This is a genomic window from Stenotrophomonas sp. (genome assembly GCF_059505245.1).
The window spans coordinates 103,975-159,327 of record NZ_JCACKF010000008.1; the positions used below are offsets into that span (position 1 = coordinate 103,975).

The 55,353-nt window shown below is 66.5% G+C and carries 54 protein-coding genes (1 of these 54 only partly in view); 34 read left to right on the forward strand and 20 right to left on the reverse strand.

Translation table 11 applies throughout. From position 1 onward, the window contains the following. Positions 1-117: 117 nt before the first annotated feature. Complete coding sequence (locus AC5JLE_RS02710) at positions 118-753, reverse strand: OmpW/AlkL family protein (RefSeq protein WP_014648503.1); 636 nt, start codon at positions 751-753, stop codon at positions 118-120. Between the two features lie 186 nt (positions 754-939). On the opposite strand from AC5JLE_RS02710, the gene AC5JLE_RS02715 reads away from it, so the two are divergent. The 3 genes from AC5JLE_RS02715 to lpdA all read left to right on the forward strand — a co-directional run bounded on the left by AC5JLE_RS02715 (position 940) and on the right by lpdA (position 5,263). Continuing rightward, positions 940-1,455: a DNA-deoxyinosine glycosylase gene (locus tag AC5JLE_RS02715; RefSeq protein ID WP_032961262.1), complete on the forward strand. Its 516-nt coding sequence runs from the start codon at positions 940-942 to the stop codon at positions 1,453-1,455. A gap of 167 nt (positions 1,456-1,622) precedes the next feature. Beyond that, positions 1,623-3,353: a dihydrolipoyllysine-residue acetyltransferase gene (gene aceF, locus AC5JLE_RS02720; RefSeq protein ID WP_496064993.1), complete on the forward strand. Its 1,731-nt coding sequence runs from the start codon at positions 1,623-1,625 to the stop codon at positions 3,351-3,353. A 107-nt stretch (positions 3,354-3,460) separates the two neighbouring features. Beyond that, on the forward strand, positions 3,461-5,263 hold the full coding sequence (gene lpdA, locus AC5JLE_RS02725) for a dihydrolipoyl dehydrogenase (protein ID WP_496064994.1): 1,803 nt from the start codon (positions 3,461-3,463) through the stop codon (positions 5,261-5,263). Positions 5,264-5,705: 442 nt separating this feature from the next. Here the strand turns inward: lpdA and AC5JLE_RS02730 are convergent, their stop codons facing one another. Next, positions 5,706-6,524, reverse strand: a complete 819-nt coding sequence (locus AC5JLE_RS02730) for a hypothetical protein (protein WP_046432636.1) — start codon at positions 6,522-6,524, stop codon at positions 5,706-5,708. A gap of 458 nt (positions 6,525-6,982) precedes the next feature. On the opposite strand from AC5JLE_RS02730, the gene AC5JLE_RS02735 reads away from it, so the two are divergent. The 10 genes from AC5JLE_RS02735 to AC5JLE_RS02780 all read left to right on the forward strand — a co-directional run bounded on the left by AC5JLE_RS02735 (position 6,983) and on the right by AC5JLE_RS02780 (position 16,485). Beyond that, positions 6,983-7,348, forward strand: a complete 366-nt coding sequence (locus AC5JLE_RS02735) for a hypothetical protein (protein ID WP_014648497.1) — start codon at positions 6,983-6,985, stop codon at positions 7,346-7,348. 31 nt (positions 7,349-7,379) lie between these two features. Further along, positions 7,380-8,180, forward strand: a complete 801-nt coding sequence (gene atpB / locus AC5JLE_RS02740) for a F0F1 ATP synthase subunit A (protein ID WP_014038569.1) — start codon at positions 7,380-7,382, stop codon at positions 8,178-8,180. Positions 8,181-8,253: 73 nt separating this feature from the next. Further along, complete coding sequence (atpE, locus tag AC5JLE_RS02745) at positions 8,254-8,559, forward strand: F0F1 ATP synthase subunit C (protein ID WP_005411133.1); 306 nt, start codon at positions 8,254-8,256, stop codon at positions 8,557-8,559. 106 nt (positions 8,560-8,665) lie between these two features. After that, entirely contained in the window at positions 8,666-9,136 is a 471-nt protein-coding gene (locus AC5JLE_RS02750) for a F0F1 ATP synthase subunit B (RefSeq protein ID WP_005419512.1), read from the forward strand. Between the two features lie 2 nt (positions 9,137-9,138). Then, complete coding sequence (locus tag AC5JLE_RS02755; protein ID WP_496064995.1) at positions 9,139-9,666, forward strand: F0F1 ATP synthase subunit delta; 528 nt, start codon at positions 9,139-9,141, stop codon at positions 9,664-9,666. A 44-nt stretch (positions 9,667-9,710) separates the two neighbouring features. Next, positions 9,711-11,258 (forward strand): F0F1 ATP synthase subunit alpha, encoded by a 1,548-nt coding sequence (gene atpA / locus AC5JLE_RS02760; protein WP_496064996.1) that lies wholly within the window; start codon positions 9,711-9,713, stop codon positions 11,256-11,258. A 97-nt stretch (positions 11,259-11,355) separates the two neighbouring features. Next, a complete protein-coding gene (gene atpG / locus AC5JLE_RS02765; protein WP_014648494.1) occupies positions 11,356-12,219 on the forward strand; it encodes a F0F1 ATP synthase subunit gamma in 864 nt (287 codons plus the stop codon). Positions 12,220-12,256: 37 nt separating this feature from the next. After that, positions 12,257-13,663 carry a F0F1 ATP synthase subunit beta gene (atpD, locus tag AC5JLE_RS02770; protein WP_005419510.1) on the forward strand — a complete coding sequence of 469 codons (1,407 nt, stop codon included), beginning with the start codon at positions 12,257-12,259 and terminating at the stop codon, positions 13,661-13,663. Between the two features lie 113 nt (positions 13,664-13,776). Beyond that, on the forward strand, positions 13,777-14,199 hold the full coding sequence (locus tag AC5JLE_RS02775) for a F0F1 ATP synthase subunit epsilon (protein ID WP_005419509.1): 423 nt from the start codon (positions 13,777-13,779) through the stop codon (positions 14,197-14,199). 72 nt (positions 14,200-14,271) lie between these two features. Further along, positions 14,272-16,485 (forward strand): putative glycosyltransferase family protein, encoded by a 2,214-nt coding sequence (locus tag AC5JLE_RS02780; RefSeq protein ID WP_496064997.1) that lies wholly within the window; start codon positions 14,272-14,274, stop codon positions 16,483-16,485. 20 nt (positions 16,486-16,505) lie between these two features. Here AC5JLE_RS02780 and AC5JLE_RS02785 read toward each other — a convergent pair whose 3' ends face one another. Next, the gene (locus AC5JLE_RS02785; RefSeq protein WP_041863846.1) at positions 16,506-16,889 is read right to left on the reverse strand and encodes a GtrA family protein; all 384 of its coding nucleotides are present in this window, start codon (positions 16,887-16,889) and stop codon (positions 16,506-16,508) included. Between the two features lie 83 nt (positions 16,890-16,972). Here AC5JLE_RS02785 and glmU point away from each other — a divergent pair, with 83 nt between their 5' ends. Then, positions 16,973-18,340, forward strand: a complete 1,368-nt coding sequence (gene glmU / locus AC5JLE_RS02790) for a bifunctional UDP-N-acetylglucosamine diphosphorylase/glucosamine-1-phosphate N-acetyltransferase GlmU (RefSeq protein WP_014648491.1) — start codon at positions 16,973-16,975, stop codon at positions 18,338-18,340. Next, a complete protein-coding gene (locus AC5JLE_RS02795) occupies positions 18,309-18,842 on the forward strand; it encodes a GNAT family N-acetyltransferase (protein WP_496064998.1) in 534 nt (177 codons plus the stop codon). The genes glmU and AC5JLE_RS02795 overlap by 32 nt, the downstream gene beginning before the upstream one ends. A gap of 56 nt (positions 18,843-18,898) precedes the next feature. Here the strand turns inward: AC5JLE_RS02795 and AC5JLE_RS02800 are convergent, their stop codons facing one another. From AC5JLE_RS02800 to AC5JLE_RS02830, 7 genes are all read right to left on the reverse strand, one after another. Continuing rightward, positions 18,899-20,251: a sensor histidine kinase gene (locus tag AC5JLE_RS02800; protein WP_014648489.1), complete on the reverse strand. Its 1,353-nt coding sequence runs from the start codon at positions 20,249-20,251 to the stop codon at positions 18,899-18,901. Further along, entirely contained in the window at positions 20,248-21,594 is a 1,347-nt protein-coding gene (locus AC5JLE_RS02805; protein ID WP_014648488.1) for a sigma-54-dependent transcriptional regulator, read from the reverse strand. The genes AC5JLE_RS02800 and AC5JLE_RS02805 overlap by 4 nt, the downstream gene beginning before the upstream one ends. 121 nt (positions 21,595-21,715) lie before the next feature. Further along, positions 21,716-22,087 (reverse strand): PDZ domain-containing protein, encoded by a 372-nt coding sequence (locus AC5JLE_RS02810; RefSeq protein ID WP_014648487.1) that lies wholly within the window; start codon positions 22,085-22,087, stop codon positions 21,716-21,718. A 16-nt stretch (positions 22,088-22,103) separates the two neighbouring features. Further along, a complete protein-coding gene (locus AC5JLE_RS02815) occupies positions 22,104-23,318 on the reverse strand; it encodes an ABC transporter permease (protein WP_241884793.1) in 1,215 nt (404 codons plus the stop codon). A gap of 21 nt (positions 23,319-23,339) precedes the next feature. Continuing rightward, on the reverse strand, positions 23,340-24,641 hold the full coding sequence (locus tag AC5JLE_RS02820) for an ABC transporter permease (protein ID WP_014648485.1): 1,302 nt from the start codon (positions 24,639-24,641) through the stop codon (positions 23,340-23,342). A gap of 10 nt (positions 24,642-24,651) precedes the next feature. After that, a complete protein-coding gene (locus AC5JLE_RS02825) occupies positions 24,652-25,377 on the reverse strand; it encodes an ABC transporter ATP-binding protein (RefSeq protein WP_014648484.1) in 726 nt (241 codons plus the stop codon). 35 nt (positions 25,378-25,412) lie between these two features. Then, positions 25,413-26,690 carry an efflux RND transporter periplasmic adaptor subunit gene (locus AC5JLE_RS02830; RefSeq protein WP_014648483.1) on the reverse strand — a complete coding sequence of 426 codons (1,278 nt, stop codon included), beginning with the start codon at positions 26,688-26,690 and terminating at the stop codon, positions 25,413-25,415. A gap of 203 nt (positions 26,691-26,893) precedes the next feature. Between AC5JLE_RS02830 and glmS the strand changes: the two genes are divergently transcribed. Continuing rightward, positions 26,894-28,732, forward strand: coding sequence for a glutamine--fructose-6-phosphate transaminase (isomerizing) (gene glmS, locus AC5JLE_RS02835; RefSeq protein ID WP_496064999.1), 1,839 nt, complete (start codon positions 26,894-26,896; stop codon positions 28,730-28,732). Between the two features lie 446 nt (positions 28,733-29,178). Then, a complete protein-coding gene (locus tag AC5JLE_RS02840; protein ID WP_014648481.1) occupies positions 29,179-29,610 on the forward strand; it encodes a CBS domain-containing protein in 432 nt (143 codons plus the stop codon). Between the two features lie 67 nt (positions 29,611-29,677). Here the strand turns inward: AC5JLE_RS02840 and AC5JLE_RS02845 are convergent, their stop codons facing one another. Both AC5JLE_RS02845 and gloA read right to left on the reverse strand, forming a co-directional pair. Beyond that, positions 29,678-30,106: a VOC family protein gene (locus AC5JLE_RS02845; RefSeq protein ID WP_032961230.1), complete on the reverse strand. Its 429-nt coding sequence runs from the start codon at positions 30,104-30,106 to the stop codon at positions 29,678-29,680. Between the two features lie 90 nt (positions 30,107-30,196). Beyond that, positions 30,197-30,712 carry a lactoylglutathione lyase gene (gloA, locus tag AC5JLE_RS02850; RefSeq protein ID WP_014648479.1) on the reverse strand — a complete coding sequence of 172 codons (516 nt, stop codon included), beginning with the start codon at positions 30,710-30,712 and terminating at the stop codon, positions 30,197-30,199. A gap of 125 nt (positions 30,713-30,837) precedes the next feature. Here gloA and AC5JLE_RS02855 point away from each other — a divergent pair, with 125 nt between their 5' ends. Next, entirely contained in the window at positions 30,838-31,950 is a 1,113-nt protein-coding gene (locus AC5JLE_RS02855) for a PLP-dependent cysteine synthase family protein (RefSeq protein ID WP_014038552.1), read from the forward strand. 138 nt (positions 31,951-32,088) lie between these two features. Here AC5JLE_RS02855 and AC5JLE_RS02860 read toward each other — a convergent pair whose 3' ends face one another. Then, positions 32,089-32,493: a hypothetical protein gene (locus AC5JLE_RS02860; protein ID WP_014648478.1), complete on the reverse strand. Its 405-nt coding sequence runs from the start codon at positions 32,491-32,493 to the stop codon at positions 32,089-32,091. A 170-nt stretch (positions 32,494-32,663) separates the two neighbouring features. Here AC5JLE_RS02860 and AC5JLE_RS02865 point away from each other — a divergent pair, with 170 nt between their 5' ends. Then, the gene (locus AC5JLE_RS02865) at positions 32,664-34,694 is read left to right on the forward strand and encodes a M3 family metallopeptidase (protein WP_032961226.1); all 2,031 of its coding nucleotides are present in this window, start codon (positions 32,664-32,666) and stop codon (positions 34,692-34,694) included. 71 nt (positions 34,695-34,765) lie between these two features. Here the strand turns inward: AC5JLE_RS02865 and AC5JLE_RS02870 are convergent, their stop codons facing one another. The 3 genes from AC5JLE_RS02870 to AC5JLE_RS02880 form a co-directional block, all read right to left on the reverse strand. Continuing rightward, positions 34,766-35,569: an SDR family oxidoreductase gene (locus tag AC5JLE_RS02870; protein WP_032961223.1), complete on the reverse strand. Its 804-nt coding sequence runs from the start codon at positions 35,567-35,569 to the stop codon at positions 34,766-34,768. Then, on the reverse strand, positions 35,566-36,132 hold the full coding sequence (locus AC5JLE_RS02875) for a DUF1415 domain-containing protein (protein WP_049406028.1): 567 nt from the start codon (positions 36,130-36,132) through the stop codon (positions 35,566-35,568). The genes AC5JLE_RS02870 and AC5JLE_RS02875 overlap by 4 nt, the downstream gene beginning before the upstream one ends. Positions 36,133-36,233: 101 nt before the next feature. Next, positions 36,234-36,716: a YajQ family cyclic di-GMP-binding protein gene (locus AC5JLE_RS02880; RefSeq protein ID WP_006471121.1), complete on the reverse strand. Its 483-nt coding sequence runs from the start codon at positions 36,714-36,716 to the stop codon at positions 36,234-36,236. A gap of 155 nt (positions 36,717-36,871) precedes the next feature. Between AC5JLE_RS02880 and AC5JLE_RS02885 the strand changes: the two genes are divergently transcribed. From AC5JLE_RS02885 to AC5JLE_RS02895, 3 genes are all read left to right on the forward strand, one after another. Further along, entirely contained in the window at positions 36,872-37,768 is an 897-nt protein-coding gene (locus AC5JLE_RS02885) for a DMT family transporter (protein ID WP_496065000.1), read from the forward strand. A 210-nt stretch (positions 37,769-37,978) separates the two neighbouring features. Then, positions 37,979-38,986 (forward strand): methionine ABC transporter ATP-binding protein, encoded by a 1,008-nt coding sequence (locus tag AC5JLE_RS02890; RefSeq protein WP_010481369.1) that lies wholly within the window; start codon positions 37,979-37,981, stop codon positions 38,984-38,986. Next, a complete protein-coding gene (locus AC5JLE_RS02895) occupies positions 38,983-39,672 on the forward strand; it encodes a methionine ABC transporter permease (protein ID WP_134809318.1) in 690 nt (229 codons plus the stop codon). The genes AC5JLE_RS02890 and AC5JLE_RS02895 overlap by 4 nt, the downstream gene beginning before the upstream one ends. A gap of 96 nt (positions 39,673-39,768) precedes the next feature. On the opposite strand, the gene AC5JLE_RS02900 is transcribed toward AC5JLE_RS02895, so the two are convergent. Further along, on the reverse strand, positions 39,769-40,371 hold the full coding sequence (locus AC5JLE_RS02900; RefSeq protein WP_014648471.1) for a lipocalin family protein: 603 nt from the start codon (positions 40,369-40,371) through the stop codon (positions 39,769-39,771). A gap of 128 nt (positions 40,372-40,499) precedes the next feature. Between AC5JLE_RS02900 and AC5JLE_RS02905 the strand changes: the two genes are divergently transcribed. Further along, positions 40,500-40,823, forward strand: coding sequence for a hypothetical protein (locus AC5JLE_RS02905; protein ID WP_241884797.1), 324 nt, complete (start codon positions 40,500-40,502; stop codon positions 40,821-40,823). A gap of 32 nt (positions 40,824-40,855) precedes the next feature. After that, positions 40,856-42,952 (forward strand): prolyl oligopeptidase family serine peptidase, encoded by a 2,097-nt coding sequence (locus tag AC5JLE_RS02910; RefSeq protein ID WP_496065001.1) that lies wholly within the window; start codon positions 40,856-40,858, stop codon positions 42,950-42,952. Between the two features lie 118 nt (positions 42,953-43,070). Here the strand turns inward: AC5JLE_RS02910 and AC5JLE_RS02915 are convergent, their stop codons facing one another. Continuing rightward, positions 43,071-44,264, reverse strand: a complete 1,194-nt coding sequence (locus AC5JLE_RS02915; RefSeq protein ID WP_049406038.1) for a pyridoxal phosphate-dependent aminotransferase — start codon at positions 44,262-44,264, stop codon at positions 43,071-43,073. 143 nt (positions 44,265-44,407) lie between these two features. Between AC5JLE_RS02915 and AC5JLE_RS02920 the strand changes: the two genes are divergently transcribed. From AC5JLE_RS02920 to hslU, 8 genes are all read left to right on the forward strand, one after another. After that, positions 44,408-46,519, forward strand: coding sequence for a S9 family peptidase (locus tag AC5JLE_RS02920; RefSeq protein ID WP_496065002.1), 2,112 nt, complete (start codon positions 44,408-44,410; stop codon positions 46,517-46,519). Positions 46,520-46,573: 54 nt separating this feature from the next. Further along, positions 46,574-47,002: a YbaN family protein gene (locus tag AC5JLE_RS02925; protein ID WP_014648466.1), complete on the forward strand. Its 429-nt coding sequence runs from the start codon at positions 46,574-46,576 to the stop codon at positions 47,000-47,002. Between the two features lie 82 nt (positions 47,003-47,084). After that, positions 47,085-47,357, forward strand: coding sequence for an LPS translocon maturation chaperone LptM (lptM, locus tag AC5JLE_RS02930; protein ID WP_014648465.1), 273 nt, complete (start codon positions 47,085-47,087; stop codon positions 47,355-47,357). Further along, positions 47,350-48,201: a diaminopimelate epimerase gene (gene dapF / locus AC5JLE_RS02935; protein WP_032961204.1), complete on the forward strand. Its 852-nt coding sequence runs from the start codon at positions 47,350-47,352 to the stop codon at positions 48,199-48,201. The genes lptM and dapF overlap by 8 nt, the downstream gene beginning before the upstream one ends. Continuing rightward, complete coding sequence (locus tag AC5JLE_RS02940; RefSeq protein WP_134967143.1) at positions 48,198-48,872, forward strand: DUF484 family protein; 675 nt, start codon at positions 48,198-48,200, stop codon at positions 48,870-48,872. The genes dapF and AC5JLE_RS02940 overlap by 4 nt, the downstream gene beginning before the upstream one ends. 16 nt (positions 48,873-48,888) lie before the next feature. After that, positions 48,889-49,785 (forward strand): tyrosine recombinase XerC, encoded by an 897-nt coding sequence (xerC, locus tag AC5JLE_RS02945; RefSeq protein WP_164110176.1) that lies wholly within the window; start codon positions 48,889-48,891, stop codon positions 49,783-49,785. Between the two features lie 85 nt (positions 49,786-49,870). Beyond that, complete coding sequence (hslV, locus tag AC5JLE_RS02950; protein ID WP_005411093.1) at positions 49,871-50,422, forward strand: ATP-dependent protease subunit HslV; 552 nt, start codon at positions 49,871-49,873, stop codon at positions 50,420-50,422. Positions 50,423-50,525: 103 nt separating this feature from the next. Next, a complete protein-coding gene (gene hslU, locus AC5JLE_RS02955) occupies positions 50,526-51,899 on the forward strand; it encodes an ATP-dependent protease ATPase subunit HslU (protein WP_014648461.1) in 1,374 nt (457 codons plus the stop codon). 96 nt (positions 51,900-51,995) lie between these two features. On the opposite strand, the gene AC5JLE_RS02960 is transcribed toward hslU, so the two are convergent. Together AC5JLE_RS02960 and smeT are read right to left on the reverse strand one after the other, a co-directional pair. Then, positions 51,996-52,988 carry a Gfo/Idh/MocA family protein gene (locus AC5JLE_RS02960; protein ID WP_496065003.1) on the reverse strand — a complete coding sequence of 331 codons (993 nt, stop codon included), beginning with the start codon at positions 52,986-52,988 and terminating at the stop codon, positions 51,996-51,998. A 46-nt stretch (positions 52,989-53,034) separates the two neighbouring features. Continuing rightward, positions 53,035-53,694, reverse strand: coding sequence for an efflux transporter SmeDEF transcriptional repressor SmeT (gene smeT, locus AC5JLE_RS02965; RefSeq protein WP_032961200.1), 660 nt, complete (start codon positions 53,692-53,694; stop codon positions 53,035-53,037). 224 nt (positions 53,695-53,918) lie between these two features. On the opposite strand from smeT, the gene smeD reads away from it, so the two are divergent. Together smeD and smeE are read left to right on the forward strand one after the other, a co-directional pair. Beyond that, complete coding sequence (gene smeD, locus AC5JLE_RS02970) at positions 53,919-55,103, forward strand: multidrug efflux RND transporter periplasmic adaptor subunit SmeD (RefSeq protein ID WP_164110171.1); 1,185 nt, start codon at positions 53,919-53,921, stop codon at positions 55,101-55,103. Positions 55,104-55,115: 12 nt separating this feature from the next. Further along, positions 55,116-55,353, forward strand: partial view of a multidrug efflux RND transporter permease subunit SmeE gene (gene smeE / locus AC5JLE_RS02975; protein WP_164110169.1) — the beginning only. The gene runs 2,885 nt beyond the window's last position; only the first 238 of its 3,123 coding nucleotides appear in the window; its start codon is at positions 55,116-55,118; its stop codon lies off the right edge, out of view.

Consider the following 55,353-nt stretch of genomic DNA (forward strand, 5'->3'; position numbering starts at 1 on the left):
CTACAAAAAAGCAGCCGAGCATGGGCTCGGCTCTACACGCGGAACGCGGGTGACGGAAACGACGACGGGCCCCGAAGGGCCCGTCGCGTTGCATCAGTGAAGCAGGTGCTGCCTGGATCAGAAGCGGGCGCCGATGCCGAAGCCGACGGTCCACGGATCCATCTTGGCTTCGCCGATCTTCTCGCCGCCGACCTTGATGTCCGGGCGGGCGCGCATGTAGCGGGCGTCAGCACGGGCGAACCAGGTGGAGTTGATGTTCATGTCGACGCCGACGGTGCCGATCACGCCCTTGGCATCCTTGAAGCGGATGTCGGTGTCAGCGCCGTTGCCCAGCTTCTCGTTGCTGAAGCTCGACTGGTAGTAGCCCACGCCCACGAACGGGCGGAACACGTTGTCAGCCTGGCCGAAGTGGTACTGGCCGCTCAGCGCGACCGGCTGCTGCTCGACCGAACCCAGGCGGGCGTTGTTCGGGCCCTTGAACTTGTTGTCGAACTTGTCGGCAGCGCCCCACAGCTCAACGGCCCAGTTGTCGTTGATGTAGTAGCTGAAGCTGACGGTCGGCGCCGGGCCACCGTCGGTCTTCTTCACGCCGGTGATCGGGTCGTTCTTCGGCTCCAGCAGCGAGATGCCGCCAACAACGGCAAAATGCTTGCCCGAAGCGGTATCGGTGGTGCTGCTGTCCTGGGCGAAAGCGGCCGGCGCGAAGGCGGCGGAGGTCAGCAGGGCGAGACTCAGGATACGGATGGAGCGCATGGGGGTATCTCCTAATGTTTCTTGTTTTGGGCCCCCGGTTGCGGGGCGAGCACACCGTAGTCGCCCCAACATGAATCGAATCCGACGCACGTTAAAAAATAGTTTTCCTTGTTCAGCGACGGGTGCGGAATGCCTTTATTCATGGCGTTTTCTGCTCTCGCCGACATTCATGCAGTTGGAGAAGATGTGAGCACGGCAACGTTGTGCATTGGCCTGCCAGCGCAGGTGAACGTCGATTGCAGGGTGCTGCTGCTGGGCTCGATGCCAGGCGTGGCATCCCTGCAGGAGCAGCGCTACTACGCGCATCCTCGCAACCGCTTCTGGCCGCTGATGGCCGATATCTGCGGTTTCGACGCGGATCTGCCCTATGCGCAACGGCTGCAGGCGTTGAACGCCGCAGGCATCGGCCTGTGGGATGTGATCGGGCGCTGCGAGCGGCGCGGCAGCCTGGATGCGGACATCGTGCGTGGCACGGAAGTGGCCAATGCACTGCCGGAACTGATCGCCACGTTGCCTGAGCTGACGCTGATCGGCTGCAATGGCGGCGCGTCATTGCAGGCATTCCATCGCTGGGTGTTGCCGCGGCTGGAGGCCCCGCCGAAGGTGGTCGCGCTGCCGTCGACCAGCCCTGCCAATGCGGCGTGGTCGTTGCCGCGCCTGCGCCAGGCCTGGCAGCCAGTGGCCGACGCGCGGGCGACATGAAGCGGACATCGCCTGGACAATACGCTACCGACTGGTCGCGCACCCGACCCATGGGCAACAGCCTGTCCCGGCTGCGTGCGTACTGAAAACACCTGTAACGGTTGGCGCTGGACCCCGCTGGCCGCACAATAGACGTTTCCCTACACCAGATTGCCGGAGTTATCCCCATGGCCGAAATCAAGGAAGCACTTGTCCCCGATATCGGTGACTACAGCGATATCCCGGTAATCGAGGTGCTTGTCGCCGTCGGCGACACGGTCAAGAAGGACCAGGGCCTGGTGACGCTGGAAAGCGACAAGGCGACCATGGAAGTGCCGTCCTCGGTGGCGGGCGTGGTCAAGGAGCTCAAGGTCAAAGTGGGCGACAGCCTGTCCGAAGGCAAGGTCGTGGCCCTGATCGAAGTGGCCGAAGGCGAAGCCGAAGCCGCCAAGCCGGCCGCTGCCGCACCGGCACCGGCATCGGCACCGGCACCGGCCAAGGCCGCTGCCCCGGCTGCCGCCACCCAGAGCGCGCCGGCTGCAGCTGCGCCGGCCGCTCCGGCTGCCAGCGGTGGTGCGGTTGAAGCCCTGGTGCCGGACATCGGCGACTACGCCGGCATTCCGGTCATCGAAGTGCTGGTCGCCGTGGGCGATACGGTCAAGAAGGACCAGGGCCTGGTCACGCTGGAAAGCGGCAAGGCCACCATGGAAGTGCCGTCGTCTGTGGCCGGCGTGGTCAAGGAGATCAAGGTCAAGGTGGGCGACAATCTGTCGCAAGGCGACGTGGTTGCCATCATCGAAGCCGAGGGCGCTGCCGCGCCGGCGCCGACCAAGGCCGCTGCTGCTGCCGCTCCGGCTGCCGCAGAGACCGCCACCAAGGTCGAGCCGGTCGCTGTGCCGGCGCAGCCGGACAAGCTGGCGGCCCGCGAGATCGCCTCGGCCGGTACCCCGTCCAGCCCGCCGGTGCAGTTCAATGCCGATGGCGTGTTGCCGGCCAAGGTGCCGTACGCCACCCCGGCGGTGCGCGTGTTCGCCCGCGAGCTGGGCGTGGACCTGCTGCAGATCAACGGCACCGAGAAGGGTGGCCGCATCACCAAGGGTGACGTACAGAAGTTCGTCAAGGCCGCGCTCAGCGGTGGCGTGCCGGCAGCTGCCGGTGGCGCCGTCGCCGCTGGTGGTGGCCTGAACCTGCTGCCGTGGCCGAAGGTCGACTTCAGCAAGTTCGGCGAGACCGAAGTCCAGCCGCTGTCGCGCATCAAGAAGATCTCCGGTGCGAACCTGGCCCGCAACTGGGCCATGATCCCGCACGTCACCCAGTTCGAGCAGGCCGACATCACCGACCTGGAAGGCCTGCGCGTGGCGTTGAACAAGGAGAACGAGAAGGCCGGCATCAAGCTGACCATGCTCGCCTTCCTGATCAAGGCCAGCGCCGCAGCGCTGAAGAAGTTCCCGGAATTCAACGCCTCGCTCGATGCCAGCGGTGAAAACCTGACCCTGAAGAAGTACTTCCACATCGGTTTCGCCGCCGACACGCCGAACGGCCTGGTCGTGCCGGTCATCCGCGACGTGGACAAGAAGGGTGTGGTGCAGATCGCGCAGGAAACCGGCGAACTGGCCAAGAAGGCACGCGACGGCAAGCTGGGCCCGGCGGACATGAGCGGCGGCTGCTTCTCGATCAGCTCGTTGGGCGGCATCGGCGGCACCGCGTTCACCCCGATCGTCAACGCACCAGAAGTGGCCATCCTCGGCGTCTCCAAGTCCTCCATCCAGCCGGTCTGGAATGGCAAGGAGTTCGCGCCGAAGCTGATGCTGCCGCTGTCGCTGAGCTACGACCACCGCGTCATCGACGGCGCACTGGCCGCACGCTTCACCACGTACCTGTCGCAGGTACTGGCCGACATGCGCCGCGTGCTGCTGTAAGGCACCGCTTCGCCCCCACCGTGCGGCCGCAGCCCCTGGCGCGGCCGCGTGAACAGATGCAGTGACAGCCCGCCGGCGCCGCCGGGCGGGCACGAGGAAAACCCACCATGGCCACGATTGAAGTCAAGGTTCCCGACATCGGCGATTACAGCGATGTGCCGGTGATCGAAGTGTTGGTCGCCGTCGGCGACACGGTGAAGAAGGATCAGGGTCTGGTGACCCTGGAGTCGGACAAGGCCACCCTGGAAGTGCCGTCCTCGGCCGCCGGCGTGGTCAAGGAAATCAAGGTCAAGCTGGGCGACACCCTGTCCGAAGGCGCCGTGGTCGTGGTGCTGGACGCTGAAGGCGCCGCCGCAGCCCCGGCCAAGGCCGCCGCGCCGGCTCCGGCCGCCCCGGCCAGCAAGCCGCCGGTGACCCCGTCGCACCGCGCCCCGGCCGAACCGGCTGCGCCGAAGCCGGCGCTGTCCAGCGGCAAGCCGGCCGACATCGAATGCGAGATGGTCGTGCTGGGCTCCGGCCCGGGCGGCTACACCGCAGCCTTCCGCGCCGCCGACGTCGGCCTGGATACGGTGCTGGTCGAACGTTACGCCAGCCTCGGCGGCGTCTGCCTCAATGTCGGCTGCATCCCGTCCAAGGCGCTGCTGCATGCTGCTGCGGTCATCGACGAAGTGGCCCACGCCGGTGATTTCGGCGTCGAGTTCGGCAAGCCGACCATCACCCTGGACAAGCTACGCGCGTACAAGGAAAAGGTCGTCAACCAGCTGACCAAGGGCCTGGCCGGGATGGCCAAGCAGCGCAAGGTCCGCAACGTGCAGGGCGTTGGCAGGTTTGTCTCGGCCAACGAGCTGGAAATCACCGCGGCTGACGGCAGCACCCAGCTGCTGCGCTTCCAGAAATGCATCATCGCCGCCGGTTCGCAGGCGGTGAAGCTGCCGAACTTCCCGTGGGACGACAAGCGCGTGATGGATTCCACCGATGCGCTGGAGCTGGCCGAAGTGCCGGGCTCGCTGCTGGTCGTCGGCGGCGGCATCATCGGCCTGGAAATGGCCACCGTGTACAGCGCGCTGGGCAGCAAGGTCACCGTGGTCGAGTTCATGGACCAGCTGATGCCGGGCGCCGACAAGGACCTGGTCAAGCCGCTGGCCGACCGCCTGAAGAAGCAGGGCATCGACGTGCACCTGAAGACCAAGGCCTCGGGCGTCACCGCCGATGCCAAGGGCATCACCGTGACCTTCGAAGCCGCCGAGGAAGGCCAGGCGCCTGCGCTGGCGCAGGGCACCTTCGACCGCGTGCTGGTGGCCGTGGGCCGCTCGCCGAACGGCAAGAAGATCGATGCCGAGAAGGCCGGCGTGCAGGTCACCGACCGCGGCTTCATCCCGGTCGATCGGCAGATGCGTACCAACGTGCCGCACATCTTTGCCATCGGCGACATCGTCGGCAACCCGATGCTGGCCCACAAGGCCACGCACGAGGGCAAGCTGGCCGCTGAAGTGGCAGCCGGCCACAAGAAGGAGTGGGTCGCCCGCGTGATTCCGTCGGTGGCCTACACCAACCCGGAAATCGCCTGGGTCGGCGTGACCGAGACCGAAGCCAAGGCCAAGGGCCTGAAGGTCGGCGTGGCCAAGTTCCCGTGGGCCGCCAGTGGCCGCGCGATCGGCATCGGTCGCACCGAGGGCTTCACCAAGCTGATCTTCGACGAAGAGACCCACCGCATCATCGGTGGCGCGATCGTCGGCGTGCATGCCGGCGATCTGCTGGCCGAGATCGGCCTGGCCATCGAGATGGGTGCGGAAGCGGAAGACATCGGCCACACCATCCATGCGCATCCGACGCTGAGCGAGTCGGTGGCGATGGCCTCGGAGATCTACGACGGCACGATCACCGATCTGTACATGCCGAAGAAGAAGTAAGGCGTCCGCGCCGCTCCGAACGAAAAGCCCTGGCATCTGCCGGGGCTTTTTTTCTTCGATCAGTGCTGCAGCAAAGGGTGGGGCCACTGCACGGGTGGCAGGCATTTCGACAAATGTCCCCCGTCGCCCGCCTGCGGTGGTCGCCTCCTCCTTTACTTTGTCGAAACGCCCGCCACCCGCGCAGCGGCTCGGCTTGGGGATAGTCGAGAGCCACAGCCTGGCCCGCCTGGATGCCTGACACGCGGGGGAAGAGGGGCTTGTGTGCGAAGTAAAGGAGGAGGTGACGGCCGCAGGCCGGCGCCGGGGGACATTCGCACGCAAGCCCCTCTTCCCCCAGCGCTCGACCAGCCTGCTTTTCTGCTCGACGATGCAAAGAAAAAACGCGGCCCCGATGTTCCGGAGGCCGCGCCAGGAGAGAAGATGCCGTGGAAGGGGCAGGGGATCAGAACACGAAGCTGATACCGGCCACCGGGCCCTTGAATTCCTGCTTCAGGCCGACCGTGCCGTCGCTGCCCTTCTTGTCCACGTCCAGCTTGAACCAGTCGTAGCCGGCGAACACACCGAAGTTCTTGGTGAAGCGGTAATCGACGATCGCATTGGCGCGGCTCAGGTCGCCCTTGTAGTCATCGAAACTGCCCCAGCGCGTGTTCAGGTACTGGCCCTGCAGCGTGATCATCCAGCGCTCGGACGGGGTGAAGGTCATGCGCGCACCCACCACCGGTGCCACGCCATCGGCCTTCTCGTTGAGGAACTGGCCTTCATACACCGTGCCCAGGTCCGCGTAGCCCTTGGTGCTGACCTTGGCGTACTCGCCACCGATCTGCAGGCCCAGGTCGAAGGTGTCGGTATCAACGACCGAGTAGTCATAGACCAGGCTGGCCACCTGGTACTTCAGCTCGCCCTTCACGAAGCTGCCGGCCGGCACGCTCTCACCGCCGAAGGAAATGCCCTGGTCAAGCGTCTCGCGACGGTCCTTGTCGTACTTGAAGTAGTTGAACAGCAGGCGCTGACGGTTGCTGATGCGGAACATGCCGTCGATGCGCGGCTCCCATTCCTTGCCACCCAGCTTGAAGTCCTGGTCCAGGGAGATGTCCTGGCCGGCCACGGTGGTGCTGCCACGCAGCGTGTTGTCCGAATCGATGTTCATCGCACCCAGACGGATGGCGAAGCGGTCGTCGCCTTCGGCGGCGTGGGCGGCATTGGCGAACGAGGCGCCGGCAGCGAGCAGGGAAAGGGCGAGCAGGGTGGGTACGGGGCGCATCGAAGAGTCCTTGCAGTGGTTCATCAGAATGAAGACCACTGTGCCGGACGCCGCCGTCCACCATCCGTGAACGTATGGTCCACGGAGTGTGCACGGTTCAGCCCTGTCGCGACGACGCAAAAAGATGGCCCCGGAGCCGGGCTTCGGGGCCATCGTGGGACCTGCGGGGCGAAGCGTCGACGAGGTTGCTGCAGGCAGGTCGAAAGATCGGACCGGCGCATCCGGCGAAAGTTCCGCGCCTGCGACCAAAGTTCAATACTGCGGTGCAGCATCACGCGGACGTCATTGTCCCCCGGGTGGCACGCAAAAATGTAACCGTTACCGCAACTTGCGGCTTCCAGGGATGAACAGGCAGCGGTTGTCTCGCAAATTGTCCCATTGCTATAATTTGGCGGCTCGATGAGGCCCCCCTGCTGTAGCCGCCTCAGCCCTCCACTTGCAACCACGCGGGACGTCCTGTGCTGAACTCCGTTGATGCGGGTCGGCGACTGATGCTGCGCGCCGCGGTCTACCCGCTGGCCGCGGTGGCTGTCCTGGCCCTGGCCTTCCTGCTGGTAGGTCCGAAGTATGCCCTCGGCGCGCTGGCGTCCGGTGTGGCCATTTCGGCCGGCGGCTGGGTTGCGGCACGGATGGCTCTGGGCGGTGGTGCGGTGGCCGCAGGATCGGCGATGGCTCGCCTGATCATTGCGATCGTGGCCAAGTGGGTCGTGGTTTTCGGCGTCCTGCTGGTGGGGTTCCTGGTCTTCAAGCTGCCTGCATTGGCGCTGTTGGCCGGTATCGCCGTCGGCTTGATGTTCCAGGTCCTGGCCATGGCCAGGCGTTGACAGAATTCAATTAACTGAAGGTTCCGGACACATGGCGGGCGAGGCTCTAACCCCTACCAGCTACATCCAGCATCACCTGCACAACCTGACCGCACCGGTCGGCAAGGGTGAGGGTATGTTCTGGCATATCCACGTCGATACCTTCCTCACCGCCGTCCTGATGGGCCTGGTGATCGTTGTCGCGTTCTGGCTGGGAACCCGCAAGGCCACCGCCGGCGTGCCGGGCAAGTGGCAGGCCTTCGTCGAGATCTGCCTGGAGTTCGTCGACCGCCAGGCCAAGGACACCTACCACGGCAAGAGCAAGCTGGTCACGCCGATCGCCATCACGATCTTCTTCTGGATCCTGTTGATGAATCTGCTGAAGATGATCCCGGCCGATTTCATCGCCAAGCCGCTGGAATGGGTGGGCGTGCACTACTGGAAGCCGGTGCCGACCGCTGACGTCAATGCCACCCTCGGCATGGCCATCAGCGTGTTCTTCCTGATGCTGTTCTTCGCGCTCAAGTCCAAGGGCCTGGTCGGCTTCGTCAAGGAATTCCTGACGGCGCCGTTCGGCAAGTGGATGATGCCGTTCAACCTGATCCTCAACATCGTCGAGTGGCTGAGCAAGCCGATCTCGCTGGCGATGCGACTGTTCGGCAACATGTTCGGCGGCGAAATCGTGTTCCTGCTGATCTGGGTGCTGGGTGGTGCCGGTTTCTTCGGTGCCATCGCGGGTGGTGTGTTCGGCCTCGGCTGGATGCTGTTCCACCTGCTGGTGATCCCGCTGCAGGCCTTCATCTTCATGATGCTGTCGATCGTGTACCTGAGCCTGTCGGAAGACGCTCACTGAGTTTCAAGCTTCAACGCGTTTCAACCTTCATCCGTTTCATCACCCTTAGCAACTTAAGTTCCTGGAGATAACCATGTACTTCGCCGTCCTGACCAACTTCGCGCAGATTCAGAGCTCCACCGCCCTTGCCGTCGGCATCATGATCGGCCTGGCCGCGCTGGGCGCCGGTCTGGGTCTGGCCATCATGGCTGGTAAGTTCCTGGAGTCGGCCGCGCGCCAGCCGGAACTGATCCCGGTCCTGCAGGTCCGCATGTTCATCACCGCCGGCCTGATCGACGCCGCGTTCATCATCTCGGTCGCCGTTGGCCTGCTGCTGGCCTTCGCCAACCCGCTGTCGGCTGCCTTTGCTGGCGCCGTCACCAAGGCTCTGGCCGGCTGATACAGCGGTTTGAGACGACCGGGTGCTGATGCACCCGGTTTCGGATGAAGGCCGGATGTGCCGCTTCGGCGGCACGTCCACCCCGAAACCAGCGATCGAGCTAACCATGAATATCAATTTCACCCTTCTTGCGCAGGCGCTGGCCTTCGCTGGTCTGATCTGGATCATCGCGACCAAGATCTGGCCGCCGCTGATGAACGCGATCGAAGAGCGCCAGCAGAAGATTGCTGAAGGCCTCGCTGCTGCCGACCGCAGCCAGAAAGATCTGGCCCAGGCGCAGGAGAAGGTCAACGAAGCGCTGAAGGAAGCCCGCACCAAGGCCAACGAGATCATCGATCAGGCCCACGCGCGTGCCAACCAGATCGTTGATGCAGCCCGTAACGAAGCGATCACCGAAGCCACCCGTCAGAAGGAACTGGCCCAGGCTGAAATCGACGCCGCCGCCAACCGTGCCCGTGAAGATCTGCGCAAGCAGGTGTCCGCGCTGGCCGTGACCGGTGCCGAAAAGCTGCTCAAGCGCGAAATCGACGCCAACGCCCACAAGGCGCTGCTCGACGAGCTGGCCTCGGAGATCTAAGGATGAGCCAGGCCCTCACGCTTGCCCGCCCGTACGCCCGCGCCGCGTTCGCGGCCGCGCGCGACGAAGGTGCGTTCGCGCCGTGGTCGGACGCCCTGGCGTTCTCCGCCCACGTCGCCGCCGACCCGCGCGTGGCGGCCCTGCTCGCCAACCCGGAGCTGGGTCGTGACGACGCCGTCGCCCTGCTGGCGCCGGTGTCGCACGGCGAGACCTACTCGCGCTTCCTGGCCATCCTGGCCGAATCGCATCGTCTGCCGCTGCTGCCGGAAATCTCCGGCATGTTCGACGCCCTGCGCGCCGAAGCCGAGCACGTGGTCAAGGCCACGGTGACCTCGGCTTCCGAGCTGTCGGCCGGCGAGCTGGACGCGATCAAGGCTGCGCTGCGCAAGCGCTTCAACCGCGAGGTCGACGTGACCACCGCGGTCGATGCTTCGCTGATCGGCGGCGCCGTGATCGACGCCGGCGACGTGGTCATCGATGGTTCGCTGAAGGGCAAGCTGGCCCGTCTGCAGACCGCGCTCGCTAACTGAATTCATTTAACGTCCGGCCCCGCTGCCGGCACTAGGACTTGACGATGGCAACCACGCTCAACCCCTCCGAAATCAGCGAACTGATCAAGAACCGCATCGAGAAGGTCAAGCTGGCCGCGGAATCGCGCAACGAAGGCACCGTGACCAGCGTGTCCGACGGCATCGTGCGCATCTTCGGTCTGGCCGACGTGATGCAGGGCGAAATGATCGAACTGCCGAACAACACCTTCGCCCTGGCCCTGAACCTGGAGCGCGACTCGGTCGGCGCCGTGGTCCTGGGTGACTACGAGCACCTGCGCGAAGGCGACGTCGCCAAGACCACCGGCCGCATCCTGGAAGTGCCGGTCGGCCCGGAACTGCTGGGCCGCGTCGTGAACGCGCTGGGCGAGCCGATCGACGGCAAGGGCCCGCTGGGCACCGACCTGACCGCTCCGGTGGAACGCGTTGCTCCGGGCGTGATCTGGCGCAAGTCGGTCGACCAGCCGGTGCAGACCGGTTACAAGTCGGTCGACTCGATGATCCCGATCGGCCGTGGCCAGCGCGAGCTGATCATCGGTGACCGCCAGACCGGCAAGACGGCCGTGGCCATCGACGCGATCATTGCCCAGAAGGGCCAGGGCGTCACGTGTATCTACGTCGCCATCGGCCAGAAGGCCTCGTCGATCAAGAACGTGGTGCGCGCCCTCGAGCAGGCCGGTGCCATGGACTACACGATCGTGGTGGCCGCCTCGGCGTCCGAATCGGCGGCCATGCAGTACGTGTCGGCCTATTCGGGCTGCACGATGGGCGAGTACTTCCGCGACCGCGGCCAGGACGCGCTGATCGTCTATGACGACCTGTCGAAGCAGGCCGTGGCCTACCGCCAGGTGTCGCTGCTGCTGCGCCGCCCGCCAGGCCGCGAAGCCTACCCCGGCGACGTGTTCTATCTCCACAGCCGCCTGCTCGAGCGCGCGGCCCGCGTGAACGCCGACTACGTCGAAGCCTTCACCAAGGGTGAAGTCAAGGGCAAGACCGGTTCGCTGACCGCGCTGCCGATCATCGAAACGCAGGCCGGCGACGTGTCCGCCTTCGTTCCGACCAACGTGATCTCGATCACCGACGGCCAGATCTTCCTGGAAACCGACCTGTTCAACGCCGGCATCCGCCCGGCCGTGAACGCCGGTATCTCGGTGTCGCGCGTCGGTGGCTCGGCCCAGACCAAGATCATCAAGAAGCTGTCGGGCGGCATCCGCATCTCGCTGGCCCAGTACCGTGAGCTGGCTGCGTTCGCGCAGTTCGCCTCGGACCTGGACGAAGCGACCCGCAAGCAGCTGGAGCGTGGCCAGCGCGTCACCGAGCTGATGAAGCAGAAGCAGTACGCGCCGATGTCGATCGCCAACCAGGCGCTGTCGATCTACGCCGTCAACGAGGGTTACCTCGACGACGTGCCGGTCAACAAGCTGCTGGCGTTCGAAGAAGGCCTGCACGCCCACTTCGCCAACACCCAGGGCGAGCTGATCAGCAAGGTCAACGCCACCGGCGGTTGGGACAACGACATCGAAGGTGCCTTCAAGAAGGGCATCGCCGAGTTCAAGACCACCGGCAGCTGGTAATCGCGGTCCTGTAGAGCGGAGCCGCTGGCTCCGCTGGACCAGATGACAAACGGTTGAACAACGCGGGGCATCAGCCCCGCGCCACGGGAAACAAGAGATGGCAAGCGGACGCGAAATCAAAACCAAGATCAAGAGCGTGCAGAACACCCGCAAGGTGACGCGCGCCCTGGAAATGGTCTCGGCCTCCAAGATCCGCAAGGCGCAGGATCGGATGAAGACCTCGCGTCCGTACGCGCAGGCGATGAAGCAGGTGATCGGTCATCTGGCCCAGGCCAGCACCGACTACCAGCATCCGTTCCTGGTCGAGCGCGAGCAGGTCAAGCGGGTCGGTTTCATCGTGATCTCCTCCGATCGCGGTCTGGCCGGCGGCCTGAACAACAACCTGTTCCGCAAGATGCTGGGCGAAGCCAAGGCATGGCAGGACAAGGGTGCCGAAGTGGACCTGGTGACCATCGGCCAGAAGGCTTCGACCTTCTTCCGCCGCGTGAAGGTCAACATGGTCGGCAGCGTGACCCACATCGGCGACGTGCCGAAGCTGGAATCGCTGATCGGTGTGATCAAGGTCATGCTCGACGCCTTCACCGAAGGCAGGATCGACCGCGTGTACCTGGTCTACAACCGCTTCGTGAACACCATGGTGCAGAAGGCCAGCTTCGATCAGCTGCTGCCGCTGCCGCCGGCTGAGAAGCAGGTCGCTCACCACGACTGGGACTACCTGTACGAACCCGATGCCGCGACCGTGCTCGAGCACGTGATGACGCGTTACATCGAGTCGCTGGTGTACCAGGCACTGCTGGAAAACGTCGCCTCCGAGCATGCGGCACGCATGGTTGCGATGAAGGCGGCGAGCGACAACGCCAACAAGCTGATCGGCACCCTGCAGCTCGTCTACAACAAGGCGCGCCAGGCAGCGATCACCCAGGAAATCTCCGAAATCGTCGGCGGCGCGGCAGCAGTCTGACCGCGTTCGTTCAAAGCACACATTAGAGGATGCAGCAATGAGTCAGGGCAAGATCGTTCAGATCATCGGCGCGGTCGTCGACGTCGAATTCCCGCGTGAATCGGTGCCGAAGGTGTACGACGCACTGAAGGTGGAAAACACCGAGATCACCCTCGAAGTCCAGCAGCAGCTGGGCGACGGCGTGGTGCGTACCATCGCCCTCGGTTCCACCGACGGCCTGAAGCGCAACCTGGTTGCCGTCAACACCGGCCGTGGCATCTCGGTGCCGGTCGGCGCCGGTACCCTGGGCCGCATCATGGACGTGCTTGGCCGTCCGATCGACGAAGCCGGCCCGGTCGCTGCCAGCGACAACTGGGAAATCCACCGCGCTGCGCCGTCGTATGAAGACCAGTCCCCGGCCACCGAGCTGCTGGAAACCGGCATCAAGGTCATCGACCTGATGTGCCCGTTCGCCAAGGGCGGCAAGGTCGGCCTGTTCGGCGGCGCCGGCGTCGGCAAGACCGTCAACATGATGGAACTGATCAACAACATCGCCAAGGCGCACAGCGGTCTGTCCGTGTTCGCCGGCGTGGGTGAGCGTACCCGTGAGGGCAACGACTTCTACCACGAAATGAAGGACTCCAACGTCCTGGACAAGGTGGCGATGGTGTACGGCCAGATGAACGAGCCGCCGGGCAACCGTCTGCGCGTCGCCCTGACCGGCCTGACCATGGCCGAGTACTTCCGCGACGAGAAGGACGAAAACGGCAAGGGTAAGGACGTCCTGCTGTTCGTCGACAACATCTACCGTTACACCCTGGCCGGTACCGAAGTGTCGGCACTGCTGGGCCGCATGCCGTCCGCCGTGGGTTACCAGCCGACCCTGGCCGAGGAAATGGGCGTCCTGCAGGAGCGCATCACCTCGACCAAGAACGGTTCGATCACCTCGATCCAGGCCGTCTACGTTCCCGCGGACGACCTGACCGACCCGTCGCCGGCGACCACCTTCGCCCACCTGGACTCGACCGTGACCCTGTCGCGTTCGATCGCCTCGCTGGGTATCTACCCGGCCGTCGATCCGCTGGACTCCACCAGCCGCCAGATGGATCCGCTGGTCATCGGCCACGAGCACTACGACACCGCCCAGCGCGTCCAGCAGACCCTGCAGAAGTACAAGGAACTGAAGGACATCATCGCGATCCTGGGCATGGACGAGCTGTCCGAAGAAGACAAGCAGGCCGTGTCGCGCGCCCGCAAGATCGAGCGCTTCTTCAGCCAGCCGTTCCACGTGGCCGAAGTGTTCACCGGTTCGCCGGGCAAGTACGTGCCGCTGAAGGACACCATCCGTGGCTTCAAGGCCATCGTCGATGGCGAGTACGACCACCTGCCGGAGCAGGCGTTCTACATGGTCGGCGGCATCGAAGAAGCGGTCGAGAAGGCCAAGAAGATGGCCGAGAAGGCCTGATCCGGGACGGGCGGGAGCGATCCTGCCCGACCTGACGCCGGCGCCGGGCAACCGCCCGCGCCGGTGGACCCCCACGGCGGCATTGCGCCGCCGCGAACAGCGAAGAGATTTGCATGAGCACGATCCGTTGCGACATCGTCAGCGCCGAGCAGGAAATCTTCCGTGGCGAAGCGACCCTGGTCGTGGCCACCGGTGAGCTGGGCGAACTGGGCATCGCGCCCAAGCACGCGCCGCTGATCACCCGCCTGAAGCCGGGCAAGGTGGTGGTGACCACGCCGAACGGCGAGCAGCTGGATTTCGCCATTTCCGGCGGCATCCTGGAAGTGCAGCCGCAGGTGGTGACCGTGCTGGCCGACACCGCGATCCGCGCGCAGGACATCGACGAAGCCTCGGTCCGCAAGGCCAAGGAAGAAGCCGAGCGCATCCTGGCCAACCGCGGCGAAGCGATGGAAGTGGCTGAAGCCCAGCAGAAGCTGGCCGAAGCCGTCGTCCAGCTGCAGGCGCTGGAGCGCCTGCGCAAGAATCTCAAGCACTGAGGTTCGCGCGTCATCAAGCACAAGCGCCGGCTAGCTGCCGGCGTTTTTGTTTGTTCGCCACAGGAGCAGGGAATGCAGCACCACTCGACAGCGATTGAAGGCAGCAGCTGGCAGCGGCCGTGGCGCACACCGGCAGGCGTGTTCCTGATTGCGTGGATCGTTCTGTGCCTGCCATGGCTCAGTGGCATCAAGACCATTCCCTTTGATGCCGTGCAGCAGTTCTTCCCGGCGGTCAGTTTCAGTGCCGAGCAGTTGCGTCACCTGCAGGCCCCCTGGTGGAATCCGTATCTCTACGGTGGCTACCCGCAGGTGGCCGATCCGCAGATGATGACGCTGCAGCCGACGATGCTGCTGCCGATGCTGCTGGCGCCGGGCTCCCTGCACCTGTTCACGGTGGTGGTGCTGCTGCATGTGCTGGCAGGCGGCCTGGGTGCACTGCGGTTGAGCCGCGTGCAGGGCATGCCGCCGCCGGCGCAGCTGCTGTTCGCACTCACGCTGATGTTTGGTGGCGTGGCCGCGTCGCGCCTGCAGCACACGCCGATGATCATCAGCTACTGCCTGCTGCCCTGGCTGTGGCTGGGCCTGGAGCAGGTCCGCCGGCGGGGACGGATGCGCGACATCCTGCTGGCCGGTGTGGCCGGCGGGATGTGTGCGCTTCAACTGACCCAGGTCACCTATTTCATCATCCTCGCGTGCGTGATCTACGCCGTGGCTGCTGTCGTGCTGGCACAGGGGCAGCGCATGCGCCTGCTGTGGCAGCTGGGCGTGGTGGCCATTCTCGCCGGTGGTGTCAGTGCGCCGCAGTGGCTGTCCACGCTGGCCTGGCTGGACCAGACCAATCGCAATGGCCTGACGCTGGAAGCCGCGCTGCCGGGTGCCATCCACTGGCAGACACTGGTGACACTGCTGTCGGGCAACGTGTTCTCGCAGGGGCGCGGCGACAGCTGGGCCTTCGGTGATATCAGCGCCGATTACCTCTATGTGGGGGCAGTGCCGCTGGCGCTGTGGCTGCTCTGGGGCGGTGAGGTGCTGCGGCGCAAGCCGGCGGCGACGCGCGTCGCGCTGTGTGCGCTGACGCTGGCGATCATGGTCGCGGTGGGTGGCGCCACGCCGCTGTTCCCCTGGTTGTTCGGCTGGCTTCCGGGGCTGGACCTGTTCCGGCGCCCGTCCGATGCGCTGTTCCTTACCGTGCCTGCGGCGGCGTGGCTGGGTGCCAGTGCCCTGCAGGTTGCCCTGCAGCGGCAGCCATTGCGATTGCATCGGGTGTCCGTGGCGGTCGTCGCAGTGCTGGGCGCGTGCGCTGCGTGGCTGGCGATCGATCATGGTCATCCGCTCGCTTTCGCCTGGCTTGCGGTCAGCGCCGCGCTGGGCGTAGCCGCGGTGTGGGTGCTGCGCCGCCACCAGTCACCTGCGCGCTGGGTGCTGGCGCTGGTGCTGTTGGACCTGCTGCTGTTCAACGTCGGCACCAGGTTCAACGCGGGCAGCGGCACAAAGTCGGTGCTCACCGCCGATCGTGCGGGTCCTGCGCAGCGCGCCTATGCGCTGCTGGCGGCAGAGCGGCATATCGGCATACCCGAGCGCGCGGTGGTCTTCGGCATCGGCGGACTCACCAACGGCGCGGCGGTGCATGCCATTGCGCTGGCAAACGGCTACAACCCGCTGCTGGCAAGCGACTATCTGCAGATGACCGGGATGCCGGGCGAGCCGGTGGATACCTTCCAGCAGAAGGTCCCCACTGCCTGGATGCCAGACACCGCTGCTCCCCTGTACGACCTGCTGGGCGTGCGTTGGCTGCTGGCCCAGGAGCCGTTCCCGGGCTCCAGCGCGCAGGGCGACCAGGTGGAACTTGCGCGGCGTGACAGCGTGCTGCCACGGGTGCTGAATCCGCGGCAGGTGCGCCGCCATGAGGAGCTTCTACCGCCTGCGCCGCTGTTCAACCAGACCGATTTCAACCGGCAGCTATGGCTGCCGGCAGCCGCCAGCAGCCACTGTGCCGAACAGGATGCCGGCGAGGCCACGGTACAGGTGCTGCACTACCAGCCGGGACGCATCGAGCTGACGGTGGTGGCCGACGATGCAGCATGGGTGGTGATCAACGAAACCACCGGTCGTGGCTGGCAGGCGCAGCTCGAGGATGGCCAGGTACTGCCGCTGCTGCGCGGCAATGGCCTCTTCCATGCGTTGTGCGTGCCGGCCGGGCAGCATCAGGTGCGGTTGCGCTACAGCGCGCTGCAGCTGTGGCGTGAGGGACTGGGAGCGCGCCTGCGCCGTGACGGTGATCGCTGACCGCTGATCGCTGACCGCGATCAGCGGTACACCACGTAGCGCATCAACAGGAACGACACGCACGCCAGCCCGCCTTCCACCAGTGGCTTGGCCAGCCAGGTGTACTGCAGGCCCAGCGCGTGGTCGACCAGGCTCACCAGCAACGTGCTTGCCGCAGTCAGCAGCAGCCACAGCCCGAAGAAGCGTGCAAAGCGCTTCCAGCCCAGCTTGTGGGTGCCGGCCTCGGCAAAGGTGTAGCGGCCGTTGAGCCAGAAGCCCAGCAGCATGCCGGCCAGGCGCCCGGCGACGTTGGCCGGTGCGACCGGCATGCCAAGCGCGGTGGCGACCACGAACACCAGCCAATCGACCAGCAGCTGCACGAGCCCGATCACGAGGTAGGCGCTTCCCTGGCGGACAAGGCTCATCGGCATGGTGAAGGAGGAGGGATGCCCATGTTAACGGCGTACGCTCTAGAATCGTCGGCAACGAACCACGGACTGCCGTTCCCATGACCCAAGCCCTGCACGTCATCATCCTCGCCGCCGGCGCCGGCAAGCGCATGAGGTCGGTGCTGCCGAAGGTGCTGCAGCCGATCGCCGGCCAACCGATGCTGGCGCACGTGATCGATGCGGCCCGCGAACTGCAACCGGCGGCCATCCATGTGGTCTACGGCCATGGCGGTGAGGCGGTGCGGCAACAGTTCGCCGACCAGCCCGACCTGCAGTGGGCTGAACAGGCGCAGCAGCTGGGTACGGGCCACGCGGTGGCGCAGGCGATGCCGCAGGTGCCGGATGCCGTGCAGGTGCTGGTGCTGTACGGCGATGTACCGCTGATCCGCGCGCAGACCCTGCGCGATCTGCTGGCGCAGCCAGGGCGGTTGGCGGTGCTGGTCGCCGAGGTTGATGACCCGACCGGTTACGGCCGCGTGCTGCGCGATGCCGAAGGCAAGGTGGGAGCGATCGTCGAGCAGAAGGACGCGACCGACGACCAGCTGCGCGTGCGCACGATCAACACCGGCATCATCGCCGCGGAGTCGACCGCGCTGCGCCGCTGGCTGTCGCAGCTGTCCAACCGCAATGCACAGGGCGAGTACTACCTGACCGACGTGTTCGCATTTGCCGCGCATGAGTACACCCCGGCCGAAATGGCGCTGGTGGCCGACGCGCAGGAAGCCGAGGGGGCAAACGATCCCTGGCAGCTGTCTCAGCTGGAGCGTGCCTGGCAGCATCGCGCCGTGCGTGCGCTGTGCGCACAGGGTGCACGCGTGCGCGACCCGGCACGACTCGACATCCGTGGCACCGTCACCGTGGGCAGTGACGTGCTGATCGATGTCGATGTCGTTCTCGAAGGCAACATCGTGCTCGGCGACGGCGTTACCATCGGTCCGTTCAACCGCCTGAAGGACGTTACTCTCGGCCCCGGTACCGAAGTACGCGCGCACTGTGATCTGGAGGGTGTGGTCACCGAAGGCGCGGCGCTGGTCGGTCCGTTCGCGCGCCTCCGCCCAGGTACCGTGCTGGCCGATGGCGTGCACGTCGGCAACTTCGTCGAAACCAAGAAGGTCACCCTCGGCGTCGGCAGCAAGGCCAACCACCTCACCTATCTGGGTGATGCGGTGATCGGCAGCAAGGTGAACATCGGTGCCGGCACCATCACCTGCAACTACGACGGCGTGAACAAGTCGACCACCACCATCGGCGACAACGCGTTCATCGGTTCCAACAGTTCGCTGGTGGCGCCGCTGACGATCGGCGAGGGCGCGACCATCGCTGCCGGTTCGGTCATCACCCGCACCGCCCCGGACGGCAAGCTGACACTGGCCCGCGCACGACAGGAAACCATCGATGGCTGGAAGCGCCCGGTCAAGAAGTCCTGAGCCACGTATTCCGCATGCCGACGAGCTCGGCGTGCTGCCGGCAATTGAACAGCGTGCCGGCGAACTGCTGAAGGATCACGAAGCCCATCCGGTATTTACCGGCCACGGCCTGGATCTGCCGACGCTGCAGGACGGCCTTCAGCGGGGCCAGCTGTGGGTTGTGGATGGCCCCGGCGGCGACATTGCCGGCTACCTGCTGGGCGGCGAGCTGTGTGGCGAGTTCCATGTCCTGCAGATGGATGTGGACCCGGCGCACGCGCGTCGTGGCCATGGCCGCGCATTGCTGCGGCACGCCTTGGCGCAGGCCAGGGCCACCGGCTTTGCTGCAGCGGTGCTGACCACCTTGAGCGATGTGCCATGGAATGCAGCCTTCTATGCCAGCGAAGGGTTCGACGTAGTGCCTGAGGCTGAGTGGAACGACGGCCTGCGCGCCGTCATGGCCGAAGAGGCTGCGCTCGGGTTTCCGATGCACCTGCGGGTGGCGATGCGGCGGGCCTGGTAGGTGCCGGCCCTGGTCGGCACATCCGCGCATGGCGTGGAGCTACCCGATCGGCCCGCTCAACCCACCGGCAACAGGATCGACACGCACAACCCGCCATCGCCGCGGTTCTGCAGCGACACGCGGCCACCGTGCGCTTCCACGATCTCGCGCGTCAGTGCCAACCCCAGGCCGGTGCCGTTGCGCTTGGTCGAATAGAACGGCATCAAGGCGTTCTGCAGCACCTGCTCGTTCATGCCCTTGCCGCGATCCAGTACGTCCAGGCGCAGCCATTGCGGCAGCCGCGTGAGTTGCACCTGTACGTCATCGTTGGGCGGATCGGCCTCGGCGCAGGCTTCATGCGCGTTCTTCAGAAGATTCAGCAATGCCTGCCCGAACTGCGCGATGTCGATGCGGCTGCTCAGGTCCTCGTCCGGCTCGCGTTCCATGGTGAACGGGATCTGCTGGCGCAGGCTGGACAGGAACGGCGCCCAGTGCACGGTCTGCAGTTGCGGCTGCGGCAGCTTTGCGAAGCGTGCATAGCCACGGATGAAGCCTTCCAGGTGGCGTGCGCGGTCCTCGATGGTGGTGAAGATCTCCGGCAACCGGTCGAAGCGTTCGCGCTGCACCAGCACGCCACCGGAGTGGGCCAGCGAGGCGATCGGTGCCAGTGAGTTGTTGAGCTCGTGGCTGATCACCCGGATCACCTTCTTCCACGTCTGCACTTCCTGGCGGCGCAGTTCGGCGGTGAGCAGGCGTACCAGCAGCAGGTCGTGCGGACGGCCGTTGAGCTGGAAGGCGCGGCGCGACAGGTGGTAGACCTGCTCGTCATCCTCGTCGCCGTCCTCGCCCTCGGCATGCACCGCGAACAGGCTGTCGCCGCCACGGGCGATGGCATCGCGCAGCTCTACCGGCACCTGTTCCAGCACCTCTTCCAGACGCTGGCCTTCCAGTTTCCAGCCGCCATGCAGCAGCTTGCGCGCAGCCAGGTTGGAGAACACCACGCGGGCGATGCCATCGCCGCCGGAGGCAATCAGCAGCATGGCCACCGGCGTGTTCTGCACCATGGTGTCCAGCAGCAGTTCGCGCTGCACCAGGCCCTGCCGCTGTTCGCGCAGCACATCGCCCAGCTCGCGGTGCGCCTGCACCAGGTCGCCCAGTTCGTCGTTGCCCGGCCAGTACACGCCGAAGTTGTACTCGCCGTCGCGGTAGCTGCTGGTGGTGCCGGACAGTGCGCGCATCAGCGAGCGCACCGGTGCGGTGGCGCGGCGCAGGGTCCACCACATCAACGCCAGCAGGATCACGGCCGACGCCGTGGTCACCACCCAGCCATGGTTCATCCAGTACGCCAGCAGCCACGGCAGCGCAGCGGCCAGCGCCAGCACCGGCAGCAGGCGCAGGAACAGGCGGAAGGTGAACGAGCGCCGCTTCATTCGCGTGGGATGCCGTGGCGGTCCATGCGCCGGTACAGGGCCTGGCGGCTCAGGCCGAGTTCGGCAGCCGCCTGGGCGATGACGCCGTGGTTGCGTGCCAGCACGTCCTCGATGCGCTCGCGGTCGGGATCGTTGCCAGCGCTCGGTGCGGGGCGTGGCGCCGGTGCGGTGCGCGGCAGGTTCAGGTCGGCCACCTCGATGCGGTTGCCGGTCGCCAGCAGTTCGGCACGCTGGATCACGTTGCGCAGTTCGCGCACGTTGCCCGGCCACGGGTGCCGTTGCAGGGCGGCACTGGCGGCACTGGACAGCGGCTTGCCGGCCGTCAGGAAACGCTCGGCCAGTGGCACGATGTCGCCCGCGCGCTCGGCCAACGGCGGTAGTACCAGTTCCACTGTATTGAGGCGGTAGTAGAGATCTTCGCGGAACGTGCCGTCGCGGATCATCGCCGGCAGGTCGGCATTGGTCGCGCTGACCACGCGGACTTTGACCTGGCGTTCGCGATTGGAACCCAGGCGCTCGAAGCGGCCGGTTTCCAGCACGCGCAACAGCTTCATCTGCCCGCCCAGCGACAGGTTGCCGATCTCATCCAGGAACAGCGTGCCTCCGTCGGCGGCTTCGAACTTGCCCTCGCGTGCCTTGTTGGCGCCGGTGTAGGCGCCGGCCTCGGCACCGAACAGTTCGGCCTCGATCAGCTCCGACGGCAACGCGCCGCAGTTGACCGTGATGAACGGGCCCTTGGCCACCAGTGAATTGGCCTGGATGATCTGCGCGATCTTCTCCTTGCCGGCACCATTGGGACCGGTGATCAACACCGGCAGCTCGGAGCGCGCGACCTGGCAGGCCAGGGCGATGACGCGCTCGCTGGCCGGATCGGCGAAGACCGCACCGCACAGGTCGTACTTTTCTTCCAGCGCATTGCGCTGGCGCAGCTCACGGCTGCGGCGGCGGTCCAGTTCGCGCCGCGCCTCGGACAGCTCCAGCAGGTTATTGACCGTGGTCAGCAGCTTGCGGTCGTCCCAGGGCTTGGCCAGGTAGTCGGCGGCGCCGGCCTTGACCAGGTCCACCGCGCTGCTCAGGTGGGTCCAGGCGGTCAGCAGGATCACCGGCAGGTCCGGGTGGCGTGCGCGGATCTGTGCGAACAGCGCTTCGCCCTCCTCGCCGGAGGTGGTGTCCTCGCTGAAGTTCATGTCCTGGATCACCAGGTCGACCGGCTGCGACTCGAGCAGGGCCAGCCCCTCGGCCGGGCTCTGCGCCTGCAGGGTGTCGATGTCGTGCAGGGAGAACAGCACGTCCAGTGCAGTGCCCACACTGGCGTTGTCGTCGATGATCAGGATCGAAGGCATCAAGCGGTTCTGCAGAAAGGGATGGGCGGCGCCGATGGAGCCGTGTTCGTGTCCATACGCCGGGAGAGCCCGGCGCCACCCATCAAGCATAGCCAAACCCGTAGCCGTCGGGGCGGCGGGCTCAGCGTCGGGGCGGCGGCGGTGGCGGTGCTGGCGGAGGCGGAGCGACCAGCGCCCTGCGCCAGGCAGCGGCGTCCACCGCGACCGTCAGTTCCTGCCTGTCGCGCTGCAGCAGGAGATAGGCCCTGGCGGCGCTTGAACGCCGCAGGGCCTCGGCAAGATGCTCGATCCTGCGTACGGTGGTGTCATCCACCCGCAGGATGCGATCGCCGCTGCGCACGCCGAAGCGGGCTTCCGGGCCGGCGGCTTCCACGCGCACCTGGCCTTCGCTCGAACGCAATGCCAGGCGCGCATCGTCCTGGCGCCACTCCAGTGTCTGCGAGCTGCCACCGCCGGCCAGTGCCGGCAGTGGCAGGAGCATCATCATCAGCATCCAGCGGATACGCATCTCATGCGCCCCGCGTGGCAACCGCAGGCGGTACCGCTGCCGCGCGCCGGGCCGGCCCGAACACCGCGATCTGGCCAAGCACCCACAGCAGCAGTGCGCCCAGCGGCAGGTAGTGCAGCGGCATGCGCGGCAGCTCGTACATGTTCATCAGTGCCAGGTTGATCGCATAGGCGGCCAGCATGCCCAGCACGATGCCCAGCGTGGCCAGCAGGAAGTTCTCGGTCTGGAAGTAGCGCAGGATCTGCCCACGCGTCGCGCCGAGCGCGCGACGGATACCAATCTGCTTGCTGCGCTGCTGCACCCAGAAGCTGGCCAGGCCGATGATGCCCAGTGCGGTGACCACCAGCAGCGAGATGCACACCGTGATCAGCAGCCCGACCATGGCCCTGTCGTTCTTGAAGTAGTCATTGCGCTGCGCCTCATAGGTCAGCTTCTCGCGCACCAGCCGGTTGGGGTCGTTGCGTTCAAGCGCGGCGATCGCGCCCTTGAGTACTTCCTCGCGCCGTTCCGGAGCGGTGCGCAGGACGTACGGGCCCTGGGTGAAATCGGTCCGCACAGGCAGCACCATCGACAGCGTGGTGTTGTTGTTGTAATCGGTGGGCGTGGCCAATGACGCGACAATACCCACCACGTGCAGTGGCTGCTTGCCCATGTAGAACGTCTTGCCCAGTGCGTTCTCGCCGGGGTACAACCTGTCGGCGAGCGTGCGGCTGATGATCACCGAGGAGGCGGTATTGGTGGAGGCGTTCTTCTGTGCATCCTCGACGTTGCTGTATTCACTGGGCTGGAAGTCGCGGCCGGCGGTCAGCTGCAGTCCAAGCGTGGACAGTCCATCTTCGCCGAACATGTACATGGTGACGAAGGCGGTCGGACGTTCCTGTTCCTGCTTCAGCGAAACGCTGGTATTGGAGGAGTTCGGGCGGAACGGCAGCTGGTTGACCTTCGCGGCGGCGGTGACCCCGGGAACGGCGCGCAGGGCGGACAGGTCCTCCTGGGTGCGGGCCTGGCCATTGGTCTGCTTGCCGATGCCGCTGACCCGGACGAACACCAGCTCGTTCTCGGCCAGGCCGCTGGTCTGGCTGATCCGTTCAACGCGCTGGGTGACCAGGAACAGGGCATTGCAGACGATGGCGCAGGTCAGGGCGACTTCCAGCACGATCAGGGCGGCGGCTGTCTTGTGCCGGCGCAGGGTGCTGAGGATGGGGCGGATATCCATGGGAGGTCCTCGTACTCGTGCTTACTGCGACTTGAGCTGGATGGCCGGGGTAACCTGCATCGCGCGCCAGGCGGGCAGGAAACCAGCGGCGAGGCTGGCGAACAGGGTCAGGCCAATGGCCAGCAGCAGCATGCTGCCGTCCAGGTGGGCCAGGCTCGCGTAGTCCACGGGTTGCTGGCGCACCGCATACAGGCCGAGCAGGGCCAGGCCGATGCCGAGCACGCCGCCGGCAACGCCGATCGCACCGGCTTCAACCAGGCATTGCAGGAAGATCTGCCCACGGCTGGCACCGAGGGCGCGGCGCACGCCGATCTCGCCGCTGCGGCGCAGGAACTTCGCCAGCAGCAGGCCCACCGTGTTGACCAGGCAGACGCCGAGAAAGCCCAATGCCAGCCACATCTGCAGGCGCACATCGCTAGGCACGGCATTCTTGAACGTCAACCACTCCATCACCGGGCGCAGGCGCACGTTGGTGGGGCGCTCGAAACGGCCCGCTGCGCGCTGCTGGTCCGAGTAGTTGGCCAGGTAGCTGCGGTAGTCCTCGACCTTGGCCGGATCCAGCTCCACCCAGTACTGGATCCAGCTGCAGGGCGCGTTGATCGAGTTGCTGCTGCCATCCGGATTCTCGCCGAAGCAGTTCATGTTGCCGTTGCTGCCGAACTCCAGGTCCATCGCAGTGGAAAACGGCACCAGCAGGTCTTCATCCTTGCCGTAGTTGCCGGTGGTCAGATCGAAGAAGTGGGGTTCGGGATTCCACTTCTTCATCACGCCGATCACCCGCAGTGAATGGCCACTCAGGCGGATCTCGCGACCGGTGCTGTCGGCACCCTGGAACAGCTTGTCGTTGATCGCTTTCGACAGCACCACCACCCGGCTGCGATTGTCATCATCGCTGCTGTTCCAGGCACGCCCGTACTGCATCGGCACGTCGAACATCGGGAAGAAATCGGCCGACGTCCAGCGCGTATCCACCGAGAACGGCTTGAGCGTGCTGAGCTCCGGTTCCACCGTGCCGCCGCCCGCGCTCATCATCGCCTGGCGGATGCCGCGCTTCTCGCGCAGCAGGGTCTCGGCGTCGCGCCGTGTCATCTGTTCCTCAGGCTCCTCACCCGGGGTATAGCCGCCGCGCGGGCGCGGATCGACCTGCACGTAGAACAGCTGGTCGCTCTTGCCGGGAATCGGGTCGCCGGACAGCACGTGGAACACCGTCAGCGTGGTCATCGAGGCACCGATGCCGAGCGCGATGGCGACCACCATCAGTGCGGTCAGGATCTTGTTGCGGCGGAAGCTGCGTACCGCCAATCGGGTGTAGTAGGCGAACATGGGAGTGCCCTCACTCGTTGACGGCAACGATGTGGCGCGGCGGGGTAGCCAGCACCGGTTCGCGCACCAGGTCGGTCACCTGGCCATCGACGATGTGCACGTTGCGCTGCGCGCGCGCGGCCAGTTCCGGGTCGTGGGTGACCATCACGATGGTGGTGCCGGCGGCATTGATCTCCTCCAGCAGTTCCATCACGCCGCGGGCCATCTGCGTATCCAGGTTGCCGGTTGGTTCGTCGGCCAGCAGCAGGCGCGGGCTGCCGGCCAGCGCACGCGCGATCGCCGCACGCTGCTGCTGGCCGCCGGACAGTTCGTTCGGGTAATGCTTCATGCGTGAGCCCAGGCCGACCTGGGTGAGCGCCTTTTCGATGCGTTCGCGGCGCTCGTTGGCACTCATCTTCCGGTAGCGCAGCGGCACGTCGACGTTGTCGAACAGGTTCAGGTCGGGAATCAGGTTGAAGCCTTGGAAGATGAAGCCGATCTTCTGGTTGCGCAGGCGGCTGCGGGCGTCATCGCCCAGCGTGCTCACGTCCTGGCCGTCAAGCAGGTAGGTGCCGCTGGTGAAGGTTTCCAGCAGGCCGGCGATGTTGAGGAAGGTGGTCTTGCCGGAGCCGGACGGGCCGGTGACCGCGACGAACTCGCCTTCCTTGACCTGCAGTTCCAGCGAGCGCAACGCGTGGGTTTCCACCTGTTCGGTGCGGAAGACCTTGGCGACCGAACGCATTTCGAGCATGTACATGGGGTGTCCTCTCTCCAGGATTCAGGTATCGGGTATCAGTTGACGGAGACGCGTTCGGCGTCCTTGAACAGGTCGCTGCCGGAGACCACGATGCGGTCGCCCGGCTGCACACCCGACTTGATTTCCACTTCGCCCAGGCTGCTGACGCCCAGTTCCACCGGACGCCGCACCGCGGTGCGGCCATCCATCACGTAGGCCACGCCATTGCCCTGTTCGACGAACGGGCCGCGCTCGACCTTCAGCACGTCCTTGCGGGTATCGAGCAGCACGCGCACCGACATCCGCTGGCTCTGGCGCAGGCCTTCCGGCTGCGCGCTGGCGAAGCGCACGCGGGCGTTGACCTCGCCGTTGACCACTTCCGGCGACACCGCGCTGATCTCGCCCGGGAACGGCTTGCCATTGCCGCCGGTCAGCTGCGCCGGCATGCCGATCGCCAGGTCGCGGGCGAAGCTCTCCGGCACCTTGATCTCGACCTCGAACTTGGACAGGTCGACCACGCCCAGCACCGGCGCGTTGGCAGCCAGGTTGGTGGACTGGACCGCCTGCACCTGGCCGACCTGGCCGTCAAACGGTGCGCGCAGGGTCAGTGCGTCGACCTGGCGCTGCACTTCGGCCACCACGGCCTTCTGGCGGTCGGCCAGCAGGCGCTTGTTGCGGGCATCCAGGTCGGCGCCCTGGCTCTGCAGGCGCGCATCGGTGGTGGCGTTGGCCAGGGTGATGTCGGCCTTCTTCAGCGAGTCCTTGGCCTTGGCCAGGTCGATCTGTGGCACCGCACCGCCGTCGTAGCCGCGCTGGAAGCGCTGCAGGTCGCGGTCGGCGGCCTGGCGCTCGATGGTGGCCTGGTCGGTTTCCTTGCGCGACTTGGCGCGGGCCAGGGTGGCGTCCAGCGCGGCACGGCTGGCCTCGGCTTCCAGGCCGGCCAGGGTGGCCTGTTCCTGGGCCAGCTTGCTGCGCAGTTCCGGGCTGTCGATGACCGCCAGTTCCTGGCCCTTCTTGACCACGTCACCGGCGACCACTTTCAGGTCCACGGTGCCGGCCGAGATGGCGTACAGGATCGGGCTGTTGGCGGCGATCACCCGGCCGTCGGCGGCGATGTCGCGGACCAGGTCGCCGCGCTTCACTTCGGCGATGCGCACCCGGCTGCTGTCGAAGGAGCGGCTGGCATTGGACCAGGCATGCACGGCCCAGCCGATGCCGGCCAGCAGCACGATGGCGCCCAGCGCCGGCCACCGGTAACGCTGCCAGTTGGCGCGGGTGGCGCCGGCCGGGGCGGAGGAAACGATCTGGTCCTGTGCGGAAGTGTCGCGGATCATCGGGTGCGTGCCTGACGGTGGTAGCCAGTACCAAGCACGTAGCGTGCCAATTTTATTTCCTTTCAGTTCAACAGGTTGGGCGGGCCGCTGGAGTGTCCGGGTGTCCGCGGACACCTTTCCGGACACTTTCATTAAGCGGACAGGAGGGGGAAGCCGGACACGCGGGCTAGAATGCGCCGATCGTCTTCAAGGAAACGCGTGACATGTGTGGAATCGTGGGTGCAATCGCCGATCGCGACGTGGTGCCGGTGCTGATCGAAGGCCTGAAGCGGCTTGAGTACCGTGGTTACGACTCCTCGGGCATCGCGGTGATCGATCATGCCGAGCGCCCCGAAGTACGTCGTGTCCGCCGCACCGGTCGCGTGTCGGAAATGGCCACGGCGGCCGAGGCCGAAGGGTTCAATGCGGTGCTGGGTATCGGCCACACCCGCTGGGCCACCCACGGCGGCGTCACCGAGGCCAACGCGCATCCGCACATCAGCCACGGCGTGGCGCTGGTGCACAACGGCATCATCGAGAACCACGAAGAGCAGCGCGAGAAGCTGCGGGCGCTGGGCTACACCTTCGAGTCGCAGACCGACACCGAAGTCATCGCGCACCTGATCCATCATCACCTGAAGGGCGGCGATGACCTGCTGGTGGCGCTGCAGCACACGGTGAAGGAGCTGACCGGCGCCTACGCGCTGGCCGTGGTCAGCCGCGCCGAGCCGGAGCGCTTCGTCTGCGCGCGCATGGGCTGCCCGCTGCTGGTGGGCCTGGGCGAGGGCGAGAACTTCGTCGCCTCCGACGTCTCGGCGGTGATCTCGGCCACCCGCAAGGTGATCTTCCTGGAAGAGGGCGACACCGCCGAGATCCGTCGCGATGGCGTGCGCATCTTCGATGAGCATGACCGGCCGGTCGAGCGCGATGTGCACCTGTCCGACGTGTCGCTGGCATCGCTGGAGCTTGGCCCGTACCGCCACTTCATGCAGAAGGAAATCCACGAGCAGCCGCGCGCGCTGGGCGACACCATCGAGGCGGCGATCGACGCCGGTGGTTTCCCGGCCGAGCTGTTCGGCAAGAATGCCGAAGCGGTGCTGTCGGGCATCGAGGGCGTGCAGATCATTGCCTGCGGCACCAGCTACTACGCCGGCCTGACCGCGCGCTACTGGATCGAGGCCATCGCCGGCCTGCCGTGCAGCGTGGAGATTGCCAGCGAGTACCGCTACCGCGCCGCGTATGCCAACCCGAAGCACCTGATCGTCACCATCTCCCAGTCCGGCGAAACGCTGGATACGATGGAGGCGCTGAAGTACGCCAAGGCGCTTGGCCACAAGCACACGCTGTCGATCTGCAACGTGCCGGAAAGCGCGATTCCGCGCGCCAGCGAGCTGGTCTGCTACACCCGCGCGGGCGCGGAGATCGGCGTGGCTTCGACCAAGGCCTTCACCACCCAGCTGGCCGCGCTGTTCCAGTTGACCGTGGTGCTGGGCAAGCTGCATGGCCGCATCGACGCGGCGCAGGAAGCGGATTACCTGGAACAGTTGCGCTTCCTGCCGGGCAGCGTGCAGCACGCGCTGAACCTGGAACCGCAGATCGCGGCGTGGGCCGAACGCTTCGCGCGCAAGTCCAATGCGCTGTTCCTGGGCCGTGGCCTGCATTACCCGATCGCGCTGGAAGGCTCGCTCAAGCTCAAGGAGATTTCCTACATCCACGCCGAGGCCTACCCGGCGGGCGAGCTGAAGCACGGCCCGCTGGCGCTGGTGGACGAGGACATGCCGGTGGTGGTGATCGCCCCCAATGACAGCCTGCTGGAGAAGGTGAAGTCGAACATGCAGGAAGTGCGCGCCCGTGGTGGCGAGCTGTTCGTGTTCGCCGACCAGGACAGCAACTTCAATGAGTCCGAAGGCGTGCACGTGATCCGCACGCCGCGCCATGCCGGCGTGCTCAACCCGATCGTGCACACCATTCCGGTGCAGCTGCTGGCCTACCACACCGCGCTGGCACGCGGCACCGACGTGGACAAGCCGCGCAACCTGGCCAAGAGCGTGACGGTGGAGTAACACTACCGGATCCGTTGAATGCTGCATGCGAAAAGGGGCCCGCGTGGCCCCTTTCGTTTGCGTGGTTGGCCATGCCAAGTGGGACAGCCGCCGGGTGTTCTGTCCGCCGTCGGCAGCAGGCAATCATTCTTTAATGCGTGGCATTGGCTGTATTCAGCGGCGGTTTCAGCCGCGGTGCCATTCTCTGGATCGTCGGTTGGTTCCCACGACGAACTGTCCTATCGATGCCGGTAGTGACCGATGGTCGCAGTCGTAGAATCGATTTGACCGAGGTCCGGGTTGAGCGGTTGAGCCCACCTCGTTCGCGTTGCAGCACATCGCCTGCCGATCCATTCCACGCGGCGGGCGGGTGCGCCAGACGTGCGCTGAAAGGTCTGTTCCCGGGGAGGGGGCGTATCGGAAGAGCACACTTTTTTGACTTCAGTGACCTGCACCAGGAAACAAGAATGAACGTCCGCGAACTCCTGCAATCCAAGAAAGAAGCTGTCATCACCATCGACGCCGAGGACACCATCGGTGCCGCCGCCCACAAGATGAGCGCGAACAGGATCGCTGCGCTGGTGGTGATGAAGGACGATGCCCCGGTCGGCATCATTTCCGAGAAGGACATCGTGCGTACCCTGGCCGACGACGGCCCGCAGGCCGGCCGCCGGGTGATCTCCAGCCTGCCGTCCACCGGCCTGGAAGGCATTGCGCCGGACGCGACGCTGAAGCAGGCCATGTCGTTGATGACGTACTCGCGGCGCCGTCATCTGATGGTGACCGACGGCAACCAGCTGGTCGGCATCCTCAGCCTGGGCGATATCGTGAAGAACCTGCTGGGCGAGCTGGAACTGGAAAAGGCCGTGCTTCAGGACATCTACATGGCCGCCCACTGAGGGCTGCAGCGCTGGAAGCAGGGAAGCCGGGCATTGCCCGGCTTCTTCGTTCACGGCTTCGGTGATATCAGAACGTGACCTTCACCGAGTCGGCGCTGTAGTTCGCAGGACCGTGATAGACCACTTCGATGTTGTTGCCGTCCGGGTCGAGCACGAAGGCGCCGTAGTAGCCCGGGTGGTAGGGGCGTTCGCCCGGCGCGCCGTTATCGGTGCCGCCGGCGGCGATCGCGGCGGTATGGAAGGCATCGACGGTGGCGCTGTCGCGGGCCTGGAAGGCCAGATGGTGGCGGCCGGTCAGCTGGCCGGCGGCGGCCTCGCTGCTGGCGCTGGAAATGAACAGCTCATCGGCCCAGAAGTAATCATCGCCTTCGCCGGCGATCGGGATGCCGATGGTGTCGAACACCGCCTGGTAGAAGCGGCGGCTGGCGGCCAGGTCACGCACCACCAACTGCAGATGGTCGATCAGGCGGCCGCGGTGCAGTTCCATTGTTTCCATACGAACCTCGCAAAAAAGGGGACGGAGGGGATTAAGTCGCTTCCGGCCAATAGTGCCAGAAATGACTTAATCCCCTCCGTCCCCTTTTTGTCAGTTGGCGATGATTTCGACCCAGTAGCCGTCCGGGTCCTTGATGAAGGCCAGGTTCTTCATGCGGCCGTCGGTCAGGCGTTTCTGGAAGGTCACGCCGAGGTCCTCGAAGCGCTGGCAGGCGGCCTCGATGTCCGGCACCGACACGCAGATGTGGCCGAAGCCGCGCGGGTCGCTGTTGCCGTCGTGGTACACCGCACCGGCCTGGGTTTCGGTACCGTGGTTGTGGGTCAGTTCCAGCACGCCCGGCAGGCCGGCCATCCACAGGCGGCGCTGGCTGTCGTCTTCTGGCACCACTGCGCCGGCCGGCACGTAGGCCAGGAAGTACAGGCTGAACTGGGCGTCGGGGAAGTCGCGCTTGTCGATCAGCTGGTAACCCAGTACGCGGGTGTAGAAGTCCAGCGAGGCGGTGATGTCCTTCACCCGCAGCATGGTGTGGTTGAACACGAAGCCGCTGGTTTCGGCCGGGGCCTGGGCGGCGACGCCGGGGACATCGCGCAGGGCGGGAATGGTCATGGGGGAGGTCCTTCAGACGGGGCCGTTGCCGGCCGGATGGCGCCATTCTACCGGCCCGCACCTGACGGCACCGCGACGTACAATGGCCGGATCGCACCGTTCCGTCCTGATAACGATTGCCCGCCATGTCGCAGCGTGAATGGGTGGCCGCCGCCATCCGCAAGATCGAAGCCGATTTCAACCGTTCCGCCGATACCCATCTGATCCCGCTGGCGCTGCCCGGGTTCGAGGGCATCGACCTGTACCTGAAGGACGAGTCGAGCCATCCCACCGGCAGCCTCAAGCACCGGCTGGCGCGCTCGCTGTTCCTGTACGCGCTGGCCAACGGTTGGTTGCGCGAGGGCCGGCCAGTGATCGAGGCCTCCAGTGGCTCGACCGCCGTGTCCGAAGCCTATTTCGCGCGCCTGCTGGGCCTGCCGTTCATTGCGGTGATCCCGGCCACCACCTCGCCGGAAAAGATCGCGGCGATCGAGTTCCATGGGGGCCGCTGCCACCTGGTCGAGCGCGCCTGCGACCTCAACTGTGATTCGGAAAAGCTGGCCCGCGAAACCGGCGGCCACTTCATGGACCAGTTCACCTATGCCGAGCGGGCGACCGACTGGCGTGCCAACAACAACATCGCCGAATCCATCTTCAAGCAGATGGCCGAAGAGCCCAGCCCGGTTCCGGAATGGATCGTGTGCAGCCCGGGTACCGGCGGTACCGCCGCCACGCTGGGCCGTTATGTCAGCTACCGCCGGCATGACACCCGCATCCTCTGCGCGGACCCGGAAGTGTCGGTGTTCTTCGACGGCTACAAGGCTGCCGTGGCCGGTGAACAGGACTGGCGTGGACTGACCTGTAGCGGTGGCTCGCGCGTGGAAGGCATCGGCCGGCCACGGGTGGAGCCGAGTTTCATCCCGACCAGTGTCGATGCGATGGTGAAGGTGCCCGATGCGCTGAGCCTGGCCGCGATGCGCCATGTCAGCCGCCAGCTCGGCCGCCGTGTCGGTGGCTCCACCGGCACCAACTTCATCGGCGTGCTGCAGGCCGCGCAATGGATGCGTGAGGCGGGCCACCAGGGCAGCATCGTCAGCATCCTGTGCGACAGTGGCGAGCGCTATGCGCAGAGCTATTACGACCCGGCGTGGTATGGGCGACAGGGGATCGATGTCGACGGCGCCGATGCGCAGCTGGCGGCGGCGGTGGCCGGGCAGGGGTTGCCCGAACTGCCGTGGTGCAGCCTGGAAGCGTTGTAACGCGGCAACGCACGGCCGGCTGTGCATCGGCTGGGTAGCGTCTACTGTTGGTCGACCGCTCCACGTTCAGGTCGCCGGAATCCCGCGCTGCGCGCGAAAGTCGACCCACAGTCGACTCCACCCGGTCGCCGGGGCGTCTCAATACCCCGCTGCGGTGAACGCATCCAGCACCGCATCGCGCAGCGCATCAGGCAACGCCTCGATGTCCATCGCGCGGTCATCCAGGTGCAGGCTGGGGTCCAGGATGCTGGCGCGTCCCTGGGCCAATGCCTGCAGCCACAGCAGCACGCAGATCACGAACTCGCGCTCGTGGCCCAGCTGCAACTGGCTGGCGCCGCGCTCGATCACCTCGAACGGGTACCACTCCTGGGCATCGTTGAACGTGCCGCCCTGCTGCAATACCGCCTGCAGCTGCTCCAAATGGCGGGGGGCGTCGTCGCCGGCATCGCACAGCGCGGCGATCCAGGCCAGTTCTGCCGGGCTGGCGGACAGCGCCAGCGAGCGCGCCGGTGAGATGGATGCCACTGCAGCCAGACCTTCCATGTAGGGCCTCGTTCGGTAAGTACCGCTGCGGACTCCCCCGCAGCCAGAGCTTCGGTGCGCGGCCGTCAGGCCGACGTGAACGCCGGCGCATGCCCCCTTGTCAGCCGCGCCTGTCAGCGCCATATCTGGGAAGCTGCCCGCCCGCCGGGCCCGTTCCCTGGAGATCTGCCGTGACCGTTGCCAACCCCCTGCTCGACTTTTCCGGACTGCCGCGCTTTGACGCGATCCGCCCCGAGCACGTCGCGCCGGCGCTGGATGTGCTGCTGGCCGAGGCCGAAGCTGCCGTCAGCGCAGCCGAGCGGGTGCAGCCGGTGCGTTGGGACACCTTCGTCACCCCGCTGGATGACGCCACCGAGCGCCTGTGGCGTGCCTGGGGCCTGGTCGGCCACCTGCAGGGGGTGGTCAACACCCCGGAACTGCGTGAGGCCTACAACGGCAACCTGCCGCGGGTGACCCGTTTCGCCAGCGCGCTGGGCCAGAACCTGGCGCTGTATCGCCAGTACCAGGCACTGGCCGCCAGCCCGGAGGCGGCGCATTTCAATGAAGCCCAGCGCAAGGTGCTGGACAACACGCTGCGTGACTTCCGCCTGGGCGGTGCCGAGCTGGCACCTGAGGCGCAGCAGCGCTTTGCGGCGATCAAGGAGGAACTGTCGGCGCTGTCGGCGAAGTTCTCGCAGAACGTGCTCGACGCCACCGATGCATGGTCGCTGTACATCGAGGACGAAGCGCGACTGCTGGGCCTGCCGGAAGACGTGAAGGCTGCCGCGCGCGCTGCGGCAGAGAAGGACGGCAGGACCGGCTGGAAACTGACCCTGCAGATGCCGTGCTACCTGCCGGTGCAGACCTGGGCTGAAGACCGCGACCTGCGCGAGATCCTGTACCGTGCCAGCGCGCAGCGTGCATCGGAGTTCGGCGATGACGCGCTGGACAACAGTGGCAACATCGACCGTATCCTTGCCCTGCGCGCCGAACTGGCCGCGTTGCTCGGCTTCGATTCGTACGGCCATTACTCGGTGGCGACCAAGATGGCGCAGGACCCGGCCGAAGTGCTGGGTTTCCTGCGTGACCTTGCCGCGCGAGCCAAGCCGTTCGCGGCCAAGGACCGCGCCGAGCTGGAGCAGTTCGCACGCGAGCAGCTGGGCATCGATGACCTGCAGGCCTGGGACCTGGCGTTCGCCGCCGACCGCCTGAAGCAGGCGCGTTACAGCTATTCCGAGCAGGAGGTGAAGCAGTATTTCACCGAACCGAAGGTACTGGGCGGCCTGTTCTCGGTGATCGAGCAGCTGTATGGCCTGCATGTGCAGGAAGACAGCGCACCGGTGTGGCACGAAGACGTGCGCTTCTTCCGCCTGGTCGATGCGCAGGGCGCGCTGGTCGGCCAGTTCTACCTGGACCTGTACGCACGCGAGGGCAAGCGCGGCGGTGCGTGGATGGACGATTGCCGCAACCGTCGCGTGCGTGGCGACGGCAGCGTGCAGACGCCACTGGTCTACCTGGTGTGCAACTTTGGCCGGGGCGCCAACGGCAGGCCGGCGACCTTCAGCCACAATGAAGTGACCACGCTGTTCCATGAGATGGGCCACGGGCTGCACCAGCTGCTGACCCGCATCGGCGAACTGGGCGTGGCCGGCATCAACGGCGTGGAATGGGACGCGGTGGAGCTGCCCAGCCAGTTCATGGAGAACTTCTGCTGGGAATGGGACCACCTGCAGGGCATGACCGCGCACGTGGACAGTGGCGAGCCGCTGCCGCGCGCGCTGTACGAGCGCATGCTGGCGGCGCGCAATTTCCATAGCGGCATGGCCACGGTGCGCCAGCTGGAGTTCGGCCTGTTCGACATGCTGCTGCACAGCCAGTTCGAACCGGCGCAGGACAGCGTGCTGGCACTGCTGGACCGAGTGCGCGCGGAAGTGGCCGTGAACCACCCGCCGGTCTGGAACCGCTTCCCGCACCAGTTCAGCCACATCTTCGCCGGTGGTTACGCCGCGGGTTACTACAGCTACAAGTGGGCCGAAGTGCTCAGCGCCGATGCCTACGCCGCGTTCGAGGAAGCGCCGCAGGCACTGGCTGAAACCGGTGCACGCTTCCGCGATGAGATCCTGTCGCGTGGTGGCAGCCGCCCGGCGGCGGAGAACTTCAAGGCCTTCCGCGGCCGCGCGCCGCAGATCGACGCGCTGCTGCGGCACTCGGGCATGGCGTAAGCGAAAAAAAGGGGACGGAGGGGATTAAGTCGTTTGTGCACAAACGACTTAATCCCCTCCGTCCCCTTTTTCTATTCGGCGTAGATCATCTTCCGGGTCATGCCGCCGTCGACGATGAAGTCCTGGCCGGTGCTGAAGCCGGACAGCGACGACAGCAGGTACACCGCCAGCGCGCCGATGTCCTCGGGGCGGCCGACCCGGCCGACCGGGTGCTGTGCCTGGTCGATGGCGGAGTACTCCGGTGCGTGTCGCCGCGAGGGGGCCTGCCAGGCCGTGGTGCCGATCCAGCCCGGACTGATGCTGTTGACCCGCACCGTTGGGCCGGCACTGATCGCCAGCGCATGGGTGAACGCCACCAGCCCGCCTTTGGCCGCAGCATAGGCCTCGCTGTGCGCTTCGGATTGCCAGGCGCGGGTCGAGGCGATGTTGATGATTGCGCCGGCGGCGCTGGCCGTCAGCGCCGGTAGTGCGTGCTTGCTGCACAGGAAGGCACCGTGCAGCGAGGACAGGCGGCGCTGCCACTCGTCCCAGTCCATGTCCTGCAGCTGCGTGCCATGCGGTCCGGCGATGCCCGCGTTGTTGACCAGCCCGTCGATACGGCTGAAACGCCGCAGGGCCACGGCGATGAAGTCGCGCACGCTGGCTTCGTCGGTGATGTCCAGGCGCTGGAATGCGGCCTCGCCACTACGCTGCCATTCCGCCAGGCACGCCTCGCCGGCCTCCACGTCCAGGTCGCCGATCAGCACGCGTCCACCGGCACCGAGCACGGCCTGGGCGATGCCACGGCCGATGCCGTTGGCGCCGCCGGTGACCAGCACCACCTTGCCCGACAGCGGCGCGGCCGGCCATGCGGCAATCGGCGGCACCGTGCTCACGTCAGGTCTTCGCCACGCAGGCGGCGATGCCAGCCGTCCACACCGATGCGGTCCAGGGTCTGGATGTTGCGCTCGACGATCACGTCCGGGTCCGGATAGACATCCACTGCGCGCGCCACGCTGTCTTCGCGCAGCAGGTGCAGGGTGGGGAAGGGCGCGCGATTGGTGTAGTTGCTGGCGTCGTCCGCTGCCACGCCGTCGAACTGGTAGTCCGGGTGGAAGCTGGCCACCTGCAGGATCCCCTGCAGGTCCAGTGCCTCGATCGCGGCGTCGGCGTTGTCGAGGAAATCGTTGTAGTCGAGGAAGTCCGTCAGCACCTGCGGATGCACGATCAGCGTGGTATCGATCTGCTCGGCCGGCGTATCGCGCAACAGCACCAGTTCCTCGGCCAGCTGCTCAACCAGCGCTTCCGGCGTGGTCGCATCACTGAGCACGATGCGGACCTGGTCCTTCACATACACCGCCTTGGCGAACGGGCACAGGTTCAGGCCGATGACGATGCGCTCCAGCCACAGGCGGGTGGCAGCGATCGGGTCATCGGTGGGCAGGGGGGAATCGGTCATGGCGGGCACGTCGGCTGGCGGGGCCGCCATTGTAGGCGCGTCGCTGGCAACGCGCCGTCGTGCCTGCCGCTGGCAGCGCCGGGGCATGCCCGGCGGATGCCTCAGTCGCGGAAGTTGTTGAACTGCAGCGGCAGCTCGAACTTGCCGGCCTTAAGCACGGCGATGGCGTCCTGCAGGTCGTCGCGCTTCTTGCCCTGCACGCGCAGCTTGTCGCCGTTGATCTGGCTTTCCACCTTCAGCTTGGCATCCTTCAGCGCCGCCGCGATCTTCTTGGCGATCTTCTGCTCGATGCCCTGCTTGACGGTGATCTTCTGCCGGGCCTGGGCCAGGTTGGTCTCGATGTCGCCGAACTCCAGGCTGAGCACGTCGATGCCGCGTGCGGCCAGGCGAGCACGCAGGATGTCGTTCATCTGCTTGAGCTGGAATTCGGTCGGCGCGGTCTGGTTGATGACATCGCCGTCGCGCTCGAATTTTGCGTCCACGCCCTTGAAGTCGAAGCGGGTGGCCAGTTCGCGGTTGGCCTGGTCGATGGCGTTGGTCAGCTCGTGGGTGTCGACTTCGGACACGACGTCGAAGGAAGGCATGGGCGGTGCTCCGCAGGTTTCAGTGGCGATCATTCTATCGCGAGGGCCCGCATGCCCGCCCTTTGTAGAGCCGAGCCCACGCTCGGCGGCTTTGTGAAGGGCAGCCGAGCGTGGGCTCGGCTCTACAGAAAGCGACGACCGGGCGATAATGGGCCATGAACGTGCAACGCTCCCCTTCGCGTGCGGTGGCCTGGATGGTCGCTGCGGTCGCCTGTTTCTCGCTGATGGACGCTGGCATGAAGCAGCTGTCGGCCAGCTATCCGACCCTGGAAGTGACCTTCCTGCGCGGCGCGGCCTCGTTGCCGTTCGTGCTGGTCTGGGTGTTGGCCAGCGCCGGCCCGCGCTCGCTGGTGCCGCGTCGCTGGGGCCTGCACCTGCTGCGTGGCGCGCTGGGCATGGCGATGATTGGCTGCTTCGTGTTCGCCCTGCGCGAACTGCCGCTGTCCACCGCCTACACCATCTATTTCGTCGCCCCGCTGCTGATCGCCGCCTTGTCGGTACCGCTGCTGGGCGAGCGGGTCGGGCCGCGGCGCTGGGTCGCCATCGGCATCGGCCTGGTCGGCGTGCTGGTGGTGCTGCGTCCGGGCGTGGACGGCTTCATTTCGGTGCCCGGCCTGATGGTGCTGGCGGCGGCAACCGCCTATGCCGTGGCGGCGATCACGGTCAGCCTGCTGACCCGCACCGATACCTCGCAGTCGATGGTGGTGTGGTTCCTGGTCATCATGGCCATCGGTGCCGGCCTGCTGTCCATTCCCGGCTGGGTGCCGCTGCAGCTGGCGCATGCGCCGCTGATCGCCGGCATGGGCCTGGCCGGGGCCCTGGGCCAGATCGCCCTGACCAAGGCCTTCCAGCTGGGCGAGGCCTCGATGATCGCGCCGCTGGAGTACAGCGGGCTGGTGTGGGTGATCGGCTGGGACCTGGCCTTCTGGGGCCAGCTGCCCGACGGCTATACCTGGGTGGGCGCCGCGATCATCGTCGCCTCCGGTCTGTACCTGCTGCACCGCGAGCGGGTGAACCGGCAGGAGCCGCCGAAGCCGCTGGATCATCCCTGAGCCGGTTGGGCCAGGGAATGCGGTCAGAGCCCCTGCGGGGATCCGACCCCGGGGTCGGATCCCCGCAGGGGCTCTGACCCCGGCCTACGCGCCGGCGCGGGCGGCTTAGAACCAAAAGGAATAACATTCTGGCCCATGGCGCGGGCGCGCGACCGCCTGCGCTGGTAGGCTGCACGCCCCCTTCCGTCACCCAGCCGGTGAGCCACGCCCGTGATCGAGTTCCAGCGCCTGCACAAATCCTATGCCGTTGCCGGCCGCGAAGTCAGCGCGCTGCAACCGCTGGACCTGACCATCGAAGCCGGTGAGGTATTCGGCATCATCGGCCATTCCGGCGCCGGCAAATCGACCCTGATCCGCATGATCAACCGGCTGGAAGAACCCAGTGGCGGGCGGTTGCTGATCGGCGGCGAGGATGTCACCGCGCTGGACGCGGACGGGCTGCGCGCGCTGCGCCGGCGCATCGGCATGATCTTCCAGCACTTCAACCTGCTGTCCTCGCGCACCGTGGCCGGCAATGTCGCCTTCCCGCTGGAGCTGGCTGGGACGCCGAAGGCGGAGATCGATGCGCGCGTTGCCGAACTGCTGCAGACCGTCGGCCTGGAAGCGCATGCGCAGAAGTATCCGGCGCAGCTGTCCGGTGGCCAGAAGCAGCGCGTCGGCATCGCCCGTGCGCTGGCGACCCGCCCGCAGATCCTGCTGTGCGACGAGGCCACCAGTGCGCTCGACCCGCAGACCACTGCATCGGTGCTGTCGCTGCTGTCGAAGATCAACCGCGAGCTCGGCCTGACCATCGTGCTGATCACCCACGAGATGGATGTGATCCGCCGCGTCTGCGACCGCGTCGCCGTGCTCGATGCCGGCCAGATGGTCGAAACCGGACCGGTTACCCGCGTCTTCCTGCACCCGCAGCACCCGACCACGCGCCGGTTCGTCAGCGAGTCGGAGCACGTGGACGAAGGCGCGTTGCACCGCGATTTCGACGTGGTCGGCGGGCGCATCGTGCGCCTGACCTTCCTTGGCGGTGACACCTACGAACCCCTGCTCGGCAGCGTCGCGCGCCAGACCGGGGTCGACTACAACATCCTGTCCGGGCGTATCGACCGGATCAAGGACACCCCGTATGGCCAGCTGGTGGTCGCCCTGGTGGGCGGTGACCAGTCCGCCGCGCAGGCCGCGTTCGTGGCTGCCGGCGTGCATGTCGAGGAGCTGCGTCGATGATCATCGCCACTGCCGGTGGTTTCTTCCGCCATCTGGATGCGGGCAAGTGGGCCGACATCGGCCAGGCGACCCTCGACACCCTGCTGATGCTGCTTGGTTCGCTGCCGCTGACCCTGGCCATCGGCCTGCCGCTGGGCGTGCTGCTGTACCTGTTCGGGGCGCCGCAGATGAAGCGCCGGCCGTTTGCCTATGGCGTGCTGGCTCTGGTGGTGAACCTGCTGCGCTCGGTGCCTTTCATCATCCTGATGATCGTGCTGATCCCGGTCACGCTGTTCCTGATGGGTACCTCGCTGGGCGTGCGCGGCGCGATCGTGCCGCTGGTGATCGGCGCGGCGCCGTTCTACGCGCGCCTTGTCGAGACCGCGCTGCGCGAAGTGGATCGTGGCGTGATCGAGGCGACCCAGGCGATGGGCGCCACCACCTGGCAGCTGGTCACCCGGGTGCTGCTGCCGGAAGCACGACCGGGGCTGATCGCCGGGGCGACGGTCACCACCGTGGCCCTGATCGGCTTCACCGCGATGGGCGGTGCGATTGGTTCCGGTGGCCTCGGCGACCTGGCGTTCCGCGATGGTTACCAGCGTTCGCACACCGACGTGGCGCTGGTCACCGTGGTCCTGTTGCTGGTCCTGGTGCAGCTGCTGCAGATGCTCGGCGACCGCCTGGTCGCGCATTACAGCCGCAAGTAACAGAATGCCGGGCGGCAGCCGGCCAGCGGCCGGCTCTACCCGATTGCCGGGAAAAAAACGGTAGTGCCGGCCGCTGGCCGGCAATTCCACGTGCGGTCAACGCGCGTTCGGTACTTCGTAGCCCAGCTTGCCGACCTGTTCCGGATGCTGAGGCACGCGCTTGAGCTTGTCGGTGTTCACGCCGTACTCGTCGCGCAGGCGCTCGGCCAGCTCCTTGTACAGGGCTTTGTCCATGTCCGGCTTGCGCGCGAAGATCCAGGCCATTTCGCGGCCCGGATAACCGATCAGTGCCCATGAATAGTCCGGGGCCACTTCCAGTACCCGCGAATGGGTCGGCACCACGCGATAGAACCAGGTTCGCCAGCCATGGTTGCCGCTGTCCGGATCGACGCTGGCACGTGCGCGAATTTCCTGCAGTGGTTCGCCGAAACCATCACGGTAGCGGTAGGTGATGGCGACCTTGTGCTCGTCGCGCAGCTCGTACTCGTTGACGCTGGCGACATGCCCGCGTTCGATGAAGTTCGGCACGCGGCCGATCACATACCAGGTGCCCATGAAGCGCTTCAGGTCGATCGGCGCCCCCGGGTCGGCCGCGTCGGTGGCGCTGGCGCGGGGCGACGGCGGCTCACTGGCGGCCATGGCAGGACCTGCCAGGGACAGAGCCAGCAGCACGGCGCAGAACGGGCGGATCGAAGTCATGCGGGAGCGGGCTCCAGTGGGCTTGCACGCGCATGGTCGACTGTGTGCACGCGATCCGTCAATGGTGTCGCATCCTGTGAGAAGGGGCTTGCCCAAGCTGTGTTGCATTGTCTACCGGAGAAGCCCCCATGAACGCTCGTTCCGTCCGTCGCCCTGCAACTGAACGCGTCATCGAACGCGCCGACCCGCGCCTGCTGCGCGGCGTGCGGCAGCTGACCCTGGCTGGGCTGGCGCTGGTACTGGTCTGGCCGGCGGCGCGTGGCAGCAGCGCATGGCTGGGCTGGCTGCCGATGTGGCTGGTGGGCATGCCGCTTGCGGCCTGGTGGGCGCTGCTGCGCTTTCCGCTGCCGCACCCGTCATGGCGATGGCGGGCGCGGCGTACCGGTGGACAGGCGCGCCGTCGGCCACGGCCTGACCTTCGACACGGGGGAGGCCGCGACATTCCGTGCTAGCGTTCCCCGGCTTATGACTGCCTGGAGCTGCAATGTCACGACTCGCTTCCGCCTGCCTGCTGGCCGGCATGATGACCGCTGCCTCGGTGGGGACCGCCGTGGCCGCTGAAGACACCGATCGCTACGCCTGGCTGGAGGACGTCACCGGCGACAAGCCACTGTCCTGGGTCAAGGAACAGAATGCCAAGTCCGAGGCGCGCCTGGCGCAGACCCCGGCCTTCAAGCAGATGGAGACCCGCATCCGCGAGGTGCTCGACTCCGACGCCAAGATTCCCGGCGTGCAGAAGATCGGCGATTACTACTACAACTTCTGGAAGGACCAGCAGCACGAGCGCGGCCTGTGGCGGCGTACCACCCTGGCCGAGTACCGCAAGGCCTCGCCGCAGTGGGAGACCGTGCTCGACCTGGATGCGCTGAACAAGGCCGAGGGTGAGAACTGGGTCTGGCACGGCGCCGATTGCCTGCGCCCGGATTACAGCCGTTGCCTGATCGCGCTGTCGCGCGGCGGCGCCGACGCCGACGTCACCCGCGAGTTCGATCTGGCCAACAAGACCTGGATCAAGGACGGCTTCTTCCGTCCGGAGTCGAAGGGCGGCCTCAACTGGGTCGATCGCGACACCGTGTTCGTCTACACCGACTTCGGTGCCGGCTCGATGACCACCTCCGGCTACCCGCGCGTGGCCAAGCTGTGGAAGCGCGGCACGCCGATGGCCTCGGCCACCGTGGTGTACGAAGGCAAGCCGGAGGACATGTACATCGCGGCGATGCACGATGACACCCCGGGCTTCGAACGCAACCTGGTCAGCCGCACCCTGGCGTTCTACAACAACGAGCTCTACCTGCGTGGCGACGACGGCACGCTGACCAAGATCGATGCGCCGAACTCGGCCGAGAAGGGGTTGCACAAGCAGTGGCTGACCCTGGAACTGCGCGATCCGTGGACCGTGGGCGGCAAGACCTACGCGTCCGGTTCGCTGCTGGCGACGAAGCTGGACGACTTCCTGGCCGGCAAGCGCGACTTCGACGTGCTGTTCACCCCGACCGCGACCACCTCGCTGGCCAGTGCCAGCTGGACCAAGAGCCACCTGGTGCTGAATGTGCTGGACGACGTCAAGAACCGCCTGTCGGTGCTGACCCCGGGCGCCGACGGCTGGCAGACCAGCCGCTTCGTCGGCGCCCCGGCCTTCGGCACGCTGGGCGTGGCTGCGGTGGACAGCAATGACAGCGACGCGGTGTGGCTGACCGCCACCGATTACCTGACGCCGACCACGCTGGCCCTGGCCGAGATCGGCCAGGCACCGGAAACGCTGAAGACCATGCCGGCCTTCTTCGATGCCAAGGGCAAGGTGATCGAGCAGCACTTCGCCACCAGCAAGGACGGCACCCGCGTGCCGTATTTCGTGGTGCACGACAGGGCGATGAAGCTCGATGGCTCCAACCCGACCCTGCTGTATGGCTACGGTGGTTTCGAGATCTCGCTGACCCCGAGCTATTCCGGTGGCATGGGCCGCGCCTGGCTGGAGAAGGGCGGCGTGTACGTGGTCGCCAACATCCGCGGCGGCGGCGAGTACGGCCCGCGCTGGCACCAGGCGGCGCTGAAGCAGAACCGTCACAAAGCCTATGAAGACATGGCCGCGGTGGCGCGGGACCTGGTCAAGCGCAAGATCACCAGCGCCAAGCACCTGGGCGTGCAGGGCGGCAGCAACGGTGGCCTGCTGACCGGCAACATGCTGACCCAGTACCCGGAGCTGTTCGGTGCGGTGGTGGTGCAGGTGCCGCTGCTGGACATGAAGCGCTACAGCCACCTGTTGGCCGGCGCCTCGTGGATGGCCGAGTACGGCAACCCGGACACCAGCGACTGGGAATTCATCAAGACCTTCTCGCCGTATCACCTGTTCAACGCGAAGAAGAACTACCCGCCGGTGCTGTTCACGACCTCCACCCGCGATGACCGCGTGCACCCGGGCCACGCCCGCAAGATGGCGGCGAAGATGATCGACGCCGGCAAGGACGTGACCTACTACGAGAACATCGAAGGGGGCCACGGCGGCGCAGCCAACAACGCACAGGCCGCGCATATGTCCGCGCTGGCCTACAGCTTCCTGTGGGAGCGGTTGGGCGGCAAGTAAGCAGAACGGAAAACGCCGCCCCAGGGCGGCGTTTTTCTTTACCGGTAGTGCCGGCCGCTGGCCGGCAACCGCATCATTCAGGTATTCCCGGCTTGCCGGCCAGCGGCCGGCACTACCCTCAACGTGATCCCTGCCAACGCTTCAACCCGCGCGCGATCCGCGCCACCGCCTCCTGCAACCGCGGTACTTGCTGGGTATACGCCAGCCGCACATGCTGGTTGGCGCGATGGAAGCCGAAATCCAGGCCCGGGGTGAACGCCACGTGCTCGGTTTCCAGGAAGTGCGCGCAGAACGCCTGCGCGTCGTCGGTGAACGCGCTGACATCGGCGTACAGGTAGAACGCGCCCTGCGGCTCGACTTCAATGCGGAAGCCGAGCTCACGCAACGCGGGCAGCAGGAAGTCGCGGCGTTGGCGGAACGCTTCACGGCGCTGTTCGAAGATCGCCATCGATTCCTCGCTGAAGCAGGCGAGCGCGGCGTGCTGGGCGATGCTGGAGGCGCTGATGTACAGGTTCTGCGCCAGCTTTTCCAGGTCCGGTACCGCTGCAGGCGGTGCCACCAGCCAGCCCAGCCGCCAGCCGGTCATGCCGAAGTACTTGGAAAAACTGTTCAGCACGAACGCGCTGTCGTCCACCTGCAGCACGCTGGGCGCATCCAGGCCGTAGGTCAGGCCGTGGTAGATCTCGTCCACCACCAGGTGGCCGCCTCGCGCGTGCAGGGCCTGCGACAGTGCCGCCAGTTCGTCGGCGGACAGCACGGTGCCGGTCGGATTGGCCGGTGAGGCGACCAGCGCGCCGACGCTGTCGTCATTCCAGTGCTGTTCCACCAGCGAAGGGGTCAGCTGGTAGGCGGTGTCCGGGCCGACCGGCACCAGCTGCGCGCCGCCCTCGACGAGGCGCAGGAAGTGGCGGTTGCAGGGGTAGCCGGGGTCGGCCAGCAGCCAGTGGCGGCCGGGATCGACCAGCAGGCTGCTGGCCAGCAGCAGCGCACCGGACCCACCCGGGGTGACCAGGATGCGTTCGGGATCGACATCCAGCCCATAGTGGCTGCGGTAGAAACCGCTGATCGCCTGGCGCAGCGCCGGCAGGCCGCGCGCGGCGGTGTAGCGGGTGTGGCCGGCGGCCAGTGCGGCCTGGCCGGCACGCACGACGGGTTCGGCGGTAGTGAAGTCCGGTTCGCCGATTTCCAGGTGGATCACATCGTGGCCTGCCTGTTCCAGCGCCTGCGCGCGGGCCAGCAGGGACATCACGTGGAACGGAGCGATTTCATGGCTGCGCCGGCTGTAGCCCGGCGTGTGGGGCGGGGTGCTCATGTGCCCATGGTACGCCGGCCGGCGCAACCCATGACGTTCCGCAGGGTTGCCGCATTGCCGAGATTGGGGTCAGATCCCTTTTCGGGAAAAGGGATCTGACCCCGTCGAAGACCATTGCATTGATGCGCCAGGAGCCTTATCTCATGAAGTCCACCCTCTGCCTGTTGCTCGCCAGCCTGATGACCACGACTGCTACCGCCGCCACGCCGCCCGTTCCGCCGGATGCCGCCAAGCATCCGCACGTGGTCAAGGCGCCGTTCGGCGCGACCCGCAACGATGACTATTACTGGCTGCGCGACGACAAGCGCGAGAACAAGGACATGCTGGCCTACCTGCAGGCCGAGAATGCCTACGCCGACCAGCTGCTGGCGCCGCTGAAGCCACTGGAAGACACCCTGTACAAGGAGATCGTCGGCCGCATCAAGCAGGACGATTCCAGCGTGCCGGCGCGCGAGCGCGGCTACTGGTACTACAGCCGCTTCGAGACCGGCCAGGATTACCCCATCCACGCGCGCCGCAAGGGCAGCATGGAGGCGGCAGAGGAAATCCTGCTGGACGTCAACGCGATGGCCGCCGGCAAGGGCTACTTCAGCGTCGGTTCGATGGAAGTCAGCCAGGACAACCAGCTGCTGGCCTGGGCCGACGATGACGTCGGCCGCCGCCAGTACACGATCCGCTTCAAGGACCTGGCCACCGGCACGTTGCTGCCCGATGTGATCACCGGCAGCTCCGGCGACCTGGTCTGGGCCGACGACAACCGCACCGTGCTGTATGTCGAGAACGATCCGGAAACGCTGCTGACCGTGCGCGTGAAGAAGCACGTGCTGGGCACCCCGGCCAGCGCCGACACCGTCGTCTACGAAGAGAAGGACGACAGCTTCTACATGGGCATCGGCCGCACCCGCGACGATCGCTTCATCACCATCGGCGTGCACAGCACCGTGTCCTCGGAAGAGCGCTACGCGCCGGCCAGCGACCCGACCACCTTCACCGTGCTGGCGCCGCGCCAGCGCGATGTCGAGTACGACGCCGACCACCATGACGGCCGCTGGGTGATCCGCACCAACGACGGTGCGAAGAACTTCAAGCTGGTCACCGCGCCGACCGATGCCACCTCGCGCGCGCAATGGAAGGATTGGATCGCGCACGACGATGCGGTGTTCATCGAAGGCTTCGAACTGTTCGACACGTACACCGCCATCGCCGAACGTTCCGAGGGCCTGGAGCGCATCCGCCTGCTGTTCAAGGACGGGCGCAGCGACTACGTGAAGGCCGACGAGCCGGCCTATTCGATGGGCCTGGGCGATAACACCGAGGCCGATACGCCGTGGCTGCGCTACGTCTACACCTCGATGACCACCCCGACCACCGTGTTCGAGCTGAACACCGCCACCGGCGAGCGTCGCCAGCTGAAGGTGCAGCCGGTGATCGGCTATGACGCCTCGAAGTACGAGACCGACCGCGTCTGGATCACCGCGCGCGATGGCGTGAAGGTGCCGGTGTCGCTGGTCTACCGCAAGGGCTACCAGAAGGACGGCAAGGGCGCGCTGTTCCAGTACGCCTACGGCAGCTACGGCATGTCGATGGATCCGTACTTCAACCAGACCGCGGTCAGCCTGCTTGATCGTGGCGTGGTGTATGCCATCGCCCACATCCGTGGCGGCCAGGAGATGGGGCGCGACTGGTACGAGAACGGCAAGCTGCTGCACAAGCAGAACACCTTCAACGACTTCATCGACGTCACCCGTGGCCTGGTAGCACAGGGCTGGGCGGCGAAGGATCGCGTGGCCGCGTCCGGTGGCAGCGCCGGCGGCCTGCTGATGGGCGCGGTGGCCAACCAGGCGCCGCAGGATTACCGGGTGATGGTGGCGCAGGTGCCGTTCGTCGACGTGGTCACCACCATGCTCGACCCGACCATTCCGTTGACCACCAACGAATACGACGAGTGGGGCAACCCGGAGCAGAAGCCGTATTACGACTACATGCTGTCCTACTCGCCCTATGACAACGTGAAGCAGCAGGCGTACCCGGCGCTGTACGTGGGTACCGGCCTGTGGGATTCGCAGGTGCAGTACTGGGAGCCCGCCAAATGGGTGGCCAAGCTGCGTGATGACAACACCGGCCACTACCCGATCCTGTTCCGCACCAACATGGAAGCTGGCCACGGCGGCAAGTCGGGGCGCTTCCAACGCTACCGCGAACTGTCCGAGTCGTACGCGTTCGTGCTGCAGCAGCTGGGCATCGCCCAGCCGTAACGGCGAAGGGGCGCCGGGCGCTGCCTGGCACCCCGAACCGGTATCCTTGCGGCCATGAGCCAGCCCGAGCCATCTGCACCCCGCGATAGCGCCACGCCGCCGCGCGTGGTGCGTTTCCGCTGGGCATGGTGGCTGCTGGCGTACGTCAGCCTGGGCACCGGCATCGTCGGCATCTTCGTTCCGGGGCTGCCGACCACCGTATTCATCCTGATCTCGGCCTGGGCCGCCTCGCGCGGTTCGGAGCGCCTGCATACCTGGCTGCTGCAGCATCCGCGTTTCGGCCCGGCCATCGCCAACTGGCAGGCACACGGGGCGGTCAGCCGCTACGGCAAGTGGATGGCCACGATCACCATGGCGGTATGCGCCGGCATCATGCTGTGGTGCGTGCCGATCGCCTGGGTGAAGTGGTTCTCGATCGGCAGCATGACCGTGGTCGCAATCTGGCTGTGGACGCGGCCGCTGCCACCACCGCCCGCGGATTGAGCGCCGGCGGTAGTGCCGGCCGCTGGCCGGCAACCCGATTCCCTGCACCAACCGCTCAGCCGCCAATGGCTATACTCGGGGCATGAAGATCCCCCATCGAAACGCCATCCTGATTCCGCTGGCAGCGGCCTCGCTGCTGCTCCTCGCCGCCTGCGGCAACAAGGGACCGCTGGTACTGCCGCAGAAGCCGGTGCCGGTGGAAGAAACCGTCGAACCCGCTGCCGAGCCCGCCACCGAGGCGACCGCGCCGCAGACCCAGGGCAGCGGCACCCCGGCCACGACCGTGGAGCCGGCCGCACCGGCCACCCAGCCGGCGCCAACGCCCGCGAAGAAGGCGGGCAGCGGGAATGAGTAAGGCCGGTTCCAGGGCCCTGCGTTTCAGCAAGATGCATGGCGCGGGCAATGATTTCGTAGTGATCGACCTGCGTGACGGCACCGCACCGCCCACGCCCGAGCTGGCCGCGCGCCTGGCCGACCGCCACACCGGCGTTGGCTGCGACCAGATCCTGACCATCGAGGCACCGCGCGCGGACGGTTCGGTGGCCTCGTACCGCATCTGGAATGCCGACGGCTCCAATTCCGAGCAGTGCGGCAACGGCGCGCGCTGCATCGCCGCCTGGCTGGTGCGCGAGGGCAGTGCGCAGGGCGATGCATTCGTCATCGACAGCCCGCTGGCCAGCCATGAAGTGAAGGTGCTGGGCGAAGGGCAGTTTGCGGTGACGATGGGCGTGCCCGCCTTCGAGCCGGCCAACGTGCCGCTGATGGGCTTTGCGCACGCGCGCGAGGAATACCTGCTGCCGCTGCAGGGCGAGAGCGTACGCTTCGCCGCGGTGTCGATGGGCAACCCGCATGCGGTGATCGAAGTGGGCCTGGTCGATGCTGCACCGGTCGAGCGCGTCGGTGCGCTGCTGCAGCAGCATGCGTCGTTCCCGCGCTCGGTGAACGTGGGCTTCGCCCAGGTGATGAGCCCGGCCCACGCCCGCCTGCGCGTGTTCGAGCGCGGTGTCGGCGAGACCCTGGCCTGCGGCAGTGGTGCCTGTGCCGCCGCGGTGACCCTGATGCAGCGCGGTCGCCTGCAGCGCGATGCCCGCATCAGCCTGCCCGGTGGCGACCTGCGCATCCAGTGGCCGGGCGATGGCCAGCCGGTGGTGATGGCGGGCCCGACCGCATTCGTCTTCGAAGGGGAGTGGATCGCATGACCGAAACCGTCGACAAGCTCGGGGCCCATGAAGTCGCTGCCTGGTTGCGGCGTCATCCCGGCTTCCTCAAGCAGTTCCCGGACCTGGCCCTGACCCTGGTGGTGCCGCGTGACGACGGCCCGACCGCGTCGCTGGCCAGCTACCAGCTGGAAGTGCTGCGCGAGAAGAACCGCGAGCTGGCACGACGGTTGGCCGATCTGGGCGCGACCGCCCAGGTCAATGAGCACCTGGCGGTGCGCACGCACCAGCTGACCCTGGCGCTGATGAAGCAGGACAACGCGGCTGACACCCTGCGCGCGATGGCCGCCTCGTTGCAGGAAGACTTCGCCGGCGACCTGGTGCGGCTGGTGGTGCACACGCCAGTGGCCGGGCTGGAACAGGCCGACTGGCTGCAGGTGATTGCCGCGGATGATCCGCAGCTGGGCCCGTTCCGCGATTGCCTGAACGATGGCGAGCCGATCTGCGGCCGCCTGCAGCCGGAAAAGAATGCCGTGCTGTACGGCGTGCGCAGCGAGGAAGTGCAGACCACCGCGCTGCTGCCGCTACCGGGCGTGGGCCTGATCGCGGTCGGCAGCCACGACCCGAACCGCTTCTACCCGGGCATGGGGACGTTGTTCCTGCGCATGATGGGCGACGCGCTGGTCACTGGCCTGAAGCGCTTCCCGGGCTGAGCAGGTTGCGACGACGATGAGCGCGGTACAGGCCTTCCTGCAGCACCTGCAGGTGGAGCGGCGGATGTCGGCGCATACGCTCGACGCCTACCGCCGCGACCTGGACGCGCTGTCGGCCTGGGCCGAGCCGCGTGGCGTAGCGGTGGAGGCACTGGATGCCGAGGCGGTGCGCCAGTTCGTTGCCGACGAGCACCGCCGCGGCCTGTCGGCCAAGAGCCTGCAGCGCCGCCTGTCGGCCTGCCGAAGCTTCTATGCCTGGCTGCTCAAGCACGGGCGCATCGAGGTCAGCCCGGCAGCGACGCTGAAGGCACCGCGCGCACCGCGCCGGTTGCCACAGGTCCTCGACGCCGATGAGGCGGTGCAGCTGGTCGAGCTGGAGCCGGAGGGCGAGCTCGGCCGCCGTGACCGCGCGCTGCTGGAACTGTTCTATTCCTCTGGCCTGCGCCTGAGCGAAGTCTGCGCGCTGACCTGGCGCGATCTGGATTTCGACAGCGGGTTGGTGAACGTGCTGGGCAAGGGCAACCGCCAGCGCCGGGTGCCGTTCGGCCGGCCCGCGCGCGAAGCGCTGCAGGCGTGGCGCACGGAAAGTGGGGGAGGTCCGGCCTCGCCGGTGTTCCCCGGCCGCAACGGGCCGATCAGCCAGCGTGCAGTGCAGATCCGCATCCGCCAGCTGGCGCAGCGCCAGGGCCTGTTCAAGCACGTGCATCCGCACATGCTGCGGCACAGTTTCGCCAGCCACATCCTGGAATCGTCCGGCGACCTGCGCGGTGTGCAGGAGCTGCTGGGCCACGCCGACATCGCCACCACGCAGATCTATACCCACCTCGATTTCCAGCACCTGGCCAAGGTCTACGACGCCGCGCATCCGCGCGCGAAGCGTCGACGCAGCAACGACGGCAGCGGAGAAAGCTGAACGTTGCCCCTGCGGCAGCCGGTCGCGGGTGGCTTGAAGGGCGCAGCGCAGTCCCCACCTCTGGTTCTGTCACCCCGGAGGCATCATGGACCCCAGTCAGAACCCCAACGTTTTCCACGCCACCACCATCGTCTGCGTCCGTCGCGGCGAGCACGTGGCCATTGCCGGCGACGGCCAGGTCACGCTGGGCCACACCGTGATGAAGGGCAATGCGCGCAAGGTGCGCCGCCTCGGCCGTGATGGCCAGGTGCTGGCCGGCTTCGCCGGTGCGGCCGCCGATGCCTTCACCCTGTTCGAGCTGTTCGAGGCCAAGCTGGAAAAGCACGGCCAGCTGCAGCGTGCTGCGGTCGAACTGGCCAAGGATTGGCGCACCGAGCGCCGCCTCGGCAAGCTGGAAGCCCTGTTGGCGGTGGCCGACAAGGAAACCTCGCTGATCATCAGCGGCACCGGCGATGTGATCGAGCCGGAGGACGGCATCATCGCCATCGGCTCGGGTGGCTCGTATGCACTGTCGGCCGCACGCGCCTTGATGGCGCACACCGAACTGGATGCGCGCACCATCGCCAGCGAAGCGATCGGCATCGCCGGCGACATCTGCATCTACACCAACCGCAACGTGGTGGTCGAGGAGCTGTGAAGGTAGCGTCGGCCGCTGGCCGGCAACCTCATGATCCCCCGCACGCGTGCCTGGTTGCCGGCCAGCGGCCGGCACTACCGACAAAGAATCCGTGAGCACATCCATGTCGAAGATCGAAGTTTCCTCCGCCACCATGACCCCGCGCGAGATCGTGCAGGAACTGGACCGGCACATCGTCGGCCAGCACGACGCCAAGCGCGCCGTGGCCATCGCCCTGCGCAACCGCTGGCGCCGCATGCAGCTGGTGCCCGAGCTGCGCAATGAAGTGATGCCGAAGAACATCCTGATGATCGGCCCGACCGGCGTCGGCAAGACCGAGATCGCGCGCCGCCTGGCCACGCTGGCCAACGCACCGTTCGTGAAGGTCGAAGCCACCCGCTTCACCGAAGTCGGCTACGTCGGCAAGGACGTCGAGCAGATCATCCGCGACCTGGCCGATACCGCGGTCAAGCTCTATCGCGAACAGGCCAAGGTGCGCGTACGCACCCAGGCCGAAGAGCGTGCCGAAGACCGCATCCTGGATGCGCTGCTGCCGCGCCGCAGCGGTGGCATCGGCTTCGATCCGGAAGTCGCCCGCAACGAGCCGTCGGCGCAGGACAACGAGACCCGCATCAAGTTCCGCAAGATGCTGCGCAACGGTGAGCTGGACGAGCGCGAGATCGAACTCGACCTTGCCGCCAACGTCAGCATGGACATCATGACCCCGCCGGGCATGGAGGAAATGGGCCAGCAGCTGAAGTCGATGTTCGCCAACCTCGGCGGCGGCGCCAAGGCGCACAAGCGCACGCTGACCATCAAGGCCGCGCGCCCGCTGCTGATCGAGGAAGAAGCGGGCAAGCTGGTCAACGAGGACGACATCCGCACCGCCGCGATCGAGGCCTGCGAGCAGCACGGCATCGTCTTCATCGACGAGATCGACAAGGTCGCCAAGCGTGGCGACAACGTGGGTGGTGGTGACGTGTCGCGCGAAGGCGTGCAGCGCGACCTGCTGCCGTTGGTGGAAGGCTCCAACGTGTCCACCAAGTACGGCACGATCAAGACCGACCACATCCTGTTCATCGCGTCGGGCGCGTTCCATCTGGCCAAGCCCAGCGACCTGATTCCGGAGCTGCAGGGCCGCTTCCCGATCCGCGTGGAGCTGGGTGCGCTGAGCAAGAACGATTTCGTGCGCATCCTGACCGAACCGAAGGCCGCGCTGACCAAGCAGTACGAAGCACTGCTGGCCACCGAAGGCGTCAAGGTCAGCTTCACTGCCGATGCCATTGATCGTCTGGCCGAGATCGCTTTCCAGGTGAACGAACGCCAGGAAAACATCGGCGCGCGTCGCCTGCATACGGTGCTGGAGCGCCTGCTGGATTCGCTCAGCTACGAGGCACCGGACCGCGACGGCGAAACCCTGGCCATCGACAGCGCCTACGTGGACAAGCACCTGGGTGAGCTGGTGCAGGACCCGGACCTGAGCCGCTACATCCTGTAATGCCTGGTGGGGTCGGATCCCTCGCCGTGGCGAGGGCGCTGACCCCGCCCACTGCAGCAGAAAAGGCCGCCGCAAGGTGGCCTTTTTCCTGTGCGGTCAGTGCGATTGCCGGGTGCGGTAGTCCCGCAGCACCTGGTCGATCACTGCACTGGTGCGGGCGGCGCTGATGCCGTTCGAGGGCGAGTGCCCGTTGCCGCGCAGTTCTTCGACGAGGGAGGCGATCAACGGCTGCTGGATCGACGACGGGTTCCGGATGTCGAAGGCCTGCACGCCCGCTTCGGTTTCCAGCTCCACCGGAACGTCCTCGAAGGTGGCAAAGCGCAGCTGCCCACGGTCGCCGGTGATCTCGATCTGATCCTGGCGGCGGAACGCGCAGAAGCTCCATTGCGCGATGCCGTGTGTCCCCGTCCCGGTGCGGAAGCACATCGAGACGCTGTCCTCGGCGGCGTAGGCGCCGGTCAACGAGCTGGCCAGGCCACGCACATCGCTCAGCGGCCCCAGCAGATGGTCGAGCAGGTCCAGGGTATGCGAGCCCAGGTCGACGAACAGCCCGCCGCCGGCGATCGCGGGGTTGGTCCGCCAGAAGTCAGGCGATGCGGCATCCACTGAATGCGGCCGGTGCAGGGTGGCGCGCACGGCGCGCACTGTGCCGATCGCGCTGTCGTCCAGCAGCTGCTTCACCTGTGCGAAGCGGGGCAGGGCACGGCGGTAGTAGGCCACGAACACGGGCACGCCGCTGCGGGCGCTGGCCGCGATGATGCGCTGGCACTCGTCGTGGTCCATGGCCATCGGCTTTTCGATGTAGACCGGCTTGCCCGCAGCAATCGCCTGCAATGCGTAGTGCATGTGCGTGGAGGGCGGTGTTGCAACGTAGACCGCGTTCACCTCCGGATCGGCGATGAGTGCATCGGCGTCCGCGTACCAGCGCGGAATCGCGTGGCGGCGTGCATAGTCTTCGGCCAATGCGGCATTGCGGCGCATGACCGCCACTACCCGTGAGCCCGGCGTGTTGGCCAGGGCTGGCCCGCTCTTCTTCTCGGTGACGCTGCCACACCCGATGAAGCCCCACGTCACGTTGTCCAGGATCATCGATCTGCCCTTGCAGGGGGTGCCGCAGTGATGGGAGCAGCCTCGTTCACGCCTCGGGCAGCGGCTCGGGGACGGTGCCGGGAACGAACACGCCATCCTTCACGTAGGCGGCCAGGGTCATGTCCAGCGCGAGCATGCCGTCGCGCTTGAGGTCCATCAGTTCCGGTTCGACCATCGCGCCGTGCAGCACGCCCAGCACGGTGGCGTGCAGCATGCGCGCGGCGATTTTCGGGTCGGCGCCTTCGCGCAGCTGGCCCAGATCGCGGGCGCGGCGCAGGGCACGCTCCATCCGGTCCAGCGCATCGCGGAATCCGGCCTGCTGCATTTCGGTCAGCACCCTGGTGTCCGCCGACGCATCGCTGCGCAGCATGATCTCCATGGTCTTGCGCAGGCGCTCGTCCTCGGACAGCTCGATGAACGAGTGGATCATCACCGCGCGCAGGTCGTGCACCGGGGTGTCGCGCTGGTCGGTGGAGGTGCGCTCCAGTTCCTGCATGAAGGGCAGGTGCACGCGCTCGACGATCGCGGCCAGCACCTCGCTCTTGTTCTTGAAGTGCCAGTAGACCGCGCCACGGGTGTAGCCGGCGCGGGCACCGATCATCTCCAGCGTGGTACGGGCCACGCCGTGTTCATGGAAGCAGGCTTCGGCGGCGTCAAGGATGCCTTCCCGGGTTGCCTGGGTGTCCTCTTTGGTCTTGCGGGCCATGGGTGTGGGTACGAGTGCGGGTGAAACGTGGCTGAATTGTACCGGTTTACAAACAAACAATCATGTATGTATATTTCGCACCCATCATTCCCGTCGTGTGCGTGGCAGGCCGGTCCGGCGCCCACTCCACCCGGGTGGGCGCGATCTGCGGGCTTTCACCGGAAGGGGAACGTCCATCGATATCAGCTCCCTCTGAGATTCCTTCCTCCAAGAGCCTTTCCGTCATGTTGCTGAGCCGAATCCGACCCTTTGCACTGTCGCTGGCAATCGCCGCGACCGTGGCTGCCTGCGGCGGCCAACCCCAGGCCCCCGAGCAGGGCCCGGGTGACGTCACCGTGGTCACGCTGAAGTCCGAGACCGTGGGCCTGACCCGCGAACTGCCGGGCCGTACCAATGCCTTCCTGGTCGCCGAAGTGCGCCCGCAGGTCAATGGCATCGTGGCCAAGCGCCTGTTTACCGAGGGCGGCATGGTCAAGGCCGGCGAGCCGCTGTACCAGCTCGACGATGCCAGCTACCGGGCCCAGGCCAACAACGCCCGCGCCCAGCTGGCCCGCGCCGAAGCCACCGCCAATGCCGCGCGCCTGAGTGCCAAGCGCATTACCGAGCTGGCCAAGGTCGATGCGGTCAGCCAGCAGGACCTGGAGAACGCCGTCGCCGCGCAGAAGCAGGCCGAGGCCGACGTCGGTGCCGCCAAGGCCTCGCTGGATGCGGCCAACGTCACCCTGGGCTACGCCCGCATCACCGCGCCGATCAGCGGCCGCATCGGCAAGTCCAGCGTCACCCAGGGTGCGCTGGTCAGCGCCGGCCAGGCCAACGCACTGGCCACCGTGCAGCAGCTGGACCCGATCTATGTCGACCTGACCCAGTCCTCGGCCGAGCTGCTGCAGCTGCGCCGCGAACTGGCCGCCGGCCGCCTGCAGGACAACCAGACCCTGCCGGTCAGCATCCTGATGGAAGACGGCAGCACCTTCGAGCACAAGGGCACGCTGGAGTTCTCCGAAGTCAGCGTTGATCCGACCACCGGCAGCTTCGGCCTGCGCGTGAAGGTGGACAACCCGGACGGCCTGCTGATGCCGGGCATGTACGTGCGTGCGGTGATCGGCGGCGGCGTGCGCAGCGACGCGGTGCTGGTGCCGATGCAGGGCATCGCGCGCGATCCGAAGGGCGACACCACCGCGATGGTGGTCGGCAAGGACAACAAGGCCGAAGTGCGCCCGGTCAAGGTCAGCCGCACGGTCGGCGACAAGTGGCTGGTCGAGGACGGCCTGAAGGCCGGTGACAAGGTCATCGTCGAAGGCCTGCAGAAGATCGGCCCCGGCATGCCTGTCAAGGCCACCGAGAAGGGCGACGCACCGGCCAAGCCGGCGGCAGCCGCCCAGCCTGCCGCCCCGGCCGGCGACGCGAAGTAAGCGGAGAACCCCATGGCACGCTTTTTCATCGATCGACCCATCTTTGCGTGGGTGATCGCCATCATCATCATGCTCGCCGGCGGCCTGGCCCTGTTCAAGCTGCCGGTCTCGATGTACCCCAACGTCGCACCGCCGGCGGTGGAAATCAGTGCCACCTACCCGGGTGCATCGGCCAAGGTGGTCGAGGACTCGGTGACGCAGATCATCGAGCAGAACATGAAGGGCCTTGATGGCCTGATCTACTTCTCCT

Bases quoted from the DNA above. Each gene is read 5' to 3' on its own strand.
- AC5JLE_RS02710 (WP_014648503.1), bottom strand. From the start codon at position 753: ATGCGCTCCATCCGTATCCTGAGTCTCGCCCTGCTGACCTCCGCCGCC.
- aceF (WP_496064993.1), top strand. From the start codon at position 1,623: ATGGCCGAAATCAAGGAAGCACTTGTCCCCGATATCGGTGACTACAGC.
- lpdA (WP_496064994.1), top strand. From the start codon at position 3,461: ATGGCCACGATTGAAGTCAAGGTTCCCGACATCGGCGATTACAGCGAT.
- AC5JLE_RS02730 (WP_046432636.1), bottom strand. From the start codon at position 6,524: ATGCGCCCCGTACCCACCCTGCTCGCCCTTTCCCTGCTCGCTGCCGGC.
- atpB (WP_014038569.1), top strand. From the start codon at position 7,380: ATGGCGGGCGAGGCTCTAACCCCTACCAGCTACATCCAGCATCACCTG.
- atpE (WP_005411133.1), top strand. From the start codon at position 8,254: ATGTACTTCGCCGTCCTGACCAACTTCGCGCAGATTCAGAGCTCCACC.
- AC5JLE_RS02750 (WP_005419512.1), top strand. From the start codon at position 8,666: ATGAATATCAATTTCACCCTTCTTGCGCAGGCGCTGGCCTTCGCTGGT.
- AC5JLE_RS02755 (WP_496064995.1), top strand. From the start codon at position 9,139: ATGAGCCAGGCCCTCACGCTTGCCCGCCCGTACGCCCGCGCCGCGTTC.
- atpA (WP_496064996.1), top strand. From the start codon at position 9,711: ATGGCAACCACGCTCAACCCCTCCGAAATCAGCGAACTGATCAAGAAC.
- atpG (WP_014648494.1), top strand. From the start codon at position 11,356: ATGGCAAGCGGACGCGAAATCAAAACCAAGATCAAGAGCGTGCAGAAC.
- atpD (WP_005419510.1), top strand. From the start codon at position 12,257: ATGAGTCAGGGCAAGATCGTTCAGATCATCGGCGCGGTCGTCGACGTC.
- AC5JLE_RS02775 (WP_005419509.1), top strand. From the start codon at position 13,777: ATGAGCACGATCCGTTGCGACATCGTCAGCGCCGAGCAGGAAATCTTC.
- AC5JLE_RS02780 (WP_496064997.1), top strand. From the start codon at position 14,272: ATGCAGCACCACTCGACAGCGATTGAAGGCAGCAGCTGGCAGCGGCCG.
- AC5JLE_RS02785 (WP_041863846.1), bottom strand. From the start codon at position 16,889: ATGAGCCTTGTCCGCCAGGGAAGCGCCTACCTCGTGATCGGGCTCGTG.
- glmU (WP_014648491.1), top strand. From the start codon at position 16,973: ATGACCCAAGCCCTGCACGTCATCATCCTCGCCGCCGGCGCCGGCAAG.
- AC5JLE_RS02795 (WP_496064998.1), top strand. From the start codon at position 18,309: ATGGCTGGAAGCGCCCGGTCAAGAAGTCCTGAGCCACGTATTCCGCAT.
- AC5JLE_RS02800 (WP_014648489.1), bottom strand. From the start codon at position 20,251: ATGAAGCGGCGCTCGTTCACCTTCCGCCTGTTCCTGCGCCTGCTGCCG.
- AC5JLE_RS02805 (WP_014648488.1), bottom strand. From the start codon at position 21,594: ATGCCTTCGATCCTGATCATCGACGACAACGCCAGTGTGGGCACTGCA.
- AC5JLE_RS02810 (WP_014648487.1), bottom strand. From the start codon at position 22,087: ATGCTGATGATGATGCTCCTGCCACTGCCGGCACTGGCCGGCGGTGGC.
- AC5JLE_RS02815 (WP_241884793.1), bottom strand. From the start codon at position 23,318: ATGGATATCCGCCCCATCCTCAGCACCCTGCGCCGGCACAAGACAGCC.
- AC5JLE_RS02820 (WP_014648485.1), bottom strand. From the start codon at position 24,641: ATGTTCGCCTACTACACCCGATTGGCGGTACGCAGCTTCCGCCGCAAC.
- AC5JLE_RS02825 (WP_014648484.1), bottom strand. From the start codon at position 25,377: ATGTACATGCTCGAAATGCGTTCGGTCGCCAAGGTCTTCCGCACCGAA.
- AC5JLE_RS02830 (WP_014648483.1), bottom strand. From the start codon at position 26,690: ATGATCCGCGACACTTCCGCACAGGACCAGATCGTTTCCTCCGCCCCG.
- glmS (WP_496064999.1), top strand. From the start codon at position 26,894: ATGTGTGGAATCGTGGGTGCAATCGCCGATCGCGACGTGGTGCCGGTG.
- AC5JLE_RS02840 (WP_014648481.1), top strand. From the start codon at position 29,179: ATGAACGTCCGCGAACTCCTGCAATCCAAGAAAGAAGCTGTCATCACC.
- AC5JLE_RS02845 (WP_032961230.1), bottom strand. From the start codon at position 30,106: ATGGAAACAATGGAACTGCACCGCGGCCGCCTGATCGACCATCTGCAG.
- gloA (WP_014648479.1), bottom strand. From the start codon at position 30,712: ATGACCATTCCCGCCCTGCGCGATGTCCCCGGCGTCGCCGCCCAGGCC.
- AC5JLE_RS02855 (WP_014038552.1), top strand. From the start codon at position 30,838: ATGTCGCAGCGTGAATGGGTGGCCGCCGCCATCCGCAAGATCGAAGCC.
- AC5JLE_RS02860 (WP_014648478.1), bottom strand. From the start codon at position 32,493: ATGGAAGGTCTGGCTGCAGTGGCATCCATCTCACCGGCGCGCTCGCTG.
- AC5JLE_RS02875 (WP_049406028.1), bottom strand. From the start codon at position 36,132: ATGACCGATTCCCCCCTGCCCACCGATGACCCGATCGCTGCCACCCGC.
- AC5JLE_RS02880 (WP_006471121.1), bottom strand. From the start codon at position 36,716: ATGCCTTCCTTCGACGTCGTGTCCGAAGTCGACACCCACGAGCTGACC.
- AC5JLE_RS02885 (WP_496065000.1), top strand. From the start codon at position 36,872: ATGAACGTGCAACGCTCCCCTTCGCGTGCGGTGGCCTGGATGGTCGCT.
- AC5JLE_RS02895 (WP_134809318.1), top strand. From the start codon at position 38,983: ATGATCATCGCCACTGCCGGTGGTTTCTTCCGCCATCTGGATGCGGGC.
- AC5JLE_RS02900 (WP_014648471.1), bottom strand. From the start codon at position 40,371: ATGACTTCGATCCGCCCGTTCTGCGCCGTGCTGCTGGCTCTGTCCCTG.
- AC5JLE_RS02905 (WP_241884797.1), top strand. From the start codon at position 40,500: ATGAACGCTCGTTCCGTCCGTCGCCCTGCAACTGAACGCGTCATCGAA.
- AC5JLE_RS02910 (WP_496065001.1), top strand. From the start codon at position 40,856: ATGTCACGACTCGCTTCCGCCTGCCTGCTGGCCGGCATGATGACCGCT.
- AC5JLE_RS02915 (WP_049406038.1), bottom strand. From the start codon at position 44,264: ATGAGCACCCCGCCCCACACGCCGGGCTACAGCCGGCGCAGCCATGAA.
- AC5JLE_RS02920 (WP_496065002.1), top strand. From the start codon at position 44,408: ATGAAGTCCACCCTCTGCCTGTTGCTCGCCAGCCTGATGACCACGACT.
- AC5JLE_RS02925 (WP_014648466.1), top strand. From the start codon at position 46,574: ATGAGCCAGCCCGAGCCATCTGCACCCCGCGATAGCGCCACGCCGCCG.
- lptM (WP_014648465.1), top strand. From the start codon at position 47,085: ATGAAGATCCCCCATCGAAACGCCATCCTGATTCCGCTGGCAGCGGCC.
- dapF (WP_032961204.1), top strand. From the start codon at position 47,350: ATGAGTAAGGCCGGTTCCAGGGCCCTGCGTTTCAGCAAGATGCATGGC.
- AC5JLE_RS02940 (WP_134967143.1), top strand. From the start codon at position 48,198: ATGACCGAAACCGTCGACAAGCTCGGGGCCCATGAAGTCGCTGCCTGG.
- xerC (WP_164110176.1), top strand. From the start codon at position 48,889: ATGAGCGCGGTACAGGCCTTCCTGCAGCACCTGCAGGTGGAGCGGCGG.
- hslV (WP_005411093.1), top strand. From the start codon at position 49,871: ATGGACCCCAGTCAGAACCCCAACGTTTTCCACGCCACCACCATCGTC.
- hslU (WP_014648461.1), top strand. From the start codon at position 50,526: ATGTCGAAGATCGAAGTTTCCTCCGCCACCATGACCCCGCGCGAGATC.
- AC5JLE_RS02960 (WP_496065003.1), bottom strand. From the start codon at position 52,988: ATGATCCTGGACAACGTGACGTGGGGCTTCATCGGGTGTGGCAGCGTC.
- smeT (WP_032961200.1), bottom strand. From the start codon at position 53,694: ATGGCCCGCAAGACCAAAGAGGACACCCAGGCAACCCGGGAAGGCATC.
- smeD (WP_164110171.1), top strand. From the start codon at position 53,919: ATGTTGCTGAGCCGAATCCGACCCTTTGCACTGTCGCTGGCAATCGCC.